Annotated in this window: 49 protein-coding genes and 2 riboswitches; of the genes, 20 read left to right on the top strand and 29 right to left on the bottom strand. The window is 66.8% G+C overall.

Features of this window, described 5'->3' with window-relative positions:
* The first annotated feature begins 54 nt into the window (after nt 1–54).
* Nucleotides 55–192: riboswitch (TPP riboswitch) on the top strand.
* 66 nt (nt 193–258) lie between these two features.
* Genes ACP3TD_RS19185 through ACP3TD_RS19175 form a run of 3 tightly spaced genes read left to right on the top strand, consistent with a single transcriptional unit; the run spans nt 259 to nt 3,232 of the window.
* Nucleotides 259–882: an ECF transporter S component gene (locus ACP3TD_RS19185; RefSeq protein ID WP_426764593.1), complete on the top strand. Its 624-nt coding sequence runs from the start codon at nt 259–261 to the stop codon at nt 880–882.
* On the top strand, nt 882–2,435 hold the full coding sequence (locus ACP3TD_RS19180; protein ID WP_426764591.1) for an ABC transporter ATP-binding protein: 1,554 nt from the start codon (nt 882–884) through the stop codon (nt 2,433–2,435). The genes ACP3TD_RS19185 and ACP3TD_RS19180 overlap by 1 nt, the downstream gene beginning before the upstream one ends.
* The gene (locus tag ACP3TD_RS19175; protein ID WP_426764589.1) at nt 2,432–3,232 is read left to right on the top strand and encodes an energy-coupling factor transporter transmembrane component T family protein; all 801 of its coding nucleotides are present in this window, start codon (nt 2,432–2,434) and stop codon (nt 3,230–3,232) included. Before ACP3TD_RS19180 ends, ACP3TD_RS19175 begins: the two co-directional genes overlap by 4 nt.
* A gap of 4 nt (nt 3,233–3,236) precedes the next feature.
* Here the strand turns inward: ACP3TD_RS19175 and ACP3TD_RS19170 are convergent, their stop codons facing one another.
* The gene (locus ACP3TD_RS19170; protein ID WP_426764587.1) at nt 3,237–4,085 is read right to left on the bottom strand and encodes a hypothetical protein; all 849 of its coding nucleotides are present in this window, start codon (nt 4,083–4,085) and stop codon (nt 3,237–3,239) included.
* Nucleotides 4,086–4,264: 179 nt separating this feature from the next.
* Between ACP3TD_RS19170 and ACP3TD_RS19165 the strand changes: the two genes are divergently transcribed.
* Nucleotides 4,265–5,788, top strand: a complete 1,524-nt coding sequence (locus ACP3TD_RS19165; protein ID WP_426764585.1) for a UDP-N-acetylglucosamine 1-carboxyvinyltransferase — start codon at nt 4,265–4,267, stop codon at nt 5,786–5,788.
* 66 nt (nt 5,789–5,854) lie between these two features.
* A complete protein-coding gene (locus ACP3TD_RS19160) occupies nt 5,855–7,075 on the top strand; it encodes a glutamate--cysteine ligase 2 (RefSeq protein WP_426764583.1) in 1,221 nt (406 codons plus the stop codon).
* Nucleotides 7,076–7,172: 97 nt separating this feature from the next.
* On the opposite strand, the gene ACP3TD_RS19155 is transcribed toward ACP3TD_RS19160, so the two are convergent.
* Genes ACP3TD_RS19155 through ACP3TD_RS19145 form a run of 3 tightly spaced genes read right to left on the bottom strand, consistent with a single transcriptional unit; the run spans nt 7,173 to nt 9,067 of the window.
* Nucleotides 7,173–8,381 carry an O-succinylhomoserine sulfhydrylase gene (locus ACP3TD_RS19155; protein ID WP_426764581.1) on the bottom strand — a complete coding sequence of 403 codons (1,209 nt, stop codon included), beginning with the start codon at nt 8,379–8,381 and terminating at the stop codon, nt 7,173–7,175.
* On the bottom strand, nt 8,382–8,792 hold the full coding sequence (locus tag ACP3TD_RS19150) for a rhodanese-like domain-containing protein (RefSeq protein WP_015938794.1): 411 nt from the start codon (nt 8,790–8,792) through the stop codon (nt 8,382–8,384).
* Nucleotides 8,789–9,067, bottom strand: a complete 279-nt coding sequence (locus ACP3TD_RS19145; protein ID WP_426764579.1) for a DUF1737 domain-containing protein — start codon at nt 9,065–9,067, stop codon at nt 8,789–8,791. Before ACP3TD_RS19145 ends, ACP3TD_RS19150 begins: the two co-directional genes overlap by 4 nt.
* 13 nt (nt 9,068–9,080) lie before the next feature.
* Nucleotides 9,081–9,195, bottom strand: a riboswitch (SAM riboswitch).
* Nucleotides 9,196–9,434: 239 nt separating this feature from the next.
* On the opposite strand from ACP3TD_RS19145, the gene opgC reads away from it, so the two are divergent.
* On the top strand, nt 9,435–11,915 hold the full coding sequence (opgC, locus tag ACP3TD_RS19140) for an OpgC domain-containing protein (protein ID WP_426764577.1): 2,481 nt from the start codon (nt 9,435–9,437) through the stop codon (nt 11,913–11,915).
* A gap of 38 nt (nt 11,916–11,953) precedes the next feature.
* On the opposite strand, the gene ACP3TD_RS19135 is transcribed toward opgC, so the two are convergent.
* Nucleotides 11,954–12,547, bottom strand: a complete 594-nt coding sequence (locus tag ACP3TD_RS19135) for a GNAT family N-acetyltransferase (protein ID WP_426764575.1) — start codon at nt 12,545–12,547, stop codon at nt 11,954–11,956.
* Between the two features lie 93 nt (nt 12,548–12,640).
* Nucleotides 12,641–12,895 carry a hypothetical protein gene (locus ACP3TD_RS19130; RefSeq protein WP_426764574.1) on the bottom strand — a complete coding sequence of 85 codons (255 nt, stop codon included), beginning with the start codon at nt 12,893–12,895 and terminating at the stop codon, nt 12,641–12,643.
* Between the two features lie 238 nt (nt 12,896–13,133).
* Between ACP3TD_RS19130 and ACP3TD_RS19125 the strand changes: the two genes are divergently transcribed.
* Nucleotides 13,134–13,838, top strand: a complete 705-nt coding sequence (locus ACP3TD_RS19125) for a TetR/AcrR family transcriptional regulator C-terminal domain-containing protein (protein ID WP_426764572.1) — start codon at nt 13,134–13,136, stop codon at nt 13,836–13,838.
* A 17-nt stretch (nt 13,839–13,855) separates the two neighbouring features.
* Here the strand turns inward: ACP3TD_RS19125 and ACP3TD_RS19120 are convergent, their stop codons facing one another.
* The gene (locus ACP3TD_RS19120; protein WP_426764570.1) at nt 13,856–14,320 is read right to left on the bottom strand and encodes a pyridoxamine 5'-phosphate oxidase family protein; all 465 of its coding nucleotides are present in this window, start codon (nt 14,318–14,320) and stop codon (nt 13,856–13,858) included.
* A gap of 60 nt (nt 14,321–14,380) precedes the next feature.
* Nucleotides 14,381–15,310 carry an aminodeoxychorismate lyase gene (locus ACP3TD_RS19115; RefSeq protein WP_426764569.1) on the bottom strand — a complete coding sequence of 310 codons (930 nt, stop codon included), beginning with the start codon at nt 15,308–15,310 and terminating at the stop codon, nt 14,381–14,383.
* A gap of 129 nt (nt 15,311–15,439) precedes the next feature.
* Between ACP3TD_RS19115 and cls the strand changes: the two genes are divergently transcribed.
* The gene (cls, locus tag ACP3TD_RS19110; RefSeq protein ID WP_426767308.1) at nt 15,440–16,879 is read left to right on the top strand and encodes a cardiolipin synthase; all 1,440 of its coding nucleotides are present in this window, start codon (nt 15,440–15,442) and stop codon (nt 16,877–16,879) included.
* Nucleotides 16,880–16,907: 28 nt separating this feature from the next.
* Here cls and ACP3TD_RS19105 read toward each other — a convergent pair whose 3' ends face one another.
* From ACP3TD_RS19105 to ACP3TD_RS19085, 5 genes are all read right to left on the bottom strand, one after another.
* Nucleotides 16,908–19,037: a chorismate-binding protein gene (locus tag ACP3TD_RS19105; RefSeq protein ID WP_426764567.1), complete on the bottom strand. Its 2,130-nt coding sequence runs from the start codon at nt 19,035–19,037 to the stop codon at nt 16,908–16,910.
* 19 nt (nt 19,038–19,056) lie between these two features.
* Nucleotides 19,057–19,596, bottom strand: coding sequence for a low molecular weight protein-tyrosine-phosphatase (locus ACP3TD_RS19100; protein WP_426764565.1), 540 nt, complete (start codon nt 19,594–19,596; stop codon nt 19,057–19,059).
* Between the two features lie 161 nt (nt 19,597–19,757).
* Nucleotides 19,758–20,381 (bottom strand): LysE family transporter, encoded by a 624-nt coding sequence (locus ACP3TD_RS19095; protein ID WP_091723637.1) that lies wholly within the window; start codon nt 20,379–20,381, stop codon nt 19,758–19,760.
* A 185-nt stretch (nt 20,382–20,566) separates the two neighbouring features.
* On the bottom strand, nt 20,567–21,385 hold the full coding sequence (locus ACP3TD_RS19090) for a methyltransferase domain-containing protein (protein ID WP_426764563.1): 819 nt from the start codon (nt 21,383–21,385) through the stop codon (nt 20,567–20,569).
* Nucleotides 21,386–21,451: 66 nt separating this feature from the next.
* On the bottom strand, nt 21,452–21,982 hold the full coding sequence (locus ACP3TD_RS19085) for a MarR family winged helix-turn-helix transcriptional regulator (protein ID WP_426764561.1): 531 nt from the start codon (nt 21,980–21,982) through the stop codon (nt 21,452–21,454).
* 221 nt (nt 21,983–22,203) lie between these two features.
* Between ACP3TD_RS19085 and ACP3TD_RS19080 the strand changes: the two genes are divergently transcribed.
* Together ACP3TD_RS19080 and ACP3TD_RS19075 are read left to right on the top strand one after the other, a co-directional pair.
* Entirely contained in the window at nt 22,204–24,405 is a 2,202-nt protein-coding gene (locus ACP3TD_RS19080; RefSeq protein WP_426764559.1) for an MMPL family transporter, read from the top strand.
* Nucleotides 24,406–24,610: 205 nt separating this feature from the next.
* A complete protein-coding gene (locus ACP3TD_RS19075) occupies nt 24,611–24,901 on the top strand; it encodes a hypothetical protein (protein ID WP_426764557.1) in 291 nt (96 codons plus the stop codon).
* A gap of 75 nt (nt 24,902–24,976) precedes the next feature.
* Here the strand turns inward: ACP3TD_RS19075 and ACP3TD_RS19070 are convergent, their stop codons facing one another.
* Entirely contained in the window at nt 24,977–26,272 is a 1,296-nt protein-coding gene (locus tag ACP3TD_RS19070; RefSeq protein WP_426764555.1) for an MFS transporter, read from the bottom strand.
* 95 nt (nt 26,273–26,367) lie between these two features.
* Here ACP3TD_RS19070 and ACP3TD_RS19065 point away from each other — a divergent pair, with 95 nt between their 5' ends.
* From ACP3TD_RS19065 to ACP3TD_RS19040, 6 genes are all read left to right on the top strand, one after another.
* The gene (locus tag ACP3TD_RS19065; RefSeq protein ID WP_426764554.1) at nt 26,368–26,688 is read left to right on the top strand and encodes an ArsR/SmtB family transcription factor; all 321 of its coding nucleotides are present in this window, start codon (nt 26,368–26,370) and stop codon (nt 26,686–26,688) included.
* A 265-nt stretch (nt 26,689–26,953) separates the two neighbouring features.
* The gene (gene dnaK, locus ACP3TD_RS19060) at nt 26,954–28,825 is read left to right on the top strand and encodes a molecular chaperone DnaK (RefSeq protein ID WP_426764553.1); all 1,872 of its coding nucleotides are present in this window, start codon (nt 26,954–26,956) and stop codon (nt 28,823–28,825) included.
* Nucleotides 28,826–28,828: 3 nt separating this feature from the next.
* The gene (locus ACP3TD_RS19055) at nt 28,829–29,503 is read left to right on the top strand and encodes a nucleotide exchange factor GrpE (protein ID WP_426764552.1); all 675 of its coding nucleotides are present in this window, start codon (nt 28,829–28,831) and stop codon (nt 29,501–29,503) included.
* An 82-nt stretch (nt 29,504–29,585) separates the two neighbouring features.
* On the top strand, nt 29,586–30,566 hold the full coding sequence (locus ACP3TD_RS19050; protein WP_426764551.1) for a DnaJ C-terminal domain-containing protein: 981 nt from the start codon (nt 29,586–29,588) through the stop codon (nt 30,564–30,566).
* 15 nt (nt 30,567–30,581) lie between these two features.
* Nucleotides 30,582–31,007 carry a heat shock protein transcriptional repressor HspR gene (locus ACP3TD_RS19045; protein ID WP_426764550.1) on the top strand — a complete coding sequence of 142 codons (426 nt, stop codon included), beginning with the start codon at nt 30,582–30,584 and terminating at the stop codon, nt 31,005–31,007.
* 185 nt (nt 31,008–31,192) lie between these two features.
* Nucleotides 31,193–31,579: a hypothetical protein gene (locus tag ACP3TD_RS19040; protein WP_426767306.1), complete on the top strand. Its 387-nt coding sequence runs from the start codon at nt 31,193–31,195 to the stop codon at nt 31,577–31,579.
* 9 nt (nt 31,580–31,588) lie between these two features.
* Here the strand turns inward: ACP3TD_RS19040 and ACP3TD_RS19035 are convergent, their stop codons facing one another.
* Nucleotides 31,589–32,998 carry an aldehyde dehydrogenase family protein gene (locus ACP3TD_RS19035; RefSeq protein ID WP_426764549.1) on the bottom strand — a complete coding sequence of 470 codons (1,410 nt, stop codon included), beginning with the start codon at nt 32,996–32,998 and terminating at the stop codon, nt 31,589–31,591.
* Nucleotides 32,999–33,205: 207 nt separating this feature from the next.
* Between ACP3TD_RS19035 and ACP3TD_RS19030 the strand changes: the two genes are divergently transcribed.
* On the top strand, nt 33,206–35,914 hold the full coding sequence (locus ACP3TD_RS19030) for a PEP/pyruvate-binding domain-containing protein (RefSeq protein ID WP_426764548.1): 2,709 nt from the start codon (nt 33,206–33,208) through the stop codon (nt 35,912–35,914).
* 126 nt (nt 35,915–36,040) lie between these two features.
* Here the strand turns inward: ACP3TD_RS19030 and ACP3TD_RS19025 are convergent, their stop codons facing one another.
* The 6 genes from ACP3TD_RS19025 to ACP3TD_RS19000 are packed head-to-tail and all read right to left on the bottom strand — an operon-like array spanning nt 36,041 to nt 42,411.
* Nucleotides 36,041–36,856, bottom strand: coding sequence for an HpcH/HpaI aldolase family protein (locus ACP3TD_RS19025; protein WP_426764547.1), 816 nt, complete (start codon nt 36,854–36,856; stop codon nt 36,041–36,043).
* Nucleotides 36,841–37,626 carry a 2-oxo-hept-4-ene-1,7-dioate hydratase gene (gene hpaH, locus ACP3TD_RS19020; protein ID WP_426764546.1) on the bottom strand — a complete coding sequence of 262 codons (786 nt, stop codon included), beginning with the start codon at nt 37,624–37,626 and terminating at the stop codon, nt 36,841–36,843. The genes ACP3TD_RS19025 and hpaH overlap by 16 nt, the downstream gene beginning before the upstream one ends.
* A 3-nt stretch (nt 37,627–37,629) precedes the next feature.
* Nucleotides 37,630–38,724 carry a 3,4-dihydroxyphenylacetate 2,3-dioxygenase gene (gene hpaD, locus ACP3TD_RS19015; protein WP_426764545.1) on the bottom strand — a complete coding sequence of 365 codons (1,095 nt, stop codon included), beginning with the start codon at nt 38,722–38,724 and terminating at the stop codon, nt 37,630–37,632.
* A 32-nt stretch (nt 38,725–38,756) separates the two neighbouring features.
* Nucleotides 38,757–40,268, bottom strand: coding sequence for a 5-carboxymethyl-2-hydroxymuconate semialdehyde dehydrogenase (hpaE, locus tag ACP3TD_RS19010; RefSeq protein WP_426764544.1), 1,512 nt, complete (start codon nt 40,266–40,268; stop codon nt 38,757–38,759).
* 30 nt (nt 40,269–40,298) lie between these two features.
* Nucleotides 40,299–40,958, bottom strand: a complete 660-nt coding sequence (locus ACP3TD_RS19005) for a GntR family transcriptional regulator (RefSeq protein WP_426764543.1) — start codon at nt 40,956–40,958, stop codon at nt 40,299–40,301.
* On the bottom strand, nt 40,951–42,411 hold the full coding sequence (locus ACP3TD_RS19000; protein ID WP_426767305.1) for a fumarylacetoacetate hydrolase family protein: 1,461 nt from the start codon (nt 42,409–42,411) through the stop codon (nt 40,951–40,953). The genes ACP3TD_RS19005 and ACP3TD_RS19000 overlap by 8 nt, the downstream gene beginning before the upstream one ends.
* Before the next feature lie 259 nt (nt 42,412–42,670).
* On the opposite strand from ACP3TD_RS19000, the gene ACP3TD_RS18995 reads away from it, so the two are divergent.
* The gene (locus ACP3TD_RS18995) at nt 42,671–44,569 is read left to right on the top strand and encodes an FAD-binding monooxygenase (protein ID WP_426764542.1); all 1,899 of its coding nucleotides are present in this window, start codon (nt 42,671–42,673) and stop codon (nt 44,567–44,569) included.
* A 30-nt stretch (nt 44,570–44,599) separates the two neighbouring features.
* Here the strand turns inward: ACP3TD_RS18995 and ACP3TD_RS18990 are convergent, their stop codons facing one another.
* From ACP3TD_RS18990 to ACP3TD_RS18960, 7 genes are all read right to left on the bottom strand, one after another.
* Nucleotides 44,600–45,457, bottom strand: coding sequence for a prephenate dehydratase (locus tag ACP3TD_RS18990; protein ID WP_426764541.1), 858 nt, complete (start codon nt 45,455–45,457; stop codon nt 44,600–44,602).
* A 109-nt stretch (nt 45,458–45,566) separates the two neighbouring features.
* A complete protein-coding gene (locus ACP3TD_RS18985; protein ID WP_426764540.1) occupies nt 45,567–47,480 on the bottom strand; it encodes an amylosucrase in 1,914 nt (637 codons plus the stop codon).
* A gap of 230 nt (nt 47,481–47,710) precedes the next feature.
* On the bottom strand, nt 47,711–48,487 hold the full coding sequence (gene ppgK, locus ACP3TD_RS18980; RefSeq protein WP_426764539.1) for a polyphosphate--glucose phosphotransferase: 777 nt from the start codon (nt 48,485–48,487) through the stop codon (nt 47,711–47,713).
* Between the two features lie 2 nt (nt 48,488–48,489).
* The gene (locus ACP3TD_RS18975; RefSeq protein WP_426764538.1) at nt 48,490–50,208 is read right to left on the bottom strand and encodes a glycoside hydrolase family 13 protein; all 1,719 of its coding nucleotides are present in this window, start codon (nt 50,206–50,208) and stop codon (nt 48,490–48,492) included.
* A gap of 52 nt (nt 50,209–50,260) precedes the next feature.
* Nucleotides 50,261–51,148: a carbohydrate ABC transporter permease gene (locus tag ACP3TD_RS18970; RefSeq protein ID WP_426764537.1), complete on the bottom strand. Its 888-nt coding sequence runs from the start codon at nt 51,146–51,148 to the stop codon at nt 50,261–50,263.
* Nucleotides 51,145–52,086 carry a carbohydrate ABC transporter permease gene (locus ACP3TD_RS18965; RefSeq protein WP_426764535.1) on the bottom strand — a complete coding sequence of 314 codons (942 nt, stop codon included), beginning with the start codon at nt 52,084–52,086 and terminating at the stop codon, nt 51,145–51,147. Before ACP3TD_RS18965 ends, ACP3TD_RS18970 begins: the two co-directional genes overlap by 4 nt.
* A gap of 36 nt (nt 52,087–52,122) precedes the next feature.
* Entirely contained in the window at nt 52,123–53,400 is a 1,278-nt protein-coding gene (locus tag ACP3TD_RS18960; protein WP_426764534.1) for an ABC transporter substrate-binding protein, read from the bottom strand.
* A 91-nt stretch (nt 53,401–53,491) separates the two neighbouring features.
* Here ACP3TD_RS18960 and ACP3TD_RS18955 point away from each other — a divergent pair, with 91 nt between their 5' ends.
* Entirely contained in the window at nt 53,492–54,700 is a 1,209-nt protein-coding gene (locus ACP3TD_RS18955; protein ID WP_426764533.1) for an ROK family protein, read from the top strand.
* A 78-nt stretch (nt 54,701–54,778) separates the two neighbouring features.
* The gene (locus tag ACP3TD_RS18950) at nt 54,779–55,153 is read left to right on the top strand and encodes a VOC family protein (RefSeq protein ID WP_426764531.1); all 375 of its coding nucleotides are present in this window, start codon (nt 54,779–54,781) and stop codon (nt 55,151–55,153) included.
* A gap of 63 nt (nt 55,154–55,216) precedes the next feature.
* Here ACP3TD_RS18950 and ACP3TD_RS18945 read toward each other — a convergent pair whose 3' ends face one another.
* Complete coding sequence (locus ACP3TD_RS18945; protein WP_056081285.1) at nt 55,217–55,885, bottom strand: GntR family transcriptional regulator; 669 nt, start codon at nt 55,883–55,885, stop codon at nt 55,217–55,219.
* Nucleotides 55,886–55,917 lie beyond the last annotated feature (32 nt).

Below are 55,917 nucleotides of genomic sequence, written 5' to 3'. Positions count from 1 at the left end.
CTGGAAGGGCGCTAAACATTCAAACGCAAGACATCCACAGCATCATCAACAACACATTTACGACAGGGGAGCGCCGCCATCGGCCCCGGCACCAGCCGGGAAACGCAGGTGGGCGCTGAGAGTGCGGACAGCCGCAGACCCTCGAACCTGATCCGGTTAGTACCGGCGCAAGGGAGTCGAGTTCTCGAAGTGCGCGGGAAATGGCGGCAGCAGCCGGCACCCACGTCCACTTTCCCCTCCTGTTTCCAGGAGGATCACATGACTACTTCAGCAATCAAAAAGCCCGCCAGCAAGTCCTGGCGCGTCGTGGACATTGTGGTGGCGGCCCTGATCGCCATCGCCGGCGGCGTCATCTTCTGGGCCTGGTCCCAGGGAACCGCCGCAATTTCCGCGCCGATGAACGCAGCCTACCCGCCCCTCACCGGCCTCCTGGCCGGCGGCTGGATGATCCCGGCGGTCCTGGGCATGCTCATCATCCGCAAGCCCGGAGCTGCCCTGTTCTGCGAAACAGTCGCCGCCACCGGCGAGCTGCTCATGGGCTCCCAGTACGGCGCCTCCGTGTTGTTCTCCGGGTTCGTCCAGGGCCTGGGTGCCGAGATCATTTTCGCCATCTTCGTCTACCGGAAATTCAACCTCCCGGTCTCCCTGCTGGCCGGTGCCGCGGCGGGCCTCTTCTGTGGCCTGAACGATTCCTTCGCGCCGTGGGGCTGGAACATCGCCTACTCGGGCGGTGACAAGCTCGCGTACATCGCCTTCACCGTTGTTTCCGGGGCCATCATCGCCGGCGCCCTGGCCTGGATCGCCACCCGTGGCCTTGCCCGGACCGGCGTGCTGAGCTCTTTTGCATCCCGGAAGGCCGCTACGGAGCCCGTCTTCTCCTGATGCCGGCACCATCCCACGCGGCCGCACCCCAAACGGTGCGGCCGGCCACGGTCATCGCGCGCGGCTGGGGCTGGCGGCATGCGGGCCGCACCACACCGGCCGTTCACGCCCTCGACCTCCACATCAGCCCGGGTGAGCGGGTACTCCTGCTTGGCCCGTCCGGGGCAGGCAAGTCGACGCTCCTCCATGCGCTCGCCGGGGTACTGGGCGATGCGGACGACGACGGCGAGGCAGGCGAGTCCGACGAGAACGGTTCGTTGCTGGTTGACGGCGGCTCCCCCCGCGGCCAGCGGGGCCGAGCCGGCCTCATGCAGCAGGATCCCGAGACCCAGGTGGTCCTCTCCCGGGTAGGCGACGACGTCGCCTTCGGCGCCGAAAACCTCGCCGTGCCCCGCGATGCCATCTGGCCGCGCGTGCACGAGGCGCTGGCCGACGTCGGGCTGTCCCACCTGCCGCTGGACCACCCGACGTCGGCCCTGTCCGGCGGGCAGAAACAGCGGCTGGCGCTTGCAGGCATCCTCGCGATGCGGCCCGGGCTGATCCTGCTCGATGAACCCACCGCCAACCTGGACCCGGCTGGTGTGCTCGAAGTCCGGGACGCCGTGGCCCGCTGCCTCGACAAGACCGGCGCCACGCTGGTGGTGGTGGAGCACCGGGTGTCCGTGTGGAAGGACCTGGTGGACCGGATCGTGGTGCTGCAGCCCGGCAGCGGCACCAACCCTGCGGTGCTCCTTGACGGCCCGCCGGACCGGGTGCTGGACGAAGCGCGGACCATGCTGACGGCAGCCGGTGTATGGGTTCCCGGGTATGTACCCTCCACCCGCGGGCGGGCCGCGGAACAGGCCACCGGGGCCGGAGGACTCCTGCTGGCCGCGGAAAACCTGGCCGTCTCCCGGCAACGCCCGCGCCGCAAAGGCTTCCGGAAAGTTCCGCCGGTGCCCGTCCAGGAGGGCATTATTGCCCAGGTCCGCGCCGGCCAGGCGCTCGCAGTCACCGGACCCAACGGCGCAGGGAAATCAACCTTCGCGCTGACCCTTGCCGGACTCCTCGAACCGGTCAAGGGGACGGTCTCCGCGACGACGGACCTCAGCCGCGGCGCCGGAATCAACCCGTACCAGTGGAAAGCGGAACAGCTGATCGAGCGGATCGGCACGGTGTTCCAGGAACCCGAGCACCAGTTCGTCACCGGCAAGGTCCTGGACGAACTGGTCTTCGGGCCCCGGCACCTTGGGCACGGTGAGGACAGGGTTGACGAGTTGCTGGAACGGTTGCGGCTCACCCACCTGGTGGACGCCAACCCGTATACCCTGTCCGGCGGCGAAAAACGGCGGCTTTCCGTGGCCACAGTCCTGGCGGCAAGCCCGCAGGTACTGGTCCTGGACGAGCCCACATTCGGCCAGGATGCCAATACCTGGGCCGAGCTGGCATCGTTCCTCTCCGAACTCCTGGACGCCGGAACGGCAGTGGTGTCCGTGACCCATGACGCCGAGTTCACCGCGGCCCTTGGTGGCACGGAACTCAAACTTGCAGCGGCGGAAGCGGTGGCGCCATGAGGCAGGAACTGAACCTCCGCGGAAACGCTGCGCTCCTGGCCCGCGCCAACCCGCTGAGCAAGCTGGCCGCCGTCGTGCTCATCACCGTGGTCCTGGCGCTGTCCATCGACTGGGTGTCCGCGTCCGTGGCGCTGTTCTTCGAACTGCTCCTGTTCCCGCTTGCCGGGCTCACGCTGGGGCTGCTGTGGCAACGCGGCTGGCCGCTGATCCTTGCTGCCGCCGTGGGCGGGTGGAGCACCTCCATCCTGGCGCCGGACAGCGGCAGGACACTGATCGACGCCGGCATCTGGACCATGAGCGAGGGCTCGCTGGAGACCGGCGTGGGTTTCCTGCTGCGCGGCCTGGCCATCGCGTTGCCCGCAATACTCCTGGTGAGCTGCACGGACCCCACCGATCTCGCAGATGCGCTGGCGCAGAAGGCCCGGCTGCCGCACCGGTTCGTCCTGGGCACCCTGGCTGCGATGCGCCTCGTGGGGCTGATGGCCGAGGAATGGCAGACCATCGGCATGGCCCGGCGGGCCCGGGGAGTTGGCTCGCGCGGCAGCGTGCTGCAGCGGGTGAAGGCCACCCTGGGGCAGAGCTTCGGGCTGCTGGTCCAGGCGATCAGGCGGGCGTCAAGGCTTGCGGTCACCATGGAAGCGCGTGGTTTCGGGGGCGGGCCACGCACGTGGGCCCGTGAATCCACCTACACGCTGCTGGATGTGTGGGTCCTGGCAGCTGGCCTGGTAATGGCCGGCCTGGCCGTCACGGCGGCGGTGTCAGCCGGCACCTGGAACATGGTGTGGGCCGGGAACTGACCCGCTAGGTGCAGGCGTGGTTGTAATCCAGCCCGGCGTGGATGAACTGCGTCAGCACCACTTTGCCGCCGCCGGTCAGCGGGGACTTCGAACATGCGGTGGCCGCTGAAGCTGCATTGCGGGATCCCGCCAGCCAGCTGGGCAACGGGTAGAGGTTACTGGAACTGCTGACGCTCCCCACAATCCTGTGCCACTGCTGGCCGGTGGAGTAGATCCCCACGCCTGCTGCGTCGATGCTGTGGAAGAAATCCGTCATGCCTTCCAAAACGGTGCGGTTGGCATCCTTGCTGCTGGACCACGTGTTTTCGGTTTCCACATCCAGCCACCAGATGTAGTCCTCAGGGTCCGTCACTCCGCGGACGTAGGCAGCGTCGAAGGCCTTGGCGTAGCCGTACATGTAGGCGCAGGCCGTGCCGTAGTCCCCTGCCTTGCAGGAGCCGTACGGGTTGTGCACCTTCGAACCGGTGGGGTATTCGTCGCTGACCGGCCACCAGGAACCGGCCCGCCCGGGATTGGCAGTATTGATGTACAGCTGCGCCTTGGGCTGCGAGGCTACTGCCCCGGATGACGATTCGGCCCATTCGAGCTGTTCCTGAAGGCAGGGGTTGGTGTTGTTGGCCAAACCGTTATTGACCCCCACGATGGCGAACGCCCGGTCCTGCGGCAATTCCGCATCGCACTGTGGCCAGGAAACGTCGTTACCGAGGAGGGACTGGCTGCTGCTGCCCTCTTGCGGCCCTGCCGGGGAATTGGTCGGATCAGCCCACGCGGGCCCGGCGCACGTGAAAAGTACTGCTGCCACCAGCAGCCATGCCAGCCTGAACACTGGCAGGTGGGCTCGAGTCCGGGGCATGTGGGGCTCCGTTTATTGCTTGAAGAAACGTATGTTCCAGTCTCCCGCGGTATCACGGAGAGGACAAGACGCAACGCCGCGGACCAGCTCTATCGCATAGAAAAGATAAAGAAGCGGCTTAATGGAGCTGTAACCCGCCGAATTGGCTTTAGAAAACTCATAAATGATATATTCACTGCATGATCCAGGAAACCGCTGAACACGTAGCCGTCATGCTCAGGAACGCCCGGAGTGAGAAGGGCTGGACCCAGGGCCAGCTGGCCGCCGAGCTGGGAACCAGCCAGAGTGCGGTGGCCCGGATGGAACAGGGCAAGCAGAACCTGAGCCTGAAAATGATCCAGCGCCTCGAGACCATCTTCGACCGGAGCATCGTCAACGTGGGTAAACCGCAGATGACCCACCTTCGAGTGGAGGGCGGGCGCACCCTGTCCGGCTCGGTTGACGTCAACAGCAGCAAGAACGCCGGAGTTGCGCTCCTGTGTGCCAGCCTCATCAACCGCGGCACCACCATCCTGCGCCGCCTCGCCCGGATCGAAGAGGTCAACCGGATCGTGGAGGTGCTCACCAGTATCGGGGTGGAATGCACCTGGCTCAACGCCACCGACCTCCGCCTGCGCCGGCCCGCCGTCCTGGACCTCGATTCCATGGACGTGGAGGCTGCCCGGCGCACCCGCAGCGTCATCATGCTGCTGGGCCCCCTGCTGGACGAGTCCGCGGAGTACAGGCTTCCCTATGCGGGAGGCTGCGACCTTGGCACCCGCACCGTTGAGCCGCACATGCAGGCCCTGCGGCAATTCGGCCTGTCCGTGGAAGCCACGGCTGGTTTCTACGCCGTCCAGGCGCCGTCGGCTGATTCCCGGGACCGCTCCTTCGTCCTGACCGAGCGCGGCGATACCGTCACGGAAAACGCCATCATGGCGGCCACCCACCGTGAGGGCACCACGGTCATCCGGAACGCCAGCCCCAACTACATGGTGCAGGACCTCTGCTTCTACCTGCAGATGCTGGGCGTCACCATCGAAGGCGTGGGCACCACCACCCTGAGGATCACCGGCAAGCCCGTCATCAACGCCGACATCGAGTACTTCCCGTCCGAGGACCCCATTGAGGCCATGAGCCTGATCACCGCGGGCATCGTGACGAACTCCGAGGTCACGGTCCGCCGGGTGCCCATTGAGTTCATGGAGATCGAGCTGGCCACGCTGGGGCAGATGGGCCAGCAGCTGGAAATCTCCGGCGAATACGTGGCACGGAACGGCCGGACCCGGCTGGTGGACGTGACCACCAAGCCCTCGGAGCTGAAGGCCCCGGAGGACAAGATCCACCCCATGCCGTTCCCCGGCCTCAACATCGACAACCTGCCGTTCCTCGCCGTCATTGCAGCCAACGCCACCGGCCAGACGATGATCCACGACTGGGTGTACGAAAACCGCGCCATCTACCTGACGGAACTGAACAGGCTCGGCGCGCAGGTCCAGCTCCTTGATCCCCACCGGATCTACATCAACGGCCCCACCAAATGGCGCGCTGCCGAAGTGGGCTGCCCGCCGGCGCTGCGTCCGGCCGCCTGCCTGCTGCTGGCCATGCTTGCGGCACGCGGAGTGTCCGAGCTGCGCAACATCTACGTGATCGAGCGCGGGTACGAGGACCTGGCCGAGCGGCTTAACACCATCGGCGCCCGGATTGAGTACTTCCAGGGCTGACATTCACTCTTCGTCATGAAGGGGCGGGGCGCTTCAAACGTCCCGCCCCTGCCGCAGAATGTGACTATGCGTACTTTTGGCGTTGAGGAAGAGCTCCTGATTGTTGATCCGGAGTCCGGCGAACCGCTCGCCCTTGCTGACGCGCTCCTGTCCGGGCGGCACGTGGCGGCAGATGATTTGCCGCAGCTTCCGGAGGCGCCGGCCGCCAAGGACAAAGCGGACGACGACGGCATGGGCCTGAGTGCCGAGCTGAAGCTTGAGCAGATTGAGACGCAGACCCGGCCGTGCCTGGACTACGGAACGCTGCTGGACCAGATCCGTGCCGGGCGGTCCCTCGCCGACCAGGCGGCGCAGAAGCACCATGCCCGGGTTGCGGCGCTCGCCACCTCCCCGCTGGGGTCCACCAGCCACACCACGCCCGATCCCCGGTACGCCAAGATGCTGGAGCGTTTCGGGCTCACCGCCCAGGAGCAGCTGACCTGCGGTTTCCACGTCCACACGTACATCGAGTCGCCGGAAGAGGGCGTGGCGGTGCTCGACCGGATCAGGGACAAGCTGGCGGTACTGACGGCGCTCAGTGCCAACTCGCCGTTCTGGAACGGGCTGCCCACGGGCTTCGAAAGCTACCGGACCCAGGCCTGGAACCGGTGGCCAACGTCCGGGCCCGCGGCCGTCTATGGTACCTACGCCGCGTACCGCCGGGTGGTGACGCGGCTCCTGGACAGCGGCGTGATGCTGGACGAAGGCATGCTGTACTTTGACGCGAGGCTCTCACGGAACCACCCCACGGTAGAGGTCCGGGTGGCGGACGTGTGCCTGCGCGCCGACGACGCCGCACTGATCGCCTGCCTGGTGCGGGCGCTGGTGGAGTCGGCCAGCAGGGAGTGGCGCGATGGAGTGGACCCGGCGCCCGTCCCCACGGTCCTGCTGCGGATGGCGTCGTGGCAGGCCAGCAACTCCGGGCTCACGGGCGAGCTGCTGGACTTTGGCAACTTCCGACCGGCCCGCGCCGCGGACGTGGTCCGGTCGCTGGTGGATTACCTGGCGCCGGTGCTGGACGAGCAGGGCGAGCTGACACTGGCCCGGCAGGGCGTGGAGGACATCATTGCCCGCGGCACGGGCTCGGCGGAGCAACGCCAGGTGCGGGAAAAGGCACTGGCAGGCCAGCCCGAGGACTTCGGCTTCGGCGCAGTGGTGAAGCACGCGGTCAGGGTGACCATGCGCGACACCCTGGATCCTTCGGAAGTGGACACCGTTCCCGAACTGCTGCGGGTGCGGCAGTCCTAGACCGCACTGCCGGGCGGGCCGCCATCAAAAACCAGGCAGGGCACACCGCCGGCGACGCCGCCCGTGTCCGGATCAGCGCCGCCGCAGCGGAAGCACCCTAGATCTGCTTGAGGGCCTGTTCCAGGTCGCCGATGAGGTCCTCGGCGTCCTCCAGCCCAACGGACAGGCGCACCACGCCATCGGTCAGGCCAATCGCAGCCCTGCCCTCCGGACCCATGGCCCGGTGCGTGGTGGTGGCCGGGTGCGTGATAAGGGACTTGGAATCGCCCAGGTTGTTGGAGATGTCGATAACCCGCAGCGCGTCCAACAGTGCGAACGCGGCCTCCTTGCCCGTGCGGCCGCCGGACGGCGCCAGTTCGAGCGTGAGCACCGTGCCGCCGGCCTTCATCTGCTTGGCCGCGAGCCCATACTGCGGGTGGGACTTCAGGAGCGGGTACTTCACCCAGCTGACGGCGGGCTGCTGCTCCAGCCACTCGGCGAGCCGCAGGGCAGTGGCCGAGGAGTGGCTGACGCGCAGGCCCATGGTCTCCAGGCCCTTGGTGAGCACCCAGGCGTTGAAGGCGGACAGGGCGGGCCCGGTGTGGCGCATCAGCTGCTTCACGGGACCGTCAATGAATTCCTTGGTGCCCAGGATGGCGCCGCCCAGCACCCGGCCCTGGCCATCAATGTGCTTGGTGCCGGAGTACACCACCACATCCGCGCCGAGCTGGCCGCAGCGCTGCAACAGGGGAGTGGCGAAGACGTTGTCCACCACCACTGTGGCGCCCGCCGCGTGCGCCAGTTCGCTGACCGCGGCGATGTCCACGATCTCCTGCATGGGATTGGACGGGGATTCGAAGAAGACAGCGGTGGTGGGCTCGGACAGAGCGGACCGCCACTGCTCCAGGTCCGGGCCGTCGACGAACACGGTCTCCACGCCCCACCGCGGCAGGATCTCGTTGAGGATCACAAAGCAGGACCCGAACAGTGAGCGGGCAGCCACCACGCGGTCCCCGGCAGCCAGCAGCGCACCGAGGGCAGTGAAGACGGCGGACATGCCGGACGCGGTGGCAAAGCATGCCTCGGTGCCCTCCAGCAGGCGGAGCCGTTCCTGGAACGTGGCCACCGAGGGGTTGCCGTAGCGGGAGTAGACGAAGCGTTCGTCCTCCCCGGTGAAGGCGCGTTCGGCAGCGGCAGCGGATTCGTAGACGAACCCGGAGTTGAGGAAAATCGCCTCGGATGTTTCCTGGAAGTTGGTGCGGTCCAGCCCGCCGCGGACGGCCTGGGTGTCAGGGCTCCAGCCGGCGGCGTCTTCGTTGAAGGTCACTTAGTTCTTTCCGAGGTTGGTGGGCAGGCCGCGGTTCTTCCATCCGTTGACGGTGCGTTCGCCGTAACGGTCCGGTTCGCCTTCGAAGCCTTCCAAGACGTTGTAGGAGGTGAAACCCGCCTGGGTTGCGGCCGTTGCCGCCGCGATGGAGCGCTGCCCGGAGCGGCACAGGAACAGCAGCTCGGTGCTGCGGTTCTCCGGGCCCTGCTGCTCAAGGTCGGTAATGAATTCCGGGTTGGGAATGCCGCCCGGGAACGTCCACTGGATGAACAGGGGATCGTTGTCCGTGGCCTTGGTGTCCGGGATGCCGATATGCGCCCATTCGCCCTCGGTGCGGACATCCACCAGGATGGCGCCCTGCTCCAGCTTGGCCCAGGCCTCCTGGGGTGTCAGGTCTCCTGCGTAGCTCATGCGTGGCCCTCGCCGTCGAACTCGGGTTCGTCAGCGGCGGATTCCAGGTGGTCCACGGCGGTGGCGACGGCGGCATCAGCGGAGGCGATGGCTGCGGGGAGCACCACGGCCTGGGCCACGATGACGCTGCTGCCGTTGAAGGTCGCGGCCGGGCTGCCGTGCAGCACGTACCCTTCCGCCAGGGCGGCCGAGATCCGCTCACAAAAAGCGCGGTCGTCCGGGCCGCTGATCAGGCGGTAGGACAGTTTCTCTTCGGGGACAGGTGCGTCAGACATGACGGATCTCCTTCTCTCACGCTTGCAGCTCGAATCGGTCGATATGCCGAGTATTCACCTGAGGCACCCCGCCGTGGAAGGAGGGTTGCCGACCGGCCAGTCAGGGCTTGGCGCCGGTACTCATTACTCCCCAAAAACGTAACACCTGCCGCCGGGAGCCGCACCGCCGCCGTCGTCATCTTCCGTAACTGAACCGGAAACACAGGGTCACGGGGGTGCGGAGCGCTTTCGGGGCAGCGCCCGACGTCGGCATTGCCGCAGGTGGGCGGGTTTTACGCTGCTTCCTGCATGCTTTCCCGGCGGGCCGCGACCGATAAAGTACAGGTGGGGCCGCTGCCCCATCAGGTCTTTGGCACCGGGGGTTTCCATGAGCACGCGTCCATCCGCGCGACGACGCACCAAGCCTTCGGTCCGTCGGTTCCGCGCGGGCGCGTTGAGGGTGTGGACGTTCCTTGCCGCTGTCCTTCTGGCAGCGTGTGCCGTGGTGCTGCCTGCAGGTGCCGCCCGCGCCGCTGACCTCAGCCCGGACGAGGGAAAGCCCCTGCTCGGGGCAATGCTGGAATGGGGTGAGGATTCCGCTGCCGGTTTCGCCGAACGGCTTGGCGCATCTCCGGCCGTCTACGGGCACGACCTCGCCCTGCCGTACCGCGCGTCGGAGCAGGGCAACCTCCGGGGCTTCCTGGAGCAGGCATCACTGCAGGGTTCGCATGCGATGTTCACCGTGAAGCCCAGCGTGCCCCTCGACCAGATTGATGACGCTGCGGCGGCGTCCTTTGCCCGCGAAGTGCGTCGGCTGGCGTCTGGCTTTACCGGGCAGGTGCTCATTCGATTTGCCCCGGATATGAATGCCAGCTGGGTGGAATGGGGCCAGCAACCCGGCGCGTACCGGAATGCCTTCCGTGCGGTGTCCGCGGCGTTCAAGAAGTCCGACGACGGTCCGCTGATGGTGTGGGAGCCGTACCTTGGCAAGGACTATCCCTTCGCCCGGAGCCGGAACGCGCCAGCGCCCGGCAGCGAGGGTTTCGCGTTGCTCGACACCAACGGTGACGGAACCTGGGATGGGGCGGACAGCGCCTACGGACCCTACTATCCCGGCGATGACGCCGTGGACTGGGTGGGCCTGACCGCCTTCCACGACGATACGGCCGGCGGGGCGGCGGTGAACACGGTGCCACGCGCGGGCGAGCTCCAGGAGATGCTTACGGCCTCCGGCGGGGAAAACTTCTACAGAGACTATTCAGCCGGGCGTGGCAAGCCGTGCGTGCTGCAGACCGCCGCGTTCTACAGCCCGTCCTCCGGGGGCGCGTCCGAGGTGGACGTCAAGGCCGGCTGGTTCGACCAGGTGGTGGGGGCCGCCACGTCCGCCGAGTTCCAGAAGACTGCGCTGGTGATGTGGGACGAACGGACCAGCACCAGGGATGCCGGCGTGGCGGGCATCAGCTGGCTGCTGACCGGCAACTCCGCCGTGGCCGAAGCTGCCCACGCGCGGCTGAAGGATTCGTCAATGGTGACAGGCCCCGTCACGGAAGTTGGCGCCGGCGGCAGCTATGTACGGGCCAACACCCTGACGGGCGCGGCAGCCTGGACAGTGGGCGTGGCGCTGATCCTCCTGCTGGTGGCACTGTGGCAGGTTCCCCGCAGGGTGAACGCCGCTACTGCCTGGGGCTACGCCGACCCGTCCAAGCGGGATTCCCGGGTGGACCTGCTTCGCGGCGTGGCCATCGTCTTCGTGGTGGTCAACCACCTGGGCATGACATCGCTGTTCCAGCTGCTGACCCAGGAGGCAGTGGGCTTCGTCAGCGGCGCCGAACTGTTCGTGCTGTTCTCCGGCCTGGTGGTGGGCATGGTCTACGGCCCCAGGGTTCGCGAAGACTTTGGCACGGTGTTGGACCTGACGTCCCGCCGGGCCGGCAAGCTGTACCTGACGGCGCTGGTGGTCCTGATCGGCGTCTTCCTGGTCTCGCTCCTCCCCATTTTCCGGACCGAGGCGCTCACCACGTTCGTGGACCAGGGAACCGGCGGGGCCGGCCACCAGGGCGCCGGCCGCACCTACGATCTGTACGCGGGGATGGAATCCCTCTTCCAGTTCCCGGTTCCGCCACAAATCCTTCCTGCCGTCTTCCTGCTGCAGTTCGGCCCTTGGCAGTTCAACGTCATGGGCCTGTACGTGGTGCTGCTGCTGGTCAGCCCGCTGATCCTCGCAGCGCTCAGCCGCGGCAAGGCCGTCTGGGTGCTGGCCGCAACGCTGGGGCTCTACGCGGTCGGCTCCATCACCCGATTCAGGCTCTTGCCGTCGCAGTTCGAGGATTCGTTCCCGCTGCTTGTCTGGCAGGTGCTGTTCGTCATCGGGCTCGTGGCGGGCTACCACCGGCGGACCATCGTGGCGTGGCTGTCTGCCAGGACGTGGCTGGTAGTGGCATGCACCGCCGTCGCGCTGCTGTTCGCTTTCCTGTCCTGGGGCAACCCCTACCTGGCCAATGGCTTCGACGTCCGCCTGGCCCTTATTCCGGACACGACATACCGGGCCATGTACGACGCACTGTTTGCCCGCACCTACCTGGCTCCGGGCCGGCTGCTCAACGTACTGATCCTGGTGGTGGCCGCCTACGCGCTGCTGACGGTTTACTGGAAGCCCATCGAGCGGGTGCTGGGGTGGTTCCTGATCCCCTTGGGGCGGGCCACCCTCTACGTGTTCATCATGCATGTGGTGCTGATCGCCGTGGTGGCCAACATCCCTCCACTGCAGCAGGAGAACGTGCTGCTCAACACCGCAGCCTACGCCGTAGTCCTCGGGCTCCTGTGGGCGATGGTCCGGACGAAGTTCCTCTTCAAGATCATTCCAACGTAGCCGCCGCCTTCGGGAGCCGGGGGTGGCACCCCTGGGGGCTACTGTCCGTGCGGCAGGATGAGCTGGTGCAGCAGGTGGTCCTGCCATGTTCCGGCGATCTGCAGGTACTCCGGGGCAACTCCGATTTCACGGAACCCTGCCCTGCCCAGGATCCGCCGCGACGCCGCGTTGTGCAGCAGGGTTGCGGCCTGGAGGCGGTGGAGGCCAAGCTCCCTCTGCGCGTAGCCGGCCGCGAAGCGGACAGCGGCCGTGCCAACGCCCCGCCCCAGGAGGCCGTGGTCCACCCAGTAACCAAGGTTGGCGCTGAGGAACGGGCACCGGACGATTCCGGTGAGAGTGATGGCTCCGACGATCCGCCGGCCCGCCGATGCGCTGCCGGAATCCTCGACGAGAACCCAGGGAACTTCCGTGCCCAATACCAGCTGCTCACGCCTGGTCCGGATCAGTTCCCGCTGAAGCGGGGCGGTATAGAACGCGTCCGACCGGTAGGGTTCCCACGGCGCCAGGTGTTGCCGGTTCCGGGTGTACGCCTCTGCGAGGGCGTGCCCGTCATCTCCGTGGAGCAGCCGGATGCCCACGCCGTGGAGCAGTTCTTCTGGCTCGGCGACGGGTGCGGGGCGTGGGTTGTTCATCCTTCGATTGTGCCGTGCAGTGCGGCAATACCTGCAGCCCGCACCCCATGAAAAATGCTGTGGCACGCGTGGTGCCACAGCATTTGATTCGTCTTAGATGAGGCCGGGGTAGCTGGCGACGATGTAGTCGGCTGCAGCCGGTCCCTTCATCCGCAGGCGGTTGTGCCGCGGGTTGACCCGGTGCTTCATGGCTGACCAGAACTGCGGTTCCGCGCCCGGGGAGTGCTCGTTGATGAAGCACCAGCTGGTGTAGAGCCCGAACAGGCGGTCACGGTTGAGGCCATGTTCTGTGGAGTCGTCGAGGTAGGTGGCTTCCTGGAGGAACAGATCAAACTGCGAATTGGCCATGACGGCTTCCCTTCGCTAAGTGCGTGGTGTCGCCATTCGGCTATAGCGGCGGGCCTCCACGCCCTGCACGGGGCGATGGAGTGTGACTTGACCCCTTGAAAATTTGGGGACTCTCAGGCGGACTAACTGCCTTATCTACAATGTAGACTTTACTCGTAGACTACAAGAGAAGCAATGCCCCCAGTTGCCAGGTGCCGCAGCCGCCGGGTCCGGGCGTTCCAGACCCAAGGATGGAACCATGGATTCCCCCGAATCTCGCGAAGCCAGCGTTCAGGCGCGGCGCAAAACACCCCTCAGCAGGGAAACTGTCCTTGCCAAAGCCTTGGAACTAGTGGATTCCGGCGGCGTTGACGCCCTCACCATGCGGCGCCTGGGCCAGGCGCTGGACCGGGATCCCATGAGCCTGTACCGGTATGCGGAAAACCGTGCGGCGCTGCTGGACGGCGTGGCAGAACGGGTTCTTGACGAACTCCCCGTTCAGCCGGACGATCCCGATTGGAAAGCGCAACTCCGCCACATTGCGCACGGCCTGCGCCGCCTGGCCCTTGAGCACCCCAACGTGGTGCCGCTCCTGGTTACCAGGCCGCTGTCCACGCCGTTGGGCCTGCGGCCCTTGGGCACGCTCCGGCCACTGGAGCAAATCCTTTCACTGCTGATCCAGGCGGGATTTGCGCCGGCCGGGGCCCTGCACGTCTACAGGGCCTACTACGGCTTCCTCTACGGACACATCCTCAATGAGCTGCAGGAATTCGTGGTGGATCCGGAGGAGAACGAGGTGCTGCTCCGACTTGGATTGCACCGCCTTCCGGCCAAGGAATTTCCCCGGCTCCGCGCCCTGGCCCCCGCATTGGCAGACTACGACGGTTCCGAGGAACTGGACAGGGGACTCAACATCCTTTTGACCGGCCTGGAAGCAGAACTGTCGGTACAGCCTACGGCCTGACTGCCGGCCGGCGGAACCTACTCGAACGAAGCCCGCCGCCGGTCCTGAAGCCGGGTATTCCAGACGTCCGGCCGGTTCACCTGGAACCGCCGGCCGGTGAGGGCCTTGGCGTTCAGCCGGATGTAGTTCGATTTTTCGCCGGGCTGCCAGGGTTCCAGCCCCAGGCTGTCCACGGCGTCCATTTCGCTCTGGTCCTCAATGATCTGGGTATCGCCGCGCACCACCACACTCCACGCAAGCTCGCTGGCGGGGTCGTAGCCGTCGATCTCCAGGGCCGCCGGGCGTTCCATCATGGCGCCCCACAGCTTTGAACCGGCCGCGGTTCGGAAGGCGATGCTCCGGCGGTTGACAACGAAATTAACGGGAAATACCTCGGGGTGGCCGTCGACGACGATGGCGAGCCTGCCCAGTGTGTCGTCAGCCAGGAGTTCCCAGCAGTCGTCAAAGGAAAGGTTTTCGATTGGCAGCTTGAGCGAGTCCATGGTCCACACCTTACGGGCGAAGCGGGACGCGGAAAAGGGACTTCACCTCTTGTTTCAGTGCTATTCGATTCCGGCGTAAAGCCCGGTGAGCTCGGCCGTCAGTTCCTTCTGCAGCGACGGGGTGCCAATCTGTTTGCCGTCGATGGTGTTAACGGGGGCGAGCAGGCGGACACTGGAAATCAGCCACACCGCGTCGGCATCCAGCAGGTCCTGCGGTTCCAGGGGGCCGTAGCCCAGTTCCCAGCCCGCTGCCTTGGCCGCGGTGAACAGGGCGCCCTGGGATGTTCCGGGGAGAATGCCGCTGTCCAGCTGCGGGGTGATGAGGCGCTTGACGGTGGTGCCGTCGCCGGACTTTTCCACATGGGCCAGCAGCACCGTGGACGTGGGGCCTTCAAGCACGCGACCATCGGAGGACAGGAAGATGACGTCGTCGGCGCCCTGTTTGCGGGCATGGCGCAGTGCGGCCATGTTGACGGCATAGGAGAGCGTCTTGGCACCCATGAGCAGCCACGGTGCGCGCTCGGCAACGTCACTGTCGTAACCGCGGTCAAGGAGGATGACGTCGATGCCCGTTTCGCGCTGGCGGCGGCCGGCTGCCGGCGCGGCGGAGACCTGCACCCAGGCGGTGGGGGAGGCCGCGCCCTCCACGCCGCGGGTGACCACCAGTTTGACCACCAGCTCGTCGTCGCCTGGCGTGGGGGCCGGGCGCTGTGCGTGGTGCTCGGCAATGGCGGCAGCGATGGCCCGCCGCCACTCATCCTGCCCCGGGATGCTGAGGTCCAGCGCTTCGGCGGAGCCGCCCAGGCGGTCCAGGTGGGCTTGGATCTTCCGGACTGAGCCCCGCACGGCGAGCATCGTTTCGAAGATGCCGTCCCCCCGGGTGGCCCCCTGGTCCGTGACCATCAGCTGCGGCTGGGAGGCATCGGCCAGCCGGCCATCGGGGTAGGCGGGATCAAGGAAAACGAGTACCACGGGGGCGGGAGAGGTCATGGCTCCAGCTTAGTGCGGTACCGCGCGGATAAGCTGGGCGGAGTGCCCGGACGGAACCCGTCCGCCGGGAGCTCATCTTCCGGGGGTTATCTCGTGTTGTGGCCATTTTCGCTTGCCGGCACTGCGCCGATGTGGGTAGTGGTGATCCTTGGCGTGGCAGACCTCGCCATCAGGATCCTGGCGTTGGGAATCATCCCGGGCAACCGGCGCCCCACCACGGCCATGGCCTGGCTGCTGGGCATCTTCTTCGTGCCTTTCGTGGGGATCGTCCTCTTCCTGCTTTTCGGCAACTTCCGGCTGTCCAGCCGGCGCCGCGAGCAGCAGCAGCAGGTCAACGAGAGGGTGCAGGCGGGCATCACGGCCCTCTCGGACGCCGAGAGCGACTATGAGGGCCCTGAGTGGGTGAAGTCGGCCGGGGAACTGAACCGCCGGCTGGGTTCGCTGCCCATGGTGGACGGCAACACGGTGGACCTCATCCCCGGTTACCCGGACTCGATCCTTGCCATGACCGAGGCGGTGCGGAAGGCGAAGAAGTTCGTCAACGCCGAGTTCTACATCATGAGCACCGACCACATCACCGATGACCTCCTGACCGCCCTCGAGGAAGCCGCCGAACGCGGCGTCGAGGTGCGGGTTCTCTTTGACCACATCGGCACCCTGCGGGTCAAGGGCTACAAAAACCTCCTCAAGCGCCTTAGAGCCGGCAAGATCCAGTGGAAGCGCATGCTGCCGCTGCTGCCCATTCACGGGCAGTGGCGCAGGCCGGACCTCCGGAACCACCGCAAGATCATGGTGGTGGATGGTGAGCTGGCCTTCACCGGGTCGCAGAACCTCATTGAGCCCTCCTACAACAACCCCCGCCACCGGAAGGCAGGCCGCGAATGGGTTGAGCTGATGGCCTGCCTCCGCGGACCGATCGTGACCACCCTGAACGTCGTCTTCGCCACCGACTGGCTCAGCGAAACCGACGAGTCGCTGGAGCACCAACTGCAGCTTCCGGTGGATACGGCTCGGGGGCACGTCACCGCCCAGGTGGTGCCCAGCGGCCCGGGATTCATCACGGAGAACAACCTGCGGCTGTTCAACACCCTGATCTACTCGGCGCAGCACCGGATTTCCATCTGCAGCCCGTACTTCGTCCCGGATGACTCCCTGCTGTACGCCATCACCACGGCAGCCCAGCGCGGCGTGGACGTTGAACTGTTCGTTTCCGAAAAGGGCGACCAGTTCCTGGTCCACCACGCCCAGCAGTCCTACTACGAGGCGCTGCTCGAGGCCGGCGTACGGATCTTCCTGTACAAGGCGCCGTTCGTGCTGCACGCCAAGCACTTCACCATCGACGACGAGGTGGCAGTCCTGGGCTCGAGCAACATGGATATGCGCTCGTTCTCCCTGAACCTTGAGGTGTCCGTCATGCTGCTCGGCGCGGACATCGTGACCAAGATGCGCGCGGTGGAGAACACGTACCGCGACATCTCCCACGAGCTGCGGCTGTCGGACTGGTTGAACCGGCCGCTCGCCGCACGCTATGTGGACAACGTGGCGAGGCTGACGGCAACCGTCCAATAAAGCCGGCCAGCCAGCTCCGCCCGGTGCTTTAGGGGTTGGGGAATTCCGCGCCGAGGGTTGAGAGCACGCCGTAGGCCTTGGTGCGGATTTCGTCGTATTCCGCGTCCGGCACGGAGTCGGACGTGATGGCGCCGCCGACGCCGAGGGTCAGTTCCGCCGTACCGTCGCCGTCCGCACGGATCACCAGGGTCCTGATGGCGACTGCCAGGTCCGTGGCACCGTTCAGCGAAAAGTATCCGATAGCACCCGAATAGATGCCGCGGGGGCCGGCTTCCAGCCGGTCAAGGATGGCCATGGTGCTGATCTTCGGTGCCCCGGTCATCGAACCGGCAGGGAAGCACGCGGCCACGGCTTCGGCCCGTGGGGATCCCGGCGGCAGGGTGGCGTCGATGGTGCTCACCATCTGGTGCACGGTGGCATAGCTTTCGATGGCACACAGCCGGCTCACCGTCACGGAACCGGGGACCGCGAAATGGCTGAGGTCGTTCCTCAGCAGGTCCACAATCATGATGTTTTCGGCCCGGTCCTTCAGCGAGGTGGCAAGTTCCGCGCGGAGGGCGGCATCCTCAGCGGCGTCAGCAGCCCGGCCGCGGGTTCCCTTGATCGGCTCGGCGCGCATCCCGCCGTCGGCCGCTATCCGCAGGAAACGCTCCGGCGACGTGCTCGTTACGGCCAGCCCGTCAAACGCCAGGTAGCTGGCGAAGGGTGCCGGGTTCCGCCGGCGCAGGGCCAGGTACGTGTCCCACGGGTCCAGGGAACCGGCCGGTACGCGTGCGGCGAGGGTGGTGGTCAGGCAGACTTCGTAGGTGTTGCCTTCGGCGATTTCGCGCTGCGCCCCGGCAATTTTGGCCCGGTAGGCTACACCGCTGTCCCGGCTCGCGAACACGGGCACTGAGGAGCCGCCGACGCCGGTGCTGCCGCCAACAATGGCAGCGCCGGCCAGTTCGGCTGTGTTCCGTCCGTCCGATCCGGTGGGTGCAGCTGCGGCCTGCACGGCTGCCCGTGCAGTGTCCAGCCATTCGGCGGCGTCCGGGGCGTCCAGGGCCAGTAGCCATGCCGTGCCTTCCGCATGGTCCAGGACCACTGCCCGTCCGGCGAAGATCAGCGCAGCGTCCGGCGTGGCCGCGGAAACGTCGCTGCCGCCGGTCTCCCGTTTCAGTTCGTAGCCCAGGTAGCCCAGCCATCCCAGGGTGAACTCTCCGGGGTAGCCCTCCGGGGCGCGGACCGCCCGGCGGCCCCACACGGTGTCCAGCCACCGGAAAAACGGTCCGTCCACGGTGGCGGTCACCGTGCCCGCGGTGATGTGGCTGGCTCCGGACCGGTGCGTGACGGACTGGCCGAACGTGCCGCCGTCGTCCGCCAAAATGCTGAAGCGGCTGCGTTCAGCGGCCATCCTGACGGTTGGATCGGCGGGGTCCCCGCCCGCCGCCGGCACAGTGTTGAGCGATGCCCCGGCATTGGACGAGTCGAGCCAGACGGCGTTGGCGGATGCGCCGTACAGGGCACGGAACAGCTCAGCGGCCTGCGGGCGTGCGTGGAGCCGTTCCGAACGCAGGCTCAGGCCCCGGCGGGCGGACAGCTCGGGGGCGAGGACGCGTGCCAGCACTGGGAGGTACGGCAGGAGCTGCAGCACGTCCTCCGGGGCGCTGTCATCGGCCACGTTCCGGATGTGCAGGTCCGCCTCGGCGGCAACATCGTCCTCGGCCAGCCATGCGGACTCCTGGGCGGCCCACTGGTCCCAATAGGGTTCGTAGGTTTCGCCGTCCCGCTGCAGTGCCCGGGTGCGGCGGACTTCCTCCGTTGAGTCCGCCCAGATGACCGCGCCCAGGAAGGGCCGCGCGGCGGCGGCCGCGGCGCCGACTCCCTCCACGATGACAATCTCGGCGGGAAGCGTGACCCGGGGGTCGCCGTCGTAGTGCCTTTCCCAGTCCCAGCTGGTCCAGGTGGCGGCCTCACCCCGGCTGAGCGGGCCAAGGACGGTGCTGACGTAGCGTTCGATGCCGGCGGCCAGGCCGTTCCAGCCAGGGTAGATGTCCTCGAGGTGGAACAGCGACACCTTGTGGCGGGCGCGCAGCCGCGCGGCCAGTTCCACGGCGAGGGTGGTCTTGCCTGCGCCCGAGCGTCCGTCAATGGCGATGATGACGGGGGCTGGGCTCATGGAGTAGAGCGTACCGTTTTCAGTGCGCCTGCCGCGCCAGGCGTGCATTGCTTGCAACTGCTGCCCGGATGTGGCCGACGAGGCCCGGCATTGCGGCGTGGATCTGATGCCAGACGGCATCGAAATCGGCGTGCCCGCCGTACCAGGGATCCTCGATGCCCTGGTCCAGGAGGTCCCGGCCGGTCATGGCGGGGTCGAAGCTGCGGAGCATCCGGATCTTCTCCAGCGACTCCCGGTCCGGAGCCGCCTCGCTCAGCCACGCGTAGTGGTCGATGTCCAGCGCGAGAATCAGGTCCCGGTCGCGGAACCACCCGTGGTCCCATTCCCGTGCCACATGGAAGTCCGTGGTGAGTTGCGTGATGGCCAGCCGGCGGGCAGCGCGCGGATCGATGGGCCGCCCCGCCTCGTACCCGGTGGTGCCGGCCGAGTCCACCATCACCAGGCCGTCCAGCCCCTCGCGTTCCAGTGCCGCCCGGAGCATGTGTTCAGCCATGGGGGAGCGGCAGATATTGCCCGTGCAGACGGCAATGACGCGGTATGGGCTCGACGTTGAGTTCATGTGTCTAAGCATGCGCTTTCTGGCCACCGTTGGCCAGCGGCGATTCACAATATTTGACGGATTTGTAAAGATGCATGACGGGTGATGGAAATGGGTAAGGGGCAGGGTTGAGGGCCCCAGTTCGCCCGGCGGGGCGCCCGTCCGGCGGCCGGATCCACTGATCAGTGGATGAAAGCCAGGAGGATTCCCACGCCGACGAACAGGACTCCGAACACCTTGCTGAGGACCAGTTGGCCCCGTTCGGTCTGCGTGAAGCGCTGGAACGAGCGCGCGGCCGCGGCGAAGAAAAACCACATGACCAGGATGTCGATGGCCACGATGGTGGCAGTCAGAATGGCGTACTGGGTGATCAGTGATTCTTCGGGCCGGATGAACTGCGGTGTGAAGGCCAGGAAGAAAACAATCGCCTTGGGGTTCAGGAGGTTGACCCAGAAGCCCCGCCGGAAGATCGACACTGCGGGCTCGAACGTGGACGCCGCCGCCTGCTCCTCCTGGACGGCGGGCTTGCTCAGGAACTGCCGGATGCCAAGGTAAACCAGGTAGGCGGCCCCGGCGTACCGGATGATGTTGAAGGCCAGGGGCGACCCGGAAACCAAAACGCCAACGCCCAGCGCCACGATGAGCACGTGGACAACGAGCGCTGCCTGCTGGCCGAGGATTCCCCAGATGGAGCGGCGGAAGCCGGCGTTCAGGGAATTGCTCATGGTGTTGATAGCGCCGGCACCGGGGGTGAAACTGATGAGGGCGCCGGCGCCTGCCAGGGCCAGCCACAGGGAAAATTGCACTAACCAATCTTACGAGGGCCGGCGGGCTTGCCCGTCACCACAATGTGGCCACCGGTTTGAAGGCCTGCAAACTCCCGTCCGCCGTGACCAGGATGAAACCCTCCACCATGGCCTGCGCTGCCAGCAGGCGGTCAAAGGGATCCCTGTGGTCCCAGTCGAGTTGTCCGGCAGCAAGCCGGTCCAACCTACGCGCGGGCGATGACCTCCCCATTCGGAATCAGGAACCAGCCGTCGTCAGTAGAACCCCAGCGGTGCCAGCCGGCCGAGATCCGCGCCAGGTCCGCCGGGTTGGCGAAACCGTACTCCAGGGCCTGCTCCGCGAACGCAGAATGCAGCACCCGTTCACCCCAGACGCGGGCCTGCCAGCGGCGCTGCTGGCCGGTGGCGTAGAGCCAGTTGCTGCTGGTGGGGGCGACGTCGTGAAAACCCGCGGACTGGGCCCAGCTGACCAGGCGCCGCCCGGCGTCGGGCTCGGCCCCGTTCCGCCGCGCAATGAGCTGGTAGAGGTCCATCCATTCGTCCAGCTCCGGGATGGCGGGGTACCAGCTCATCCCGTGGAAGTCGGCGTCCCGCACTGCAACAATGCCGCCTGGCTTGGCCACCCGGCGCATTTCCCGCAGTGCCTCGACGGGGTCGGTCAGGTGCTGCAGCACTTGGTGGGCGTGGACCACGTCGAACGTCCCGTCCGCAAAGTCAAGGTCGTAGATGTTGCCGGCCACGAATTCCACGTTGGGCACTTCGCGTTCGACGGCGAGTGCCTGGGCCTGGGCGATGATGTCCGGTGAGCGGTCCAGGCCGGTGACCTTGCCCGGGCTGACGACGGCGGCAAAATCGCACGTGATGCTGCCCGGCCCGCATCCGACGTCGAGCACGTCCGTTCCCCGGGTGAGGTGCGGCAGGACGAATGCCGCTGAATTCTCGGCGGTCCTGGCGGCATGGGCCCGGACTACGGACTCATGGTGGCCGTGCGTGTAGACGTCGTCTTCAGGCTGCTGGTCGCTCATGGACAAACGCTACTCCCAACCAGGCGGCAGGGACTGGCGTTGGGGCCGTCAAAACGGCAGTGTCTGCTAGGTGGCGGTATGGCCGGAGGGCTCGGGGGAATCCTCGCGGGCGGCAATGGTGGCGTCCACCATCGCGGCCATGAAGCGCGAAACGGTCTCCAGCTCAGCGTCGGTGAACTCCGCCATGGCCTGTCCCATGTGGCGTGAGAGTGGAGCGAAGATGGCACCGCCCTCCGTGAAGGCCTTGGGAGTCATTTTCAGCTGGACCTGGCGGCGGTCCGAGCTGTGGCGCTCGCGGACCACATGGCCCGAGTTGTCCAGCCTGTCGATCAGGGCCGTGGTGGCGGGGGAGCTGAGGTTCAGTTCCTTGCGGAGGAGCCCCGGTGTGACCACGTTGCCCTTCGCCGTGTGGCGCATGATGACGGCCAGGGCGTTCAGGTCCGTCCGGTGCATGTCCTTGCGGCCACCGGCGGCGTCCACGTAGCGGTTGGCCTCCAGCGTGAAGTCCTGCAGCAGCCGGACCAGGGGGTGGGGTCCGCCGGTACGAGGTGTTTCAGGCGCGGCTGGGCCGGCGTTGCCCGGGTTGCTGCCGTTCATGGTCACCTCCTGGAGTTGGCGGGGCCGTCCGCTTTGCGCACAGGCCCTGAGGGATATTACTTCAGCTGCCTTGGCATTGCGTGGCTTTGCCTGTTGAAGCACCGCCAGGGCCTTCTTCAGAAAAAGCTTGACTGGCACTTATCTCTATCGTGGAGATAGTCTAGTGTGGAATCAATCCTACTCCGCTCTGTCCCGCGCGGATCACCCGCATGGAAGGCATCATGAAACATCCGACTGCAGCCAAGGAACGCGTCCCGTTCTGGCTCCGCTGGCTCATCCCCGTCATCCTGGTGCTGACCTGGCTTGGCCTTGCCGGCATTGGCGGCCCGACGTTTGGCCGCTTGGAGGAGGTCTCCTCCAATGACCAGGCGTCATTCCTGCCGGCCAGTGCCGAAGCCACCGAAGCCCAGGACTGGCAGGCGAAATTCCGCGACTCGGACGAGGTTCCGGGAATCGTCGTCATCGAAAACTCCGAGGCGTTCACTCCCGCCCAACTCGGTGAAGTTGCCGGCCTGCGGACGAAGATCGAGGAACTGAAGCTCGGGAGCGCGGTGATCGGGCCGATTCCATCCGAGGACGGCAAGGCCGTTCAGTTCGTGGCCCCCATCGGCGGCAGCGTGGAGGTCAAGGAAGCCGTCAAGGAACTCCGCGACACAGTCGGCGAGGGCACCCCCGAAGGGATGCAGGCCTACGTCACCGGCCCTGCGGGTTTGGCTGCGGACCTGACGGCCGCATTCGGCGGAATCGACGGCATCCTGCTGCTGGTGGCGCTGTCTGCCGTGTTCGTGATCCTGCTGATCGTGTACCGGTCCCTGCTGCTCCCCATTATGGTCCTGCTGACCTCCGTCTTCGCACTCTGCGCAGCCATTCTGCTGGTGTTTGGCATGGCCAAGGCCGGCTGGATCCAGCTAAACGGCCAAAGCCAGGGCATCCTGTCCATCCTGGTGATCGGTGCTGCAACGGACTATGCGCTGCTGTTCGTGGCGCGGTTCCGTGAGGCACTCACCCACACCACCAACCGGACGTCGGCGGTAATCACTGCCTGGAAGGCCTCCTTCGAGCCCATCTTGGCCTCCGGCGCCACAGTGATCATCGCGCTGCTGTGCCTGCTGTTCTCCGACCTCAACTCCAACAAGGCCCTGGGCCCGGTGGCCGCGGCCGGCATCGTCTGTTCGCTGTTCGCCGCCCTGACCCTCCTGCCCGCCCTCATGGCTTTGCTGGGCCGTGCCGCTTTCTGGCCTTTCCGGCCCAAGCTGGTACCCGCCGATGAGCGCGAGCCCGAGCTGGTCACCGGGCTCGAAGGCCAGAAGGGGCTGTGGCGCGCCACCGGATCCCTGGTCTCCCGCCGTCCGCGGACCATCTGGATCGGCTCCGTGCTGCTCCTGGTTGTCGCCTCGGCAGGTGTCCTGCAGCTGAAGGCCAACGGGGTGCCCCAAACCGACGTCATCCTCACCGCCTCCAACGCCGTGGACGGCCAGGATGCGCTGGCGCGCCACTTCGACGCCGGCAGCGGCAGCCCCGCCGTCGTGGTTGCGGACCAGGCCAAGGCGCAGGAAGTCCTGGACACGGTCAAGGAGGCCGACGGCGTGGGCGACGCCTATCTGTTGGCCCAGGGCAGTGTGCCCATCACCGGAGCCCCTGGCACGCCCAGCGAACCGGACGTCCGCGAAGGCAAGGTTCTCATCAATGCCACCCTGAACTCCGCAGCGGACTCCCTCGAGGCAGAAGAAGCGGTCAAGTCCCTCCGGACTGACGTGAAGGCCGTTGACTCCGGCGCCCTGGTAGGTGGCGTCACGGCTACCGCGCTGGACACCAACACCACCGCCCAGCGTGACCTGGTGATCATCATCCCCGTGGTCCTGGTGGTCATCCTCTTCATCCTGATGCTGCTGCTGCGCTCCATCGTGGCGCCGGTGCTGCTGGTCCTCTCAGTGGTGCTGTCCTACGCCGCCGCCATGGGCGTCTCCGCGCTGGTGTTCAACAACCTCCTGGGCTTCCCGGGCGCCGACGCCACCGTCCCGCTGTTCGGGTTCGTCTTCCTGGTGGCCCTGGGCGTGGACTACAACATCTTCCTGATGAGCCGCGTCCGGGAAGAATCCATCAAGCACGGAACACGGCCCGGCATCCTCCGCGGCCTCGGTGTCACCGGCGGAGTCATCACCTCCGCCGGCGTGGTCCTGGCGGCAACCTTCGCTGCCCTGGGGGTCATCCCCATCATGTTCCTGGTGCAGTTGGCCTTCATTGTGGCCTTCGGCGTTCTGCTGGATACCGTGCTGGTGCGCTCGCTGCTGGTACCCGCCCTGGCCTATGACCTCGGTCCGAAAATCTGGTGGCCCGGCAAGCTCGCCCGGGCCGGCGCCGGCCCTGCGGAGAAGCCGCGGGAGCCCGGCGTCGAACCCCTCGAGGAGGTCTCCAGCCGCTGACGGCCGGCCTTCCGCCAGCCATCAATCCGTCCGGCCCCGCTGCCGCCACCGCTCCACGGTGGCGGCAGCAGCCGTATCCGGGGAGGCAGCGTGGACCGATGGAGGTGCCCTAAAAGCGCGTTTCCGTACCCTGTTGGCGCGCTCCGTGGCTCGATAAACTGCCAATGCGCCCGCTTGGACGCGGAACTCGAAGGAGAGATGACGCATGAGTGAAAACCGCGCTAATGAGGAACCCCGGAAGGGCGGAACTGCCCCCGGCATGGAAGGCGAAGGCGGGCAGTACATGGATGGCGACTACGGTGAGGCCGGCGCGGTCGAAGTTCCCTCAGAAAACCTTGAGGACGGCCAGTATCCCGACGGCGACTACGGCGACGCCGGCACCAGCGGGAGTGATCGCGGGGAAGAGGTTGTCCGGGAGGGGCTGACCGACGGGCAGGTGCAGGCCACGGAGGATGAGCGAGGGCCGCTGCACGGGCGTCCGGAGTCCGATCGGTAGGCGCCCGCCGGCTGATCCGGCCAAGCGAGCGGCCAGCCGAACCGGCCGGCCGCCGTCGGTTGTGCCGGGGCGGGCCTAGTGCCCGGCGTCCGAAGCCGCTCCGGCGCCGATGCGTTCTGCCCCGCCCCGGGCCTCTGCGGCGTTGCCGTCGGCCGCTTCGCCGGGCTGTCCGGCGTCCTTGCTGCGGGCCCGGCTGACCGCTGCCACGGTGGCCAGCACCGTTACCAGGCCACCGTAGGCGTAGGTGGTCACCGGAAGTGACAGCACAGGTGCCAGCAGGCCGGCCAGTACGGCGGGAATACCGAAGGCCGTGTAGGCCACCACGAAGAGCGACGCGAAGGTGCCGGCACGTTCGTGGTCCTCAACCAGGGGGCTGATGGACCGGATGACGCCCATGAAGGCTGTGCCGAATCCGGCTCCGGCCACCACCACGGCGGCCAGGAACAGGCCGAATGAGCCCAGCCCGATGGCCAGGAGTGAGAGGGCGGTCCCCAGCGCCAGGGCCGTGGTTCCGAAAATGGTGATGGTGCGGGCGCCGAACCGGTGCAGGACAGCGGCCGCTGCGGCTCCGACGCCGGCCAGGATGGTGATCACCATGCCCTGCCACAGGTGCTCCCGGATGCCGAACGTTGTGTGGACTATCGCCGCGCCGAGCGAGAGGTACAGCCCGCCCGTGGCCCAGCCGGCAAACACGGCCGGCGCGCCGCTGACGAATCCGCTGCGGGCTGCCGGCGGCAGGGTCAGGTGCGGTTTCAGTGATGCCGCCAGGCCAGGCGCGCGGGGTGAGGTTTCCGGTGCGGCCCACACCAGCGCGGCAAAGGCGATGTAGAGGACCGACAGCGAGACGAACACCAGGGTGCGCGGCTCTGCCATCAGATCCAGCAGCAGCCCGGACGCCAGGGCGCCCAGCGCGAGGCCGCCCAGTGGCGCCACTGTGTTCCAGGCCGCGCTCGAGCCGGGGTCGTCCTCAGCTTCGAGATCCGCAATGGCCGCAGAAAGCGTGGTCAGCAGGAGGCCGCTGGCGATGCCCTGCAGGACGCGTGCCACCAGGAGCATTGCCAGCGAGTCCGCAAGGAGGAATGCCGTGACGCTGCCGGCGAGCAGGATGAAAGCGCCGCTGATGACGGGCCTGCGTCCCAGATGGTCCGAAAGGGATCCGAACACCAGCAGTGCCGCCAACAACGCAACGGCATAGACGGCAAAAATCCCCGTGGTGGCCACCGGCAGCAGGTGCAACTGTTCCTGCAGGGTGGGGTAGAAGGGGGATGGGGCGCTGGCGCCGGCCATCATTGCTGCCGTGGCAGCAGCGACGAGGACAAAGCCCAGCCGCCGGCGTGCTTCACGGGGCCGGGCTGCAGGGGAGTGCGTCACAACGTGCCACCTTCTGGGTTTTTGGGGTTGGTTCGAAAAATATCGAATCAACAGCCTACTGGCACCAACCCCGATGGTTCAACTAAAATCGAACCGTGGCTACGCCGGCGAACCTCCCCCACCCCACCCGCGCGGATCTCGATCTGCCCAGCGTGCTCTTCGCATTGAGCGATCCTGAGCGGCTGGACATCGTGCGCCAGCTCCGCTCCGGCCCCCTCGACATGGCTGACTGCTCGCTCAGGGTCCCGGACATGCCGAAGTCCACTAAATCGCACCTCATGAAGGTCCTCCGCGAGGCCGGGGTTATCCGCAATGAGGCCAACGGCCGGGGCCGCCGCCTGACCCTCCGCTCCGAGGACCTGGAGGCCCGCTTCCCCGGGTTGCTCCCCGCAGTCCTCGACGCGCCAATGCAGTAGCGCCGCCCACCCCCTGGGTGCCGTTCCGTTGCGGTTGACTGCGCTCTTTCTCCCAGAGCGGAACCGGGCCGCAGTACCCCTGAATTCCCCGCCATTGCAGGCATCAGGTGATTGCCGTCGTCGTGATCCGAATCCATAAAGGATGAAAGTTGAGTGGAGTACGCTCAACTTCAGTTGACATCAGGTGGGCCCTGAGTAAAGTTGAGTGCAGAACGCTCAATCATGCGGGCGCCAACCAGTTTCCAAGGAAAGAAGGAAGCAACACATGTCACGTGCAGTAGGTATCGACCTCGGAACCACCAACTCCGTCGTCTCCGTTCTCGAAGGTGGCGAGCCCACCGTTATTGCCAACGCCGAGGGTGGCCGCACCACGCCGTCGGTGGTTGCATTCTCCAAGTCCGGCGAGGTCCTGGTTGGCGAAATCGCCAAGCGCCAGGCCGTCAACAACATTGACCGCACCATCGCCTCCGTCAAGCGCCACATGGGCACTGACTGGAAGGTGGACATCGACGGCAAGAAGTACACCGCGCAGGAAATCTCCGCGCGTACGCTGATGAAGCTGAAGAACGACGCCGAGTCCTACCTGGGTGAAAAGGTTACCGACGCCGTCATCACCGTTCCGGCCTACTTCAACGACGCCGAGCGCCAGGCCACCAAGGAAGCCGGCGAAATCGCCGGCCTGAACGTCCTGCGCATCGTCAACGAGCCCACCGCCGCAGCACTCGCCTACGGCCTGGACAAGGGCAAGGAAGACGAACTCATCCTGGTCTTCGACCTTGGTGGCGGTACCTTCGACGTCTCCCTGCTGGAAGTCGGCAAGGACGAGGACAACTTCTCCACCATCCAGGTCCGCGCCACCGCCGGTGACAACCGCCTCGGCGGCGACGACTGGGACCAGCGCGTTGTTGACTACCTGCTGAACCAGCTCAAGGTCAAGGGCATCGACCTGTCCAAGGACAAGATCGCCCTGCAGCGCCTCCGCGAAGCCGCTGAGCAGGCCAAGAAGGAACTCTCCTCCTCCTCCAGCACCAACGTCTCCCTCCAGTACCTGTCCGTCACCCCCGACGGTCCGGTCCACCTGGACGAGCAGCTGACCCGTGCCAAGTTCCAGGACCTCACCAAGGACCTGCTCGAGCGCACCAAGAAGCCGTTCCACGACGTGATCAAGGAAGCCGGCATCAAGCTCTCCGACATCAACCACATCGTGCTGGTGGGCGGTTCCACCCGTATGCCCGCTGTCTCCGAGCTGGTCAAGGAACTCGCCGGTGGCAAGGAACCGAACAAGGGCGTGAACCCGGACGAGGTTGTGGCCGTTGGCGCGGCACTCCAGGCCGGCGTGCTGAAGGGTGAGCGCAAGGACGTCCTCCTGATCGACGTCACCCCGCTGTCCCTCGGCATCGAAACCAAGGGCGGCGTCATGACGCACCTGATCGAGCGCAACACCGCCATCCCCACCAAGCGGTCCGAGACCTTCACCACCGCTGACGACAACCAGCCGTCCGTGGCCATCCAGGTCTTCCAGGGCGAGCGCGAATTCACCCGCGACAACAAGCCGCTGGGTACGTTCGAGCTGACCGGCATCGCTCCGGCACCGCGCGGCGTCCCGCAGGTTGAGGTCACGTTCGACATCGACGCCAACGGCATCGTCCACGTCTCCGCCAAGGACAAGGGCACGGGCAAGGAACAGTCCATGACCATCACCGGCGGCACCGCACTCTCCAAGGAGGACATCGACCGCATGGTCCGTGACGCCGAGGAACACGCCGCCGAGGACAAGGCCCGCCGCGAGGCAACCGACACCCGCAACTCCGCAGAGCAGCTCGCCTACTCCGTAGACAAGCTGATCGCCGACAACGCCGACAAGCTGCCGGAAGAGGTCAAGACCGAGGTCCAGGCTGACGTCGACGCCCTCAAGAAGGCGCTCGAAGGCACCGACGACGCCGAGGTCAAGACCGCGTTCGAGAAGCTGCAGGCTTCCCAGACGAAGCTCGGCGAAGCCATCTACTCCCAGGCCGGTTCGCCGGACGGTGCCACCGGTGCCGCGGGTGCCGAAGGCGCAGCAGCGGGCGATGGCTCCAAGGCCGACGAGGACATCGTCGACGCCGAGATCATCGACGAAGACGAAGCGAAGAAGTAAGCCATGCCCCATCACGGTAACGAGGAAGAGCACTCTTCATCCGCGAACCACGAGGGCAAGGGCAACAGCCAGGAACCGGTCATCCGGGACAACCGCAAGGTTGACCCGGTGACCGGCCAGGCCCGGCACCCTGAAGGCGGGCAGGCCGGTTCCGCACAGGATTCCGACGGCGACGCGCTGGCCCAGGCCGAGGAGATCCTCAACGGCGTCGAGGTGCCCGCAGGGGAATCCGTGGCCCAGGGTGTTCCCGCAGGGTCCGCCAACGCTGAGGCAGCAGAGCTGAAGAACGACCTCCTCCGCCTGCAGGCCGAGTATGTCAACTACCGCAAGCGCGTTGAACGCGACCGAGCCGTGGCAGGGGAAATGGCCGTCATCGGCGTCCTGAACTCCCTGCTCCCGGTCCTGGACGACGTCGACGCCGCACGGCAGCACGGCGACCTCACCGATGGCCCCTTCGCCGCGATCGCCGCCAAGCTGGAGAACGCGCTGAAGACCTACGGCCTGGTCCGCATCGACGAAACCGGCGTGGATTTCGACCCCACGGTCCACGAGGCCCTGATCCAGCAGCCCGGCGAAGACATTGAGGTTGACACCGTCAGCCAGGTGCTCCGCTCCGGCTACAAGTCAGGCGACCGCGTGCTCCGCGCAGCACAGGTCATCGTCGCAGTACCTGCGTAGCATTACCCCGGTGGCTGGGATTGCCGAAACCAGGTTTCGGCAAGCCCAGCCACCGACCCATAACTTTTGAAAGGAAACGCCATTGGCTAGCCAGGATTGGGTGGACAAGGACTTTTACAAGATCCTTGGTGTTGCCAAGGACGCTTCCGACGCCGATATCAAGAAGGCTTACCGGAAGCTGGCACGGCAGTACCATCCGGACACCAACTCCGGCGATGCAACTGCCGAGAAGAAATTCAAGGACGTCTCCGAGGCCTACTCGGTGCTCTCTGATGCTGATGAGCGCCAGCAGTACGATGCCATCCGCGCCATGGGCGGCGGCGCCCGGTTCGCTCCCGGCGGCGGCGGTGCCGCTGGCGGCAACGGCGGGTTCGAGGACCTGTTCGGCGGCCTGTTCACCGGCAACACAGGGCGGCACGCCGGCGGCTTCAACCCGTCCTCCGGCAACATTCCGCCCGAATTCGCGGACCTGTTCGGCGGCGGCTTCGGCGGCTCGCCCGGGTTCCAGCGGACACCCCAAAAGGGCGCGGACCGCACCGCATCCACCAGCATCTCGTTCTCCGGTGCCATCCGCGGCACCACCATCGGCCTGCGTGAACCCAACGGCGAAGTCATCGACGTTCGCGTCCCCGCCGGCATCAAGGACGGCCAGAAGGTCCGTGTGCGCGGCAAGGGCCAGCCCGGCCAGGCCGGCAACGGCGACCTGGTGGTTGCCGTCTCGGTCAAGCCGCACGAGTTCTACACGCGCGACGGCGACAACCTCCGCATCCACGTCCCGGTCACCTTCCCCGAGGCTGCTTTGGGCGGCGACATCGAGGTGCCCACCATCGACGGCGAGAAGGTGCGGGTCCGTGTTCCGGCAGGCACGCCGTCGGGCCGTACCCTGCGGGTTAAGGGCAAAGGCGTGAAGACCTCGAAGGCTACGGGCGATCTCCTGGTGACCATCGACGTCGCGGTTCCCAAGAACCTGAACAAGGAGGCCGAGGCCGCGGTGAAGGCTTTCGCCGAGGCCACGGCCGGTGCCGACGTTCGAGAGGGCCTGGCCGCCAAGGCCCGGCTGTAGCGGAGGAGGTGTGCCGTGGACATCAACGCTGACCAGCCCATCTTCGTGATTTCCGTGGCGGCTGAGCTGGCTGACATGCACCCGCAGACGCTCCGCCAGTACGACCGCCTGGGCATCGTTAAACCCAGCCGTGCCCCCGGGAAATCCCGGCGGTACTCGCAGCGGGACGTCAACATGCTCCGCGAAGTGCAGCGGCTGTCCCAGGAAGGCGTCTCCCTCGAAGGGATCAAACGCATCCTGGAACTGGAAAACCAGGTGTCTGCCCTGCAGCGGCGCGTGCTGGAACTGACCGAGGAACTGGGGCGGCGCCCGCAGGCGTTCGACTCCCGCATCTTCGCCGCGGGCGCGGCCGGCGACGTCGTGAGCCTGGCCCGCGGCCAGCGCCCCCGTCCGCGGCCGCAGGCCGTGGTGCTGTGGCGGCCCCGCGCCATCGGCCAGTAGCAGCAGCTGCCTGCCTCTCAGTACCCGGCCTCCGGCCGCCCGGCAAAATTAGAGTACCCGCTACTCGTGTGTCCCCGCCCGCGGAAACCTTCAATGGAACCACTGCTGAAGCAGTGGTTCCATTCTTTTCTGGGGGGTTATTCCATGTTTGGTTCTCTTCTCAAGGCCCGGCCATGAGCCCGGGAATGGAAGCAGTGGCGTCCTTCAGCGCTTCGGTGCCCGGACAGGCCCTGCTGGCCATCGGGCAGACGGTCGTGGTGGTGTGCGTCTGCTTTGACATGGTCCGGGCAACGTCCGTTCCGCGGTCGCACCGGCGCTACGTGGCCAGCACCGTCTTCCGGACCCTGGCCATCCCGGCGGTCATCGCCGATGCCCTGACGGTCCTGGTGGCCATCGTGGTGTCGTCGTGGATCGATGTGGTGATGGGCATGTTCGTGCTCACCGCCATCATCTTCCGGTTCCATTACGGCAAGGACGAGGACAACTGGTGGCAGGGCAAGGGCAGGAAGCTCGCCCGCTGGGCCCGCCGCCACCTGTCCGGCCGCGCGTCGGTGGCCCCTGCCATGGGGTGAGCCGGAGCCCTAGCCGTTGATGACCTGCGGGACGCCGAGGGCCTTGAGGCCTTCGGCGCCGAATTCCAGGCCGTAGCCGGACTGTTTGGCCCCGCCGAAGGGAATCCGCGGATCGACGACGCCGTGCCGGTTGATCCAGACGGTGCCCGCTTCCAGCCGCGCGGCTACCGCACGGGCAGCCGCGGGGTCGGAGGACCAGACGGAGGCGCCGAGGCCGACGTCGAGGGCGTTGGCCATCTCCACCGCTTCGTCGATGCTGCCGTAGCGGATGATCGGCAGTGCGGGGCCGAACTGTTCCTCGGCCACCAGCGGATTGCCGTTGTCGATGTCCGCCACCAGCGTGGCGGGGTAGAAGTAGCCGGACTGGCTGGAGTCCGGGTTCCCGCCGAGGAGGACTCGTGCTCCGGAAGCCCTGGCCTCCTCCACGAGGGTCGCGACGACGTCGTACTGCGCTTTGTTCTGGAGCGGGCCGAGGACGTTGTTTTCGTCCAGGCCGTTCCCCATCGGCATGGCCTTCGCGACGTCGGTGAGTGCCTCGCAGACGGCGTCGTAGATGGAGTCGTGGACGTAGAGGCGCTTGAGTGCGGCGCAGGTTTGGCCGGTGTTGATGAAGGCCCCCCAGAAGAGGTTCTGGGCGATCGCCCGGGGATCGGTGCCGGGCAGGACGATGCCGGCGTCGTTGCCGCCGAGCTCGAGAGTGAGGCGTTTGACGGTATCCGCCGACGACCGGATGATCGCCTTGCCTGTGGCGGTGGACCCGGTGAACATGACCTTGCCCACCGCCCCATGCGATGCCAGCGCTTCGCCTACGTCCCGGCCGCCGGACACGACGGTCAGCAGCCCTTCGGGCAGTTCTTCGTTGAGCACCTTGGCCAGCGCCAGGACCGAAAGCGGCGTGTACTCGGAAGGCTTGACCACCACGGTGTTGCCCATCCGGAGGGCGGGGGCGATCTGCCAGGTGGTGATCATCATGGGCCAGTTCCACGGCCCGATCGCGCCCACGACGCCGATGGGCCGGTAGTGCAGTTCGGCGCGGGTTTCGCCGTCGTCCACCAGGGTTTCGGGGGCCAGGGGAGTGCCGGCCGCGGCTCGGAGCCAGGCCGCGCAGGCGCCCACCTCGAAGCGGGCGTTGGGCCCGTTGAGGGGCTTGCCCTGCTCGCGGGAGAGCAGCTGGGCGAGCTCCTCGGCTGAGCGTTCGACGGCGTCGGCCGCCTTGAGGAGGACGGCGGACCGGGCCTCGTGTCCCACGGCAGCCCACGCGGGCTGCGCGGTGGCGGCAGCGGTGATGGCCGCATCCAGGTCCGCCACTCCGTGCACCGGGGCCTCACCCACAGCCGCGCCGGTTGCGGGGTCCAGGATGGTCCGGCCGGTGCCGGGGGCGGGCGAGATGGCGGCCAGAAGCGCATCATAGGTTTCCACGGGTACTCCACTTCGAGTAGGCAGGGACGCCAGCCGGGCGGCTGGGCGGGCTACGTTCCAGTGTGGTTGGGCACGGGCCGCGTCCCTTGTGTTGTGGCGCAGGACTGTTGACCCGGAGGGAACAGTGGCAAGCCCTGCGACACGGTGCCATGATGTTGAGGATCAGGTTCAAGGCACCGCCCCGCCGGGCAGCAAGGACGTGCGGTCATGCCACATATCAACGGTCTCAGCGATGTGGGAAACGGCGATCTGGCCGCTGCCGGCGGCAAGGCGCTGGGCCTGGCCGGGCTCATCCATGCCGGGCTGCCGGTTCCGCCGGGATTCGTGCTGGGCACTGATGCCTATACCGAATTCGTCAGCGCCAACGGCCTCGGGGACGAAATCCAGCGCCTGGCCACGGTGCCCCCGGACGCTGCGCCCGAGGACTATGCGGCTGCCTCGGACCGGATCCGTGCCCTGTTCACGGGCGGCACTCTGCCTGGCGGGATGCGGGACGAGCTTGCCGGCGCCTATGGGTTCCTCGGCGGAGCGGACGTCCCGGTGGCGGTCCGGTCCTCAGCCACCGCGGAGGACCTGGCCTCGGCCAGCTTCGCCGGGCAGCAGGACACCTACCTGAACGTCCGCGGATTCGAGGCCATCACGAAAGCGGTCATCGATTGCTGGGCCTCGCTCTGGACGGCGCGTGCCATGGCCTACCGGGCCCGGGAAGGCGTCTTGCCGGGCCAGGTGCGGCTCGCAGTTGTGGTCCAGGAGATGGTGGAAGCCGAGGCAGCCGGGGTAATGTTCACTGCCAACCCCGCGAACGGCCGGCCCGACCAGGCAGTGATCAGTGCCGCCTGGGGGCTCGGCGAGTCGGTGGTCAGCGGAACCGTCAGCACCGATGATCTGGTGGTGGAGGCGGCCACGGGGAAGGTGCTCTCGCGCCAGACAGCCGACAAGTCCGTCATGACCGTGTACGCGGAGGGCGGGACCCGGGAGCAGCCGGTGGCGGCAGCCCGCCGTCGTGCGCCCGTCCTGGACGACGCCGCAGCAGCCGAACTGGCCGCTTTTGGCCGCCGGATTGCGGAGCACTTCGGGGCGCCGCAGGACATCGAATGGGCGCGTGCGAACGGTACTTTCTTCATTCTGCAGTCCCGTCCCATCACCGCCCTGCCGGAGCCGGCGGCCGACATCCCGGACACCTGGCCCCTGCCCTACCCGAAGGGCATGTACTTCCGGGCCAGCATCGTGGAGCAGCTGCCGGACCCGCTGACGCCGCTGTTCGCCGACCTCATTGACGGCTCCGTGGCGAGGTCGCTTCAGGCCCTTCTGGCCGCGGCGGTGGGCAAGGGCGCCGTCCGGGAGGGTGACGTCCGGCTGCCCACCGTCAACGGCTACGCCTATTACTACTACCGCAACTCCGGCATGTGGCGGATGATGGCCAAATCGCCGGCGGCCTTCCGCGCCCTGTTCCGCGGTGAGGCGCATATGGGCGTGGCCGGCTGGCGCGAGTACTCGCACCCCAAGTACCAGCGGGCGGTCAAGGACTGGGCCGCGAAGCCACTGCAGGGGCTGTCCGGCGGGGAGCTGCTGGCCGGAGCGCAGTCGCTGCTGGATGCCGGGACCGTTTACTACACAGCCGTGCAGTCCATCATCCCGCTCGCCGCCACCAGCGAGCTGTCCTTCCGGGCGTTCTACGACAAGCTGGTCCGGCGGGACGGGGATCCTCCTGCGCAGGCACTGCTCCTCGGCTTCGACAGCGAGCCCATCCGCGCCGAGAAGTCGCTCTACGATCTTGCCGGGTGGGCACGCAGCGACCCCGGGCTCACAGCGGTATTGCTGGAACGGCCGACGGCGGAACTCGCCGAGTGCCAGCGCACCGGTGCGCCGCCGGCCGGGGTGGACGACGTCCTGTGGCAGGAGTGGCGGTTCACGTTCCAGGAGCATCTGGATCTCTATGGCCACGCCGTCTACAACCTGGACTTCGCCACCCCGGTGCCGGCCGATGACCCCGCCACCCTGCTGGAGACGGTGAAGTTCTACCTGCGCGGCCAGGGCACCGATCCGCATGAGCGCCAACGGCTCCTGACCGAGCGCCGGGAAGAACTGACCCGTGATGCCGCGGCCCGGCTGGGACCCCGCCGGCGCGGCGTGTTCTTCCGCCTGCTGCGGTGGGCCCAGGCCACGGCTCCGATCCGGGAGGATGCCCTCGCCGACGTCGGACTCGCCTGGCCGCTGCTGCGGCGGACACTGCTCGAACTCGGGCGTCGGCTGGTGGCGTCCTCCCTCATCGCAGCCCCCGAGGACGTGTTCTGGCTGCGGTTCCAGGAGTTGCTGAGCGCCGTCGAGTTCGGGCTCGCCGCACCCGGCACGCAGGCGGCCGGTGCTGCTGCCGTGGCCATCACCGGAACGGCCCCCCCTGTCCTCGCGGACGCCGTCGAGGAACGGCGGATGCTGTGGCGGGGCCAGGCGAAGGCCGCTGCCCCGCAGATGCTTCCGGAGAGCCGATGGATGGAACGGTCCTTCGGCTCGTGGATGCCGGCCGGATCGCAGCACCAGAGCGGTGATGTCATCAAGGGCGTCGGTGCGAGCCCGGGCCGGGTCAGCGCTCCCGCCCGCGTGCTGTCCGGGCCCCGGGATTTCGGCCAAATGCGGCCGGGGGATGTCCTGGTGGCACGGATTACCACGCCGGCCTGGACATCGCTGTTCGCCATGGCCTCGGCGGTGGTGACGGATGTGGGCGGCCCGCTGAGCCACAGTTCCATCGTGGCCCGCGAATACGGCATCCCCGCTGTCCTCGGCACCGGGGTGGCCACGCAGCGGCTCACCACCGGGCAGCAGGTCTTGGTGGACGGGGACGCCGGCACGGTTACTGTCCTGCCCGCAGCCCAGGCCACAATCGATGATTCCGCGTCATCAACAAAAAAGTTATTGTGAACTGCTCATATTAAGGCACGTATGTGACACTCCCCGGCGGCGCGGCAGGGGAGACGGAGATCAACTACACGCGCGTCGGCTGACCTGCCCGGCGCACTTTGCCCTGGCCCTCGGGTCAGTAACTGTTCAGTAACTGGCCTGGGTTTCGCCGCTGGGCTGCGTTACATACTTCGCGGCGAGGGCTTCGGAGCCCCGTGCGAGGAGGGCGACGTCGGCGCCCACGAGGATGAAGTCCGCGCCGTTGTCCAGGTAGTGCTGTGCGGTGTCCGGGTTGAAGGCGTTGACGCCCGCAGGTTTCCCGGCGGCCTTTGCCGCGGCGAGGCAGTGTTCGACGGCGGCCCGCACCTCGGGGTGTTCCTGCTGTCCCAGCAGGCCCATGGACGCGGCGAGGTCGGAGGGCCCAACGAAGACGGCGTCCACGCCGTCCACCTTGAGGATGTCCGCGACCGCTTCGACGGCGGAGGTGGATTCGATCTGGACGGTGACGCTGATGGTGCTGTTGGCCCGGCTCAGGTAGTCCGGGACCCGGTTCCACCGTGCCGCCCGGGCAAGCGCGGAGCCCACACCGCGGACGCCCTGGGGCGGGTACCGGGTGGCCGCCACCGCGGCTTCGGCCTCGGCGGCGGAGTTGACCATGGGGATCAGCAGGTTCTGGACGCCGAGGTCCAGGTACTGCTTGATCACCACGGTGTCGTTGACGGGAGGCCGGACCAGGGTATGGACCGGGTAGCCGTGGACGGCCTGCAGTTGGGCGAGGACGGATTCGAGGCCGTTGGGGCTGTGCTCGGCGTCCACCAGGAGCCAGTCCAGGCCGGCGCCGGCGCACAGCTCTGCGATCAGCGGGCTGCCGGAGCACACCCACATCCCGGCGAGCGGGCGGCCCGTTTCGCTTCGTTGTGCGGCGAGGGCGTCGCGGAAGGTGTGGTCTATTCGAAGCGGCACGTGACACTCCCGAGGGGTCCGTAGTCGGCGTGGACGGTGTCGCCCTTGTAGGCCCAGAGGGGGCGGGTGAAGGAGCCGGCGAGGATGATGTCGCCGGCTTTCAGGGAGTCGCCGTGGGCTGCGATCTTGTTGACGAGCCAGTGGACGCCGTTGGCGGGGTGGTCCAGGACCCCGGCGGCCACGCCGGTTTCCTCCACGGTCTGGTTTTTGTAGAGGATGGCCGAGACCCAGCGGAGGTCCACGGCGTCAGGTTTCACGGGGCGTCCGCCGATGACCATGGCGCCCATGGCGGCGTTGTCCGAGATGGTGTCCACGATGGTCCGGCCCTCCATTTCGATCCTGGAGTCCAGGATCTCGAGGGCCGGGACCACGTAGTCGGTGGCTTTCAGGACATCGAAGATGGTGCAGCCGGGGCCCTTGAGCCCGTCCTTCAGCACGAAGGCCAGTTCCACCTCCACACGGGGGTGGGTGTACTGGTCCCACTGCACCGTGCAGCCGGTCTCGAGGACCATGTCATCGAAGATGGCACCGTAGTCCGGTTCGGTGATGCCGGTGGCGGCCTGCATGGCCTTGGACGTGAGGCCGATCTTCCGCCCCACCAGGGTCCGGCCGGTTTCCTCGTTGCGGCGCCGCCACAACTGCTGGACGGCGTAGGAGTCCTCCACCGTCATGTCCGGGTAGCGTGCGGTCAGGCGGGGGACAGGGGTTCGGGTCCGGGCGGCTTCCAGCAGCTCGTCCGCGATCGCCTCAATCGTCTTCGGCTCCAGCATCGGTCAGACCTGCGCTCCCAGCTTGAAACCCTGTGCTTCCCCGGCAGGCCCGGCGTCACCGTCCGTTTTGCGGGTGTAGGAGAAGCCGTCGGCGCCCACGGTGACGGCCATCTCGGATTTTTCCTCGCGTTCGATGACGGGTTGGGGGTTGCCGTCGAGGTCCAGGACCAGGGAGGCTTCGGTGTACCAGGAGGGGACCACGGGGTTGCCCCACCAGTCACGGCGCTGGTTGTCGTGGACGTCCCAGGTGATGGTGGGGTTGTCGGGGTCGCCGGTGTAGTAGTCCTGGGTGTAGATCTCGATTCGGTGCCCGTCCGGATCCAGGATGTAGAGGTAGAAGGCGTTGGAGACGCCGTGCCGGCCGGGGCCGCGCTCGATCCTGTCGCTGATGCGCAGGGCGCCCATCTTGTCGCAGATCTGGATGATGTTGTGCTTCTCGTGCGTGGCAAACGCGACGTGGTGCATGCGTGGGCCGTTGCCGCCGGTCAGGGCGGTGTCGTGGACGGTTTGCTTGCGGTGCATCCACGCGGCGTACGTGACGCCGTCGGAATCCTTAATGTCTTCGGAGACTCGGAAGCCGAGGTCCTCGAGGTACGCCCGGCCCTTGGGGACGTCGGGGGTGACCTGGTTGAAGTGGTCCAGGCGGACCAGTTCGCCGGCGGAGTAGAGGTCGTAGCGCTGGGTGAGGCGTTCCACGTGTTCGGTCTCGTAGAAAAATTCGTAGGGGAATCCCAGGGGGTCTTCGACGCGGACGGAGTCGCCGATGCCTTTGGTGAAGCCGTCCTTGCGGCGCTCCACCCGGCAGCCGAGTTCGCGGTAGTAGGCCTCGGCGGCGTCTACCTCGGCGGGGGATTTCACCCGGTAGGCGAAGGCGGCGACGGCGGCGATGGGTCCCTTCCGGAGGACCAGGTTGTGGTGGATGAACTCCTCCAGGGAGCGCAGGTAGATGTTGTTCTCATCTTCCTCGGTGACGTGCAGGCCAAGGACATCAACGTAGAACGCGCGGGACCTGGCAAGGTCGGTGACCACGATTTCCATGTAGGCGCAGCGGACGATGTCCGGGGCCGGGACAGAAGGGGTGGGAACGAAGTTGGTCATGGGATGCTCTCTTCTTTGAAAGGGTTCTTGGGCTAGGCGCCGAATTTGGGGGTGTGGACGCTGCCGAGGGTGATGTGCACGGCCTGCTGGTCGGTGTAGAAATCGATGGAGCGGTAGCCGCCCTCATGGCCCAGGCCCGAGGCCTTCACGCCGCCGAACGGGGTGCGAAGGTCGCGGACGTTGTGGCTGTTCAGCCACACCATGCCGGCCTCGACGTTCTGGGAGAAGTTGTGGGCGCGGGTCAGGTTCTGGGTCCAGATGTAGGCGGCGAGGCCGTACTTGGTGTTGTTCGCCAGGGCGAGGGCCTCGTCGTCGTTCTCGAACGGGGTGATGGCCACGACGGGTCCGAAGATTTCCTCCTGGAAGATCCGGGCGTCGGGGGCGACGTCGGCAAACACGGTGGGTGCGATGTAGTTGCCTTCGGGCAGGTGGTCGGGGCGGCCGCCGCCGGCCAGGAGCCGGCCCTCGGACTTGCCGATCTCCACGTAGGAGGCCACTTTCTCGTAGTGCTCGGGGTGGACCAGGGCGCCGACCTGGGTCTTGGGGTCGTGGGGGTCGCCCACCACGATGTTCTTGGCGCGGGCGGCGTACTTTTCGCAGAACTGGTCGTAGATGGCGCGCTCCACCAGGATGCGGGAGCCGGCGGTGCAGCGTTCGCCGTTGAGGGAGAAGACGCCAAACAGGGCGGAATCGATGGCGGCGTCCAGGTCGGCGTCGGCGAAGACGACGCAGGGGGACTTGCCGCCGAGCTCCATGGACAGGCCCTTGAGGTTGGCCGCGGCGTTGCGGAAGATCGTCTGGCCGGTGGTGGTCTCGCCGGTGAAGGAGATCAGCGGGACGTCAGGGTGCTTGACCAGGGCGTCGCCGGCTTCCTCGCCGAGGCCGTTGACCAGGTTGAACACGCCGTCAGGCAGGCCGGCGTCCTTGAAGATGGTGGCCCACAGGGACGCGGAGAGCGGGGTGAACTCGGCTGGTTTGAGGACCACGGTGTTGCCGGTGGCCAGGGCGGGGGCGAGCTTCCAGGACTCAAGCATGAACGGGGTGTTCCACGGGGTGATCAGCCCGGCCACGCCGATCGGCTTGCGGTTCACGTAGTTGATTTGCGAGCCGGGGACCTTCATGGCGTCGTCGAACTGGGCCACGATCAGGTCCGCGAAGAAGCGGAAATTCTCGGCAGCGCGGAGGGCCTGGCCCTTGGCCTGGGTGATCGGCAGCCCGGTATCGAAGGTTTCCAGTTCGGCGAGGCGGCCCTCCTGGGCCTCGACCGCATCGGCGATTTTGTTCAGCACGCGGGCGCGTTCCCGCGGCTTCATCTTCGGCCACGGGCCGTTGATGAAGGCTTCGCGGGCGGCGGCGACAGCAAGGTCGATGTCCTCTTTCTGGCCGGCCGCCGCGGTGGCGTAGTTCGTGTTGGATACCGGGTCCAGGACGTCGAAGGTCTTGCCGCCCACGGAGTCAACGAATTCGCCGTTGATGTAGTGCTGGATGGAGGTGGGCAGGTCCTCGGGAATGTAGTGCTTGGCAGTTTCTGTTGAGGTCGTCATCGTTGAAGTCCTTTACTGGTGCTGAGCTTGCTAACGGGTTTGGGCGAGGTACGCGTCCAGGGTGGCGGTACGGTGCTGGCGGGCTGCCTTTTCGATGGTGTCGGCGTCTGCTCTGGTTTCGATGAGCGTCAGCAGGTTTTCGTGCTCCTCGACGGAGCCAAGGGCGCGTCCGGGAACGAAGCGGAAGGTTGAGGACCGGAGGGCCGCGAGCCGGTTCCAGCCGCGGTGCACCAGGTCCAGGATGTGCGGGTTGGGGCAGTGCTCAAACAGGACGGAGTGGAAATCCTGGTTCAGTTTCGTGAACCGGACGGGGTCGAAGTGGTCCAGGCAGTCCCGCATCTCCTCGTTGATGGCGCGTGCCCGGGCGATCGCGGCCGGGTCGATCAGTGGTGCGGAAAGGGCGGTGGCGGCGCCTTCGACGATGCTGAGGGTCTGCATGGTGTAGAGGTATTCGGTGGGGTCGATGCCGGCCACGGTGGCGCCGACGTTGCGTTCGAACGTCACCAGCCCCTCAGCCTCCAGGCGGCGGATGGCTTCGCGGACGGGGACCACGCTGAAACCGAGGTCCTTGGCGATGGAGCCCAGAACCAGCCGGTACCCGGGGGTATAGGTGCCTTCCACGATCCGGGCTTTGACGGCTTGGTAGGCCTGCTCGGACTTGCTGCCGGCAACCATGGTGGCCTCACTCATTGGTGGCTGCCCATTCGTTGTACTTTGCCTGCCATTCGGCGTTCATGGGGTAGAGGCCGTCCACGCTGTTGCCCTGCTTGACCATCTCGAAGATGAACGTTTCTTCCTTCTCCTGCTGGATGCAGTCGTCCGCGAGTTCTTCGGCGATGGCCGGCGGGATCACCAGGATGCCGTCGGAGTCGGCCACGATAATGTCGCCGGGCTGGACGGTGGCCCCGCCGCAGGCGATGGTGATGTCCGTGTCCCACGGGATATGGCGGCGGCCCAGCACGGCGGGGTGCGGGTTGGCGAAGTACGTGGGCATTTCCAGGCCGGCTACGGCGGTGAAATCGCGGACGCCGCCGTCGGTGATGATGGCTGCAGCGCCGCGGACCTGGGCGCGGAGGGCGAGGATGTCGCCCACGGTTCCGGTTCCCTTTTCGCCGCGGGCCTCCATGACCAGGATTTCGCCCGCGTTGACGGAATCGATGGCTTTCTTCTGGGCGTTGAAACCGCCGCCGCGTGTTTTGAAGAGGTCCTCGCGGTTGGGGACGTAGCGGAGGGTCCGGGCCAGGCCCACTACCTTGCGGTCAGGGCGGGTGGCCTGCAGGCCGTCGATGCTGACGTTGTTAAGCCCGCGCTTGCGCAGCTGTGAGGAAAGGGTGGCCGTGGCCACGGATTCGAGTTTGGCTTTCAGTTCCGGGGTAAGGGCAGGCCCGACGGCGGCAAGCCCCGCGGCCTCGCGGGAACCGTAAGCTTCCTCGCGCTGCACGTCGTCAACCTTGGGCCGGGCACCAAAGTCCGCAAACGCCGTCGTGCCTTCCTCCACCGTGGTGACCAGGCGTCCCGTGGTGAGGGTGCCGTCAATGGTGCCCACTTCAACCTCCAGGACGTCGCCGGGCGTGGCCACGGAGGCGCCGGCGGGGGTGCCGGTGAGGATGATGTCGCCCTCCTCGAGGGTGAGGAGCTGGGACAGGTCCGCGACGAGGCGGGCGAACGGGAAGAGCAGGTCTTCGGTGGTGTCGTCCTGGACCAGGTGGCCGTTGTGCCAGGTACGGATCCGCAGTTTGGAAGGGTCGACGGCGTCTGCCGGGACTAGTTCCGGGCCCAGGGGAGTGAAGCCGTCCCCGCCCTTGGAGCGCAGGTTGGAGCCTTTGTCCGCGTAGCGGAGGTCGTACACGCCGAGGTCGTTGCTGGCGGTGACGGCAGCGACGTGGTTCCAGGCGTCCTCGATGGAAACGCGGCGGGCGGCCTTGCCGATGACCAGGGCGATCTCGCCTTCGTAACCGAGCAGTTCGCAGCCGGCCGGGCGCTCCACCGTGCCGCCGCTGAGTGCCAGCGAACTGGAGGGCTTGAGGAAGTACGACGGCTGCTCCGGGGTGCGGCCCCGCTGGGCGGCCCGGCTGGGGTAATTGATGTGCACTGCGATCACCTTGCGGGCTGCTGCCAAGGTGTCGCCGTTGACCTGCTCCAAGACCGTCTCCTCATCAGGTACGAAATCGTATACGATCACTATTCTCCATCCGGCGACTGCCGTCAACCCCCCGAATTTCCGGGCTTCTTTGCAGCCTTCCGCGGAGTACTTGTCGCCTCCGTCACAGGCGGCGTACAGTTGAAGCCAGCTCGTTAGTTTCTATTATCGAATGTAGTGTTCTCATATAGAACACATTCGCTAGCTTTGGTCCACGAGATGACGCAGCGGTCATCCGCCCACAACGAAGTGAGGTAACCCCGTGCAGTTCCATCACCACGGCTATGTGTCCGGCGACCCGCGTGTCCAGCCCGCGGCCGGCGTCGGACTCGACCGCCCCGAGGGCCTTCCTGACGAGGTGGACGTACTGATCGTCGGCACGGGCCCCGCCGGGATGCTGGCCGCGGCCCAGCTGTCCCGGTTCCCTGGCATCACCACCCGCATCGTGGAGCGCCGCCCCGGCAGGCTCGCCATCGGCCAGGCGGACGGCATCCAGGCGCGCAGCGTCGAGACGTTCCAGGCATTCGGCTTTGCGGAGCGGATCGTCGCCGAGGCCTACCGGATTACCGAGATGGCGTTCTGGAAGCCGGACCCGGCCAACCATGCGAACATCGCACGCGCCGCCCGTGCCGTCGACGACGAAATGGGCATCAGCGAATTCCCGCACCTGATCGTGAACCAGGCCCGCGTGCTGGACTACTTCGCCGAGTACATGGCCAATGCGCCGACCCGGATGAAGCCCGACTACGGCTACGGCTTCGTGGGACTTGAGGTGGCCCGCGGCGGCGATTACCCGGTCACCGTTACGCTCCGGCACACCGCTGGCCCGGACGAGGGCAAGGACCGGGTGGTCCGGGCAAAGTACGTGGTGGGGGCCGATGGCGCCCGCAGCAAAGTGCGCCAGGCAATCGGCTGCACCATGGCCGGGGACCAGGCCAACCATGCCTGGGGTGTCATGGACGTGCTCGCGGTGACGGACTTCCCGGACATCCGCACCAAATGCGCCATCCAGGCCGCCGAGGGCAGCATCCTGCTGATCCCGCGCGAAGGCGGCCACCTGTTCCGCATGTACGTGGACCTGGGCGAAGTGGACCCCGCCACCCATCACGAGGTCCGCAACACCAGCATCGAGCAGATCATCGCCAAGGCCAACGCCATACTCCACCCCTACACGCTGGACGTGCGGAATGTTGCCTGGCACAGCGTGTACGAGGTGGGCCACCGGCTCACCGACAGGTTCGACGACGTCCTGCCGGAGGAGCGCGGCACCCGCACCCCGAGGGTGTTCATCACCGGCGACGCCTGTCACACGCACAGCGCCAAAGCAGGCCAGGGCATGAACGTCTCCATGCAGGACGGCTTCAACATCGCCTGGAAGCTGGGCCACGTCCTGGAAGGCCGCAGCCCGGAAAGCCTGCTCAGCACCTACTCCGAAGAACGCCAGGTGGTGGCCAGGAACCTCATCGACTTCGACAAGGAATGGTCCACCATGATGGCCAAGAAGCCGGAGGACTTCGAAAACCCGTCAGACCTTGAAGACTTCTACGTCCGCACGGCCGAGTTCCCGGCCGGGTTCATGACCCAGTACGCACCGTCGGTGGTGACGGGCTCCACAGGCCACCAGGAACTGGCCAGCGGATTCCCCGTGGGCAAGCGCTTCAAGTCTGCCCCTGTGGTCCGGGTGGGCGACACCAACCCCCTGCACCTGGGCCACCACGCCACCGCGGATGGCCGATGGCGGATCTACGTCTTCGCCGACGCCGCCCTGCCCGGCACCGGCTCGGCCGCGGACAAGCTGGCCGAGTGGTTCGCTGCCTCGCCGGCTTCACCGATGGCCGCAACTCCGCCGGACGCCGACCCGGACGCGTGGTTCGACCTGAAGGTCATCTACCAGCAGCCGCACACCGCCGTCGACATCGGAGCCGTGCCTGCGGTCTTCAAGCCGCAGGTGGGGCCGTTCAAGCTCACCGACTACGAGAAGGTCTACGCCACCGATCCGGCTGCGGACATCTTCGAGTTGCGGGGCATCGACCGCGGCGGCGCCGTGGTGGTGGTCCGCCCGGACCAGTACGTCGCGAACGTGCTGCCGCTCGGTGCGACGGATGACCTCGCGGAGTTCTTCGCTCCCCTCCTGGCAGCGGGCCAGCGCGCGAAGGTCTGACGTAAGGCAGCCGTGGGCCAGTCCCTGGGCTCAGGCAGCCGGCGTGCGGGCCGCCCGGTGGTCCGCGGCGGCGTACACACCGAGGACCCGTACCTCGGTGGTGAAGAAGTCCAGTTCCTCGAGCGCCAGCCGAAGCGGAGTGTCCTCGGGGTGCGCTTCGACGTCGGCCATGAACATGGTGGCTGCGAACTCGTCGCCCACCATGTAGCTCTCCAGCCGCGTCATGTTCACGCCGTTCGTGGCGAAGCCGCCCAGCGCCTTGTACAGGGCCGACGGCACGTTGCGGACACGGAACACGAAGCTGGTCACTGCCGGGCCGGGGAGTTCGTCCCGGGCGGGCAGCGCCGTTTCACGGGCCAGCACCACGAAGCGGGTGGTGTTGGAGGGGTCGTCCTCCACCCTGGAGGCCAGCACGTCGAGGCCGTAGATCTGGGCGGCCAGCGGGGGAGCGAGGGAGAGCTTGCGGGGATCGTTCCACTCCGCCACCTCCCGGGCAGACCCTGCGGTGTCACCGGCGATGACGGGTTTGAGGCCGTGCTCGCGGATGAGCTTCCGGCACTGGCCCAGGGCGTGGATGTGGCTGTGGACCTCGGTGGCACCCTCGATGGTGCTGCCCGGGATGCCCAGCAGGTCGAAGTGGATGGGCAGGAAGAATTCGCCCACGATCTGCAGGTTCGACTGCGGCAGCAAGATGTGGATGTCCGCCACCCGGCCGGCGATGGAGTTCTCGATGGGGATCATGGCCAGGTCCGCCTCGCCGCTGGAGACCAGCTCAAAGGCATCCTCGAAACTGGCGCACGGCACGCTTTCCATATCCGGGAACATCTGCTGACACGCGATATTGGAGTTGGCGCCGGGCTCACCCTGGTACGCAATCTTTTGGGCCATGGTCCGTATGCTTTCACGCGCCGCGGCCACAAGCCCAACTGGGTAGCAGCAGATGTCGCTTTGGGGCCCAAAAGGACATCTGCTGCTACGTGGTTGGGAGGGGGCGAGGTTATACGGGCGTGACGCGCAGCCAGAGGTACTGCCGGGGGAGGAGCGTGACGCCCCCGTCCAGCTGCACCGCAGCTTCGGAGAGAAGGTCGACGGCGGCAGCGGCGAACCCGCCGAACGTTTCCGCGGGCAGGTCCTGGGCGGAGTCGCTGAAGTTGGCCAGGGCCAGCACCCGGGTGCTTTCCGGAGAAGAGCCGGGCCGCTGGTACGCCAACACCGAGCGGTTGTGCGTGGCGAAGTCGATCAGCTGCGTGCCCGCCAATTCAGGGGTGCCGGCCCGGACCTCGGTCATCCGACGCAGCCCCGCGTAGACCGCACCCGCGGGCGTGGAGGGGTCGTTGCGAAGTTTGTACTGCTCCGACGGATAGTGCGGGCGGTGCACCCAGCGGCTGTCCTCCCCGTGGCCGGGTTCGCCGGCGTAGCCGTAGTCGTTGACCTGCCCCACCTCATCGCCCAGGTACAGCAACGGGATGCCGCCGGTGCTGAACGGCACCGAGTGGGCCAGGAGGATCCGTTCCACCGCCTCCGCCGGGCTGTCCTCCAGGCCGCACAGCGACGCCGTCGTGCCTGAAATCCTGCAGTCCCCGGTGCGGGGGTTGTCCTGGAACGGGACGCCGCGGGCGAAGCTGCCGGGGAACCGGTTGACGTAGAACGAGTTGAGGAAGCGGCGGTGGTCGAAGCCGTTGATGCCGAGTTCGGCGGCGTCCTCGTCGGCGAAAGTCCAGCCGATGTCGTCGTGGCTGCGGACGTAGTTGACCCAGGTGGTGCCGTCCGGGATGTTGTGCCGGCGTTTGAGCGCCTGGGCGAGGAGGGACACGTCACGGGTGGCCAGGGATTCCCAGATCAGGGCCATCTGCAGGGGATTGTAGGAAAGCTGGCACTCTTTGGGGTCGATATAGAGCGCCACCTCGTCCGGGTGCACGATGGCCTCGGACTTGAACAGCAGTGACGGTGCCGCCAGCCGGCAGACCGCGTTGAAGGCCCGGAGCAGCGTGTGGGCCTGGGGAAGGTTTTCGCAGGGGGTGCCCAGCTGCTTCCAGATGAAGGCCACTGCGTCCATGCGCAGGATGTCCACGCCCTGGTTGGCCAGGAACAGCATCTCGGCAGCCATGGCCCGGAAGACCTCCGGGTTGGAGTAGTTCAGGTCCCACTGGTAGGTGTGGAACGTGGCCCAGACCCACCGGCCGTCGTCCATCTGGACGAAGGATCCGGCGTGGTTCTCGGGGAAGATTTCGCGCACGTTCGCCTCAAAGGCGTCCGGCATGGTCCGGTCGGGGAAAATCCAGTAGTAGTCGCTGTACTCCGGATCACCGGCGGCAGCCTTACGGGCCCACTCATGTTCGTCCGAGGTGTGGTTGAAGATGAAGTCCACCACCAGGCTGATCCCGTTGGCGCGCAGTTCCGCCGCGAGGGAGCGCAGCTGCTCCATGGTGCCCAGTTTCGGGTTGACCTCACGGTAGCTGGACACCGCGTAGCCGCCGTCCGAGTGCGGTTCGGGCGCCAGGAACAGCGGCATCAGGTGCAGGTAGGTGAGGCCCAGTTCCTTGAAGTAGGGAATGCGGCTGCGCACTCCTTCCAGGCTTTCGGCGTAGCGGTCCACGTAGCAGACGCCGCCCAGCATGCCGTTGGACTGGAACCACTCCGGCGTCTCCTCGCGCTCGGCGTCCAGCGCCTTCAGCTCCGGGGAGCGCTCCTGCCACGACCGTGCGCTCTGGACCACCAGCGCGGACAACTGTTCCAGCCAGTCCGCCCGGGTGCCGTACAGCGGGCGGAACAGGCCGGTCAGCAGCGGGAGGTACCGGTCCAGCCGCCGCTCAAAGTCAGGGTCCGCGGCCAGGCCCGCCGCACGCTCCCGTGACAGCGCGGCCAGCACAACGTCCCGCGGGCTGTCCTCCACGCTGACGGATTCCTGCATGTAACGGCCCCTTCCGCTGACGCCCGGCGTGCCTGAATGAAGCAGCCGGCTTTTGTACCGAAGTATGCCACGTCACACTTTGGGGCGCTGCGCGGCAGGTGCGGGCCGCTGACTTTCCCCAACTTTCAGGGCGGACGACGGCGTGTCCCGGCAACGCGCCGTCGTCCGCCCTGCGCCGAGGGCCAAACCAGGGGAAATTCAGCGGCCCTGCGACGTGTACGGGTTCGGGATCAGGCGGGGAGCAGCGCGTCCTGTCCAGCCGCGGCATACAGGGCGGCGCCCACCACCCCTGCAGAGTTTTCCAGGCTGGCGGGAAGGACCTGCGTGCGCAGTGACAGGCGGGGGAGGAACTCGCTGCTGCACGCCGAAATGCCGCCGCCCAGGATGAGGAGGTCCGGTGAGAAGAGGAATTCGACGTGCTGCAGGTATTGCTGCAGCCTGACGGCGTACTCGGGCCAGCTCAGCCCCTCATTCTCGCGGGCAACGGCGGATGCCCGGGATTCCGCCTTGCAGCCGCCCACTTCCAGATGGCCCAGCTCGAGGTTGGGCACCAGCCGGCCGTCGACGATGAGTGCCGATCCGATGCCTGTTCCCAGGGTGAGGACCAGCACGGTGCCGGAGACGTCCTGCCCCGCGCCGTGACGGACTTCCGCCAGGCCCGCAGCGTCAGCGTCGTTGACCACGCACACGGCACGTCCCAGCCGGACCTCTAGGAAGGACCGGACATCAAGCCCGATCCAGCTGCGGTCCATGTTTGCCGCCGACGCCGCCACCCCGTTCCGGACAATCGAAGGGATGGCGACGCCGATGGGCCGGTCCGAAGCCAGGGGTGCCTGGGTTCCGAGCTCGCCGAGCAGCCGGTCCAGGGTGTCCGCGACGGCTTCCACGGTGCCGCCCGCCGGTGTGCGGAGGCGGCGCACGGCGCTGGCGGGGATGCCGCTCTCAAGGTCGACCACGGCTCCTTTGATCCAGGTCCCGCCGACGTCGATCCCCAGCCCGAACCCCACGGCTAGGCCTGCAGCCAGGCGGTGGCCGCGCCTGGCAGTTCGCCGCCGTCAATCGGTGAGCTGGCCACCAGCAGGCGGCCGGCGGGCAGTGCGAAGGGCTCGGCGCCGAAGTTCGTTACCGAGGTCCAGCCGTTGGGCCGCCGGAAGGCCAGCACGTCATCCCGCCCGGTTTCCAGCCATTCCAGCGTCTCGGCTGACTGCAGTTCCCACCGCAGGGACAGCGCCCGGCGGTAGAGGGACAGGGTGGAGTCCTCCCGGTTTTCCTGGGCTTCCACCGAGGCGCCGGCGAACCAATCGGGCTGTGGCAGGTGCGAACCGCCCGGACCGAACCCGAAGGAACTGCCGCCTGCGCTCCACGGCAGCGGGACGCGGCAGCCGTCGCGGCCGATTTCGACGCCCTTGTTGCGGAAGAAGGACGGGTCCTGGCGGCTGGAATCGGGGATTTCGCTGCCGACTTCCTGCAGGCCCAGCTCCTCGCCCTGGTACAGGTAGGCGGATCCGGGAAGGGCGAACATCAGCAGCGATGCGGCACGGGCGCGGCGCAGTCCCAGCTCGATATCCACGTCTTCCTGCCGGCCGCCCTCAAGCAGCCAGCGCTTGCCGCCCTGGCCGGCCATGATCTCCCCCTCCACCGACGACCCGGAGACGGGGAGCCCGTAGCGGGTTGCGTGCCGGACGACGTCGTGGTTGGAAAAGACCCAGGTGGACGATGCGCCGGACGCCTCGGCTTCGGCGAGGTTCTTGGTGACGGTCCTGCGGAACTGTCCGGCGTCGAAATCTGCCTGCAGGAGGTCGAAGTTGAAGGCCTGGCCCAGACCGTCCGGGCTGGCGTACCTGGCGCGGCGGTCCGCGTGCACCCAGGCCTCGGCGACGGCGGTGCGCGGCGGGTTGTACTCGTTGAAGAGCGTGCGCCACTCGGCGTAGATCCCGTGGACTTCGTCGCGGTCCCAGTACGGGTGCTCGCCGGCAAGGTACAGCGCCTCGCCCCGGGCCTCGAGGTCAGCTTTGGAGGGCAGGGTTCCCTCGAGGTTCTTGGTGAGCGCGTGGGCGACGTCGATGCGGAAGCCGTCCACGCCGCGGTCGGACCAGAAGCGGAGGGTCTTCAGGAAGTCCGCGCGGACCTCCGGGTTGTCCCAGTTGAAGTCGGGCTGTTCCTTGGCGAAGATGTGCATGTACCACTGCCCCGGCGTCCCGTCCGGTTCGGTGATGCGCTCCCACACGGGGCCGCCGAAGACGGAGTCCCAGTCCGACGGCGGCAGTTCACCGTTCTCGCCCAGCCCGTCCCGGAAGATGTAGCGGCTGCGGGCCGCGGACCCCTTGGGCGAGGCCAGGGCTTCCCGGAACCACTCGTGGCGGTCGGAGGAGTGGTTGGGCACGATGTCAACGATCAGCTTGATCCCCGCCGCGTGCAGGGCGCCGGCCATGGCGTCAAAGTCCTCGAGGGTGCCCAGCTTGGGGTCCACGTTGCGGTAGTCGTCCACGTCGTAGCCGCCGTCGGCAAGGGCCGAGGGGTAGAAGGGGCTCAGCCACACCGCGTCGACGCCCAGTTCCGTCAAGTAGGGGACCTTCGTGGTGATGCCGTTGAGGTCGCCGATGCCGTCACCGTTGGAGTCGGAGAAGCTGCGGGGGTAGATCTGGTAGACGGAGGCCTGGCGCCACCAGTTGGGATCATCCTGGAAGGTGGCGGCGGTGCGCGGTGCCGTGATGGCGGTGGTGGTCATGAAGGTTCCTTTTAAGTCTGGGGTTCTGTGGGTGGGGGGGCGGGCGGGAAAGTTACTTGACGGCGCCCTGGGTGAGGCCTGACATGACCCAGCGCTGGGTAAACAGGTAGACCACGATGGCGGGCGCCATGGCCATCAGGTACGAGGCGAACGCCACGTTGTAGCTGTTGCTGAACTGCGTCTGGAAGATCTTCTGCAGTACCGGAATGGTCTGCATCTCGGGGTCGGAAATGATGAGCGAGGGCATCATGAAGTCGTTCCAGGAGCCGATGAAGGCGAAGATGCCCACCGTGGCGCTCATGGGCCCGAGCAGCGGGAAGATGAGCCGCCAGAACACCTGCCACGTGCCGGCGCCGTCCATGCGCATGCTTTCCTCCAGCTCGAGCGGGATGGAACGGAGGAAGGCCGTGAACAGCATGGTGTTGAACGCCAGGGCAAAAACGATGTGCAGGATGGCGACGCCGAGGGGGTTGTCCAGTCCCATCAGGCCCGTGAGCTGGATCTGCGGCAGTGCCACCACGGGGAACGGGATGAACATTGCCGCGAGCAGGTAGAAGAAGGACCAGCGGAAGAGCTTGCGGTCCCAGTTCCTGACGATTGCGTAGGCTGCCAGGGCGGACACCACGATCTCCCCCACCACGGCGATGACCGACACGAAGACGGAGATCGCAAAGCCGCGGGAGAAGTTCGTCAGGGTCCAGGCCTGGACGAAGCTGTCAAAGGTCAGCGGGCTGGGCAGCGAAAACGCGTTGCCGTCGACGGCCTGGCCGGTGGTCTTGAACGCCATGCTGACCGTGACGTAGAGCGGGACGAGCACGCCGAGGGTGCAGACGATCAGGATGGCGGTTGCCGGCCAGTTGGTGCGCTCCTGGCCGCCGCCGAAGCGCCGCTTTCCGGTGGCCGACGGTTTTGCTGGGATGGTGCGGGTCGCGGTGCTCATGCTGCGATCCCTCCTTTGCCACGGGTGAAGCGGAGCTGGATGAGTGCGATGGTGACGCTGATGAGGAAGAAGATCACGGCGTTGGCCATCTGGTAGGCGTAATCGCCGCCTTCGAAGCCGCGGAAGATCGCCATGGCCACGCTGCGCGTGGAGACTCCAGGGCCGCCGTCGGTCAGGCCCACGATGATGTCGTAGGTGTTGAGGTAGTTCTTGAAGCCCAGGACCATGTTGATCACGGCGTACCCGGCCACCAGTGGCAGCGTGATGTGCCGGAGATTGTGCCAGGGGGTTGCGCCGTCGATGGAGCTTGCCTCGTAGACCTCCGGGGAAACGGTGAGGAGCCCTGCGATGTAGATCAGCATGGCGCTCGGAATCGACTGCCATGCCGTGACCAGGACGATCGCCAGCCAGGCAAGGTCGGGGTTGGCCAGGATGCTCGTGGCGAGCGGCTCGATGCCCAGGCTCTGGCCCGCCAGCGGCAGCGAATTCGAGAAGAGGTACTGGAACACGAAGGCGATGACGATGCCGGATATCACCATCGGGATCACGAACACGGTGCGCAGCGCGGCGCGGAAGCGGATGCGGGACGTGAGCCCCAGGGCCAGGAAGAAGGCCACAACGTTCACCAGGATGACCGTCACGAGCGAGAAGGCGAGAGTGAAGCCGTAGGATCCGAGGATCCCGTCATCCCGGAACACGGCGATGAAGTTCCGGATGCCGATAAATTCAAAGTCGCCGAACCCCACGGAGTTGGTGAAGCTGTAGACGAAGCCCAGCACGGCGGGCAGCGTGACGGCGAGCGTGAAGATCGCCAGGGACGGGAAAAGGAAGAAGTAGTAGAGCGGGTCAACCCGGCGTTTGCGCGTCCGTGGCGGGTTTGCCGCTGCTGGGGGCGCTGTCACCACCGCCCGGGTGGAAGGTCTCGTCATTGATGACATGGGTGGTCCTCGTTTCGTGCCTTGGTTGTGGGGTGGTTACGCGCGGAATGCCAGGCGCGCCCAGTCGGCGTCCATCCGGCGCAGGGTGTCCTCGGCATCGGCGCCGCCGATGATCGACTGGATGTAGTTGGCGGCGGGAATCGTGTTGGGGATGAACTGTGACGCGCCCATGTAGAAGCGGCCCTCGTCGTAGTACTTCTGCATTTCCACGATCCTGGGGTCGGCGACCGGCGGGGCATCCTTGACCGTTCCGAAGCCCAGGAATTTGGCATTGTAGGTGTCCTGGATCTCCGGCTGCATCAGGTACTGGATGAAGGCGCGTGCCCCCTGCTGTCCGTTCGAGACCTCGGGGACCCAGAGTGAAAGGTCGATGTTGACGCGGACCTTGAGGTCGGCCGGATTGTCGGTCACCGGCAGGGGGAAAGTGCCAAGGTCGACGTCGGTGCCGGCCTTTTCGATTTCGCCGAAAGCCCACGGCCCCTGGAAGTACATTGCTGCCTGCCCCTGCGCCATGGCGGTGTTGCCGTCCCCGTAGCCGCGGCTGGCGGCATCGGAGTTGACGTACTTCTTGAGCTGGACCATGCGGCGGACGGGTTCCAGCAGTGTTTTCTGGAAGGAGACCTCGGAATCCGGCCCGACCTTCTCGCCCGCCTCGTGCATGGACTTGTAGAAGCCGCGCACATCGACCATCCCGCCCACGGTGTAGTCGAACAGGCCCTGCGCGATGGTCCACGGATCCCGGAAGGTGCCGTAGATCGGAGTGATCCCTGCGGCCTTGAGCCGTTCGCAGACGTCAATGAGTTCATCCCAGGTGGTGGGGACAGCCAGGCCGTTCGCTTCGAAGATGCGCCGGTTGTAGATGACCGACGCCGCCATGACCGAATAGGGGATAACGCTGGTGCGGCCCGGGTAGGTGGGGTACCAGTTGGTGAGGTCGAGGACGTCGCCGCGGATTGATGCCGCTTCGGGAAGGTCGGCCAGGTCCGAGAGGGCGCCGCGCTCCATGAACCGCGCCATCTCCAGGTTGTAGTTGAGGCAGCCAAGATCCGGCGGACTGCTGCGGACGAAGCTGGCAGAGAGGTTCGTTGCCATGTCATGCAGGACGCGGAAGCGGTCCTGCGACGCCGTGAATTTCGCTGTGAGATCGCGGAAGTAGGGGACCGCTTCCGGTTTCGACTGGTGGAACGTGATGGTGGGCTGGGCTCCGGCCGGGCTGCACGCCGCAAGGCCGAAAGCAGCCAGAGAGCCTCCGGCGGCGGCAAGGAAGGTACGCCGGGAGACTCGTGTCCCGGCGGACGGCAAAGGTGGCAACATCGGCTCCTAAGAGGGGGTCAATCGGAATTTATTTGGATCTTATATTTAGGTCCTATACGAGGATGGGGGACGCAGGGGCTATCGTCAAGGGGTGGACGGAACTACGGCGAGCTCGACGCAACTGTTACGGCAGATCAACTCCGGGGCGCTGCTGCGCTTCGCCCTCCAGGAGCAGGTGTTCACGGCGGGGGAAGCCATGGGGGCCACCGGGCTCACGCGTGCCACGGTGCTGGGCGTCTGCGACGGCCTGGTTGACGCCGGCTGGCTGGAGGAAGTAACCGACGGCGGCGAGGCCGGCCCTGCGCTTAAGGGCCGGCCTGCGCGCCGCTACCAGCTGCGCGAGGCCGCGGGGGTTGTGGTGGGGCTCGACGCCGGCGAAGGCCACCTCACCACCATCGTCGCGGACCTCCGTGGCCGTGAGCTCGCCAAGCGGCGCCAAAGCATAGACTCACACGTACTGGGGCGCGCCGGCCGCGTTGCCGGGGCGCAGGAACTGATCCATCAGGCGCTGGCCGATGCGGGCTGCGACGCCGGCGACGTGCTGCTGACCGTGGTGGGAGTACCCGCGCCGGTGGATGCGGACGGCAGGTCACCCGGGGCCGGGGAATTTTGGCAGCTGATGAATTCCGGGTTTGACCAGCACCTTGAGGGTGCGGTCACCATCGAAAACGACGCCAATCTCGCAGCGATCGCCGAGCACGCGCAGGAGCCGTCAGCCAATGTGGCAACCCTGTTGTCGGGGGAGCGGTTCGGTGCCGGCCTGATCGTGGACGGGCGCCTGCTGCGCGGACGCAGGGGCGGCGCCGGCGAGATGCGGTTCCTGGACATCCTTTCCGACAGCAAGCTCGAGCCGGAGGAGGGGACCTCGGACGGTTTTGGGGCGCTGGCCCGGAAATGGGCACGCAAACTGGTCCGTTCCTATGACGGAGAAACCACGCTGCGCCGGATCCCCGAAGAGGACATCAATGCGGAGGATGTCTTCCAGGCGGCCCGCGAGGGGGATCAGCTGGCGCTGGACATCATCGCCCGGCTCGGCGCCCGGCTGGCACGGATCGCCGTGGTGCTCTCCAGCCTGCTGGACATCGAGCGGGTGGTCATAGCGGGCGGGATCTCGCGCGCCATTGAGCCGGTCCTGGAGCACGCGCGCACGCTGCTGCCGGCAGACTCCGGCCTGCCCCTTCCGGACCTCGTTGCCAGCACCTTCGGCGCGGAGGCTGTGGTCCACGGTGCCATTGAATCGGCCCTGACGCAGTTCAGGCGCGAACCCACGGCGTTCCTGCCCCGGGCAGCCCGCCCCTGACGTGCCCACCCGGCACCGGGGCATCGCAGCTGAGGGAAATCGGCCGGTTCGGGTCCGCCTGCCCGTACACTGGCCACCATGTCATGCCGCATCAGCGAACTGGTCCTGAACTGCAATGATCCCGAGCTCCTGGCGCGGTTCTGGAGCGAGGTCCTCGGCTACGTGGAGCTCGACCGGGAGGACGGCTACATCGAGATCGGGCCTCCCGACGGGTTCGGCGGAATTCAGCCCACCATCATCCTGAGCCCCAGCAGCAATCCGCGCACCGGCCGGCTGCCGCTGCATATCGACGTCAACCCGGTGGACCGGGACCAGGCCGCCGAGCTGGAACGCCTGCTGGCCCTGGGCGCCCGGCGCGCCGATGTGGGGCAAACCGGCGACGAAAACTGGCACGTCCTGCAGGACCCCGAAGGCAACGAGTTCTGTCTGCTGCGTAAGCGCCTGGACCCGTAGCGCCGCGACCCGTAGCACCCAGCCCCCGAACGCCCGGACCCGGCACGGGCCCGGTGTCCGCGCCTACAGCACGCTGCGGATCGCCTGCTCGAAGCTGGTGACGTGCTCCAGGGCGAGCTTGCCCGCCCGCTCGGAATCGCCGTCGGCCACTGCTTCGAGCAGTTCAACGTGCTCGGCAATGTGCGATGACACGGACGGAACCTTCTCCAGCACCATGCACCAGATGCGGGTGGCCAGGTTGTCGTAGCGGATCAGGACGTCTTCCAGGTGCGCGTTGGCCGCGGCCCGGTAGATCAGCCGGTGGACCTTGATGTCGTAGCGCATCAGGTCGTAGGGGTCATCGTCGCCGTCCATGCCGGCAATTGCGGCGGCGGTTTCCCGGATCTCTGCCCGCAGTGCCGGCGTGGCCAGCTTGGCTGCCCGTTTGGCCGCCAGGGGCTCCAGCGACTCGCGCAGCTCGGAGACGTCCGCGAGTTCGGTGATGTCGACGATGGTGGCAAACGTTCCGCGGCGGGGGTAGGACACCACCAAGTGGTCGCTTTCCAGGCGCTTGAGCGCTTCCCGCACGGGGGTGCGTCCGATGCCGAGCTCGGCCGCGAGCTTGCCGTCGTTGATGGCTTCGCCAGGGCGGATTTCCAGCATGATCAGGCGGTCCCGCAGATGCCGGTACGCCCGCTCGGCGAGTGAGAGGTCTTCATCGCCGGCGATGGAGTTCTCCAGCATTACGCCCATGTTGAGCTCTCTTCCATGGTGACTATTGACTG

It is taken from the genome of Pseudarthrobacter sp. 1G09 (assembly GCF_050038305.1).
Lineage (GTDB): Bacteria > Actinomycetota > Actinomycetes > Actinomycetales > Micrococcaceae > Arthrobacter > Arthrobacter equi.
This window is presented reverse-complemented; position numbering and strand designations above follow the sequence as displayed.

Excerpts from the sequence above, each read along its gene's own strand:
- ACP3TD_RS19185 (WP_426764593.1), top strand. The coding sequence starts at position 259 with ATGACTACTTCAGCAATCAAAAAGCCCGCCAGCAAGTCCTGGCGCGTC.
- ACP3TD_RS19180 (WP_426764591.1), top strand. The coding sequence starts at position 882 with ATGCCGGCACCATCCCACGCGGCCGCACCCCAAACGGTGCGGCCGGCC.
- ACP3TD_RS19175 (WP_426764589.1), top strand. The coding sequence starts at position 2,432 with ATGAGGCAGGAACTGAACCTCCGCGGAAACGCTGCGCTCCTGGCCCGC.
- ACP3TD_RS19170 (WP_426764587.1), bottom strand. The coding sequence starts at position 4,085 with ATGCCCCGGACTCGAGCCCACCTGCCAGTGTTCAGGCTGGCATGGCTG.
- ACP3TD_RS19165 (WP_426764585.1), top strand. The coding sequence starts at position 4,265 with ATGATCCAGGAAACCGCTGAACACGTAGCCGTCATGCTCAGGAACGCC.
- ACP3TD_RS19160 (WP_426764583.1), top strand. The coding sequence starts at position 5,855 with ATGCGTACTTTTGGCGTTGAGGAAGAGCTCCTGATTGTTGATCCGGAG.
- ACP3TD_RS19150 (WP_015938794.1), bottom strand. The coding sequence starts at position 8,792 with ATGAGCTACGCAGGAGACCTGACACCCCAGGAGGCCTGGGCCAAGCTG.
- ACP3TD_RS19145 (WP_426764579.1), bottom strand. The coding sequence starts at position 9,067 with ATGTCTGACGCACCTGTCCCCGAAGAGAAACTGTCCTACCGCCTGATC.
- opgC (WP_426764577.1), top strand. The coding sequence starts at position 9,435 with ATGAGCACGCGTCCATCCGCGCGACGACGCACCAAGCCTTCGGTCCGT.
- ACP3TD_RS19135 (WP_426764575.1), bottom strand. The coding sequence starts at position 12,547 with ATGAACAACCCACGCCCCGCACCCGTCGCCGAGCCAGAAGAACTGCTC.
- ACP3TD_RS19130 (WP_426764574.1), bottom strand. The coding sequence starts at position 12,895 with ATGGCCAATTCGCAGTTTGATCTGTTCCTCCAGGAAGCCACCTACCTC.
- ACP3TD_RS19125 (WP_426764572.1), top strand. The coding sequence starts at position 13,134 with ATGGATTCCCCCGAATCTCGCGAAGCCAGCGTTCAGGCGCGGCGCAAA.
- ACP3TD_RS19120 (WP_426764570.1), bottom strand. The coding sequence starts at position 14,320 with ATGGACTCGCTCAAGCTGCCAATCGAAAACCTTTCCTTTGACGACTGC.
- ACP3TD_RS19115 (WP_426764569.1), bottom strand. The coding sequence starts at position 15,310 with ATGACCTCTCCCGCCCCCGTGGTACTCGTTTTCCTTGATCCCGCCTAC.
- cls (WP_426767308.1), top strand. The coding sequence starts at position 15,440 with ATGTGGGTAGTGGTGATCCTTGGCGTGGCAGACCTCGCCATCAGGATC.
- ACP3TD_RS19105 (WP_426764567.1), bottom strand. The coding sequence starts at position 19,037 with ATGAGCCCAGCCCCCGTCATCATCGCCATTGACGGACGCTCGGGCGCA.
- ACP3TD_RS19100 (WP_426764565.1), bottom strand. The coding sequence starts at position 19,596 with ATGAACTCAACGTCGAGCCCATACCGCGTCATTGCCGTCTGCACGGGC.
- ACP3TD_RS19090 (WP_426764563.1), bottom strand. The coding sequence starts at position 21,385 with ATGAGCGACCAGCAGCCTGAAGACGACGTCTACACGCACGGCCACCAT.
- ACP3TD_RS19085 (WP_426764561.1), bottom strand. The coding sequence starts at position 21,982 with ATGAACGGCAGCAACCCGGGCAACGCCGGCCCAGCCGCGCCTGAAACA.
- ACP3TD_RS19080 (WP_426764559.1), top strand. The coding sequence starts at position 22,204 with ATGAAACATCCGACTGCAGCCAAGGAACGCGTCCCGTTCTGGCTCCGC.
- ACP3TD_RS19075 (WP_426764557.1), top strand. The coding sequence starts at position 24,611 with ATGAGTGAAAACCGCGCTAATGAGGAACCCCGGAAGGGCGGAACTGCC.
- dnaK (WP_426764553.1), top strand. The coding sequence starts at position 26,954 with ATGTCACGTGCAGTAGGTATCGACCTCGGAACCACCAACTCCGTCGTC.
- ACP3TD_RS19055 (WP_426764552.1), top strand. The coding sequence starts at position 28,829 with ATGCCCCATCACGGTAACGAGGAAGAGCACTCTTCATCCGCGAACCAC.
- ACP3TD_RS19040 (WP_426767306.1), top strand. The coding sequence starts at position 31,193 with ATGGAAGCAGTGGCGTCCTTCAGCGCTTCGGTGCCCGGACAGGCCCTG.
- ACP3TD_RS19030 (WP_426764548.1), top strand. The coding sequence starts at position 33,206 with ATGCCACATATCAACGGTCTCAGCGATGTGGGAAACGGCGATCTGGCC.
- hpaH (WP_426764546.1), bottom strand. The coding sequence starts at position 37,626 with ATGCTGGAGCCGAAGACGATTGAGGCGATCGCGGACGAGCTGCTGGAA.
- hpaD (WP_426764545.1), bottom strand. The coding sequence starts at position 38,724 with ATGACCAACTTCGTTCCCACCCCTTCTGTCCCGGCCCCGGACATCGTC.
- hpaE (WP_426764544.1), bottom strand. The coding sequence starts at position 40,268 with ATGACGACCTCAACAGAAACTGCCAAGCACTACATTCCCGAGGACCTG.
- ACP3TD_RS19005 (WP_426764543.1), bottom strand. The coding sequence starts at position 40,958 with ATGAGTGAGGCCACCATGGTTGCCGGCAGCAAGTCCGAGCAGGCCTAC.
- ACP3TD_RS18990 (WP_426764541.1), bottom strand. The coding sequence starts at position 45,457 with ATGGCCCAAAAGATTGCGTACCAGGGTGAGCCCGGCGCCAACTCCAAT.
- ACP3TD_RS18985 (WP_426764540.1), bottom strand. The coding sequence starts at position 47,480 with ATGCAGGAATCCGTCAGCGTGGAGGACAGCCCGCGGGACGTTGTGCTG.
- ACP3TD_RS18975 (WP_426764538.1), bottom strand. The coding sequence starts at position 50,208 with ATGACCACCACCGCCATCACGGCACCGCGCACCGCCGCCACCTTCCAG.
- ACP3TD_RS18970 (WP_426764537.1), bottom strand. The coding sequence starts at position 51,148 with ATGAGCACCGCGACCCGCACCATCCCAGCAAAACCGTCGGCCACCGGA.
- ACP3TD_RS18965 (WP_426764535.1), bottom strand. The coding sequence starts at position 52,086 with ATGTCATCAATGACGAGACCTTCCACCCGGGCGGTGGTGACAGCGCCC.
- ACP3TD_RS18960 (WP_426764534.1), bottom strand. The coding sequence starts at position 53,400 with ATGTTGCCACCTTTGCCGTCCGCCGGGACACGAGTCTCCCGGCGTACC.
- ACP3TD_RS18950 (WP_426764531.1), top strand. The coding sequence starts at position 54,779 with ATGTCATGCCGCATCAGCGAACTGGTCCTGAACTGCAATGATCCCGAG.
- ACP3TD_RS18945 (WP_056081285.1), bottom strand. The coding sequence starts at position 55,885 with ATGGGCGTAATGCTGGAGAACTCCATCGCCGGCGATGAAGACCTCTCA.